Genomic DNA, 54397 nt, shown 5'->3' on the forward strand with positions numbered 1-54397 from the left:
CACGGGCTCGGCCTCGGGCCGCGGCACCTCCTCGACGACCGGCTCGGAGTCGGCGTCGAGCACCCGCTCGCCGCCACGGCCGGCCGCCTCCCCGACGGCCTCCGCAGCGGCCCCGCGCTCAGGGAGCGCGGGCTCATGGGCGAGCTCCGCCGCCACGACGGCGTCCGCCGGGGCCGCGAGAGCCACCGGTACGTGCGCCTCGGCCTGCCGCCCGCCCGCGTACGGATGCGCCAGCCGGACGAGCACCGCCCCGAACAACGTGTTGAGCACCGGCCGGGCCTGGATGAACGGCTGGTCCACCAGCTCCCGCCCGGTCAGCGAGAGCAGCCCCGTCCACGAGCCGGCGCGGTCGAGCGCGATGGCGACGGCGGGTTCGTCGGCCTCGTCCGGGTCCAGGACGTGCAGAGCCGGCAGGACGTCGCCGATGGCGGCGGCCGGCCAGTGCTCCAGCGCGATCTCGGTCAGCAGCTCGCCCAGTGACTCCGGGCCGATGGCTGCGAGCACCAGCGGCATGGGCAGGCTTCGCCACCACGCGTCCGGCAGATCCGGCTGCCCGGTCAGTAGCGTGATCGTCGACGCGTCGCTCCACCTCAACGGTGGCACGAGGTCGCTCAGGCAGAAGTTCATCCCGTTCCGTTCACCAGCCCCTCACGCCGCCGGAGCGGCGCAGCCAACATCTCGCCGCCCACGGAACAGACCATAGTCCGGCAAAACAGCCCTACGCATCATGCACTACGCATCAGCGCCGAACAGCGGCAAAGCGTAGACGCACGTAGTCGGCCATCCAGCCCGTCTCCCTCCGGAGGGCGGGCGCGGCCAGCTCGTTGACCCGTCCGAGCAGGGGGTCCACGATCTCCGGCGGCAGTCCTTCGAGCACGGACGAGGCGAACATGCGCACCCAGTCGGCGGCCCCGCCGGGGCACTCGTCGAGCGGCGTCGGCCGGTCGAAGTACTCCAGCAGCCGGACCACGAAGCCTTCCTGCTCCAGCCGGCGCGCGTACTCGGCGGGAGTGGGGAAGTACCACGGCAGATCGGGCTCGCGCAGGCCGTACTCGCGCCAGGCGGTCAGCATCGCGGCGGTCAGCTCCGCGCAGTTGCCCGCGCCGCCCATCTCCGCGACGAACCGGCCGCCCGGCTTCAGCGCCTCGCGGACGTTGGCGATCACGGTGGCGGGGTCGCGGCTCATCCAGTGGAGTGCCGCGTTGGAGAAGACGGCGTCGTAGGGGTCCACCACGGTGAAGTCGTGGCCGTCGCCGATGATGAAGTCGATCCCCGGGTACTGGGCCAGCGCCTTCTCGATCATGGCGGCGGAACCGTCGATGCCCAGGACGTCCGCGCCCCTGAAGGCGATCTGCGCGGTCAGCACCCCGGTGCCGCACCCGAGGTCGAGCACGCGCTCCCCGGGCTGCGGGTCGAGGAGGTCGACCAGCGGCGCGCCCTGGGTGGAGACGTACCCGAAACTGCTGTCGTAGGCGCGACTGTTCCACCGCTCCAAGCTCGGTGCGTCGTATCGCAAGACGATCAGCTCACATTCGTCAGACATCGGGCCCCCGTGGCCGTGCTGTCCGTTCACTTTAGAGCCTGATCGTCTCTACGACATATCAAGTCACAACGGACTCATCCCACGCTCTTGCTCCATTCCCGCTTGAGGTACGCCTTCGCCGCGTCCGTCTGCGGGATCGTCATGAGCACGGGCGGGCCGGCGGCCTTGGGCAGCCGGGCGGCCTGCTCGGTGTCGAGCTTGCCCTTCATGAGCATGGCCTCGCCGCGCGCCGGACGGGCGTAGCCCTTCTGCAGCAGGTTCTGGCCCTCGTCGGAGAACAGGAACTCCTGCCACAGCCGGGCGGCGGCCGGATGCGGGGCGGTCTTGCTGATCGCCTGGACGTGGTACCCGCCGAACGGCGCGTCGCGCGGGATCGTCACCTCCCAGGAGTCGGCGTGGTCGGCGCTGCGGGTCGCGTTGAGGTGGTCCCAGTCGATGATCACGTTCGCCTTGGCCGGCTCGACGAGCTGCCCGGCTTGCTTGAGCTTGGCGAACAGGTCCACCCCCTGCCTGGCGTCCGGTTTGGCGCCGGCCTTCATGGACGCGGCCATCACGCCGCCGAACGCCGCCGCCGAGCGCAGCGGGTCGCCGTCGAGCGCGACGCGGTAGCCGGGCTTGAGCAGGTCGGCGAAGGAGGCCGGGGCCTTGACCTCGCGCGGGTCGTAGCCGATCGACATGTAGCCGCCGTACGCGCCGTACCAGGCCCCCTTGGGGTCCTTGACGAAGTCGGGCAGGTCCTGCCAGCCCGTCACCTTGTACGGCGCGAACTTGTCGGCCCCGTAGACGGCCATGTCCAGGGTGAGATCGAACACGTCCGGCTTGAGCTGGTCGGCGGCGTCGAGCTCACGCTTGCTGCTGGCGCCCGGCTCCAGCTCGTTGACCTTGATGTCGTACTTGTCGGCGAAGGTGTCGATGATCTCGCCGTAGTTCACCCAGTCGTGCGGCAGGCCGATCACGGTGAGCTGGCCCTCGCGCTTGGCGGCCTCGGCCAGGCGCTCCATCGTGCCGAAGCCCTGCTTCAGCGAGGCGGCCCGGACGTTGAGCACCGGAAGGTCCTTCGACCCCTCGGACGTGGACGGCGATGTGGACGCGCCGCATCCGGCGCTGGCGAGAACGGCTGCTACGGCGGCGCAGATACGTACGGTCACACAATGAATACTTACCGTTACCTCGCCCGAGGTCGAGGAGGCGCGACCGGAACGACCTTGGCCGCGACCAGCGATTCCTCGTCGATCTCCACCAAAGTGCCGTCCCGCTTGCGAACGCGCAACACGCCGTCCGTCCAGGATTCGAGCACGCCGACGGCGTCCCGGAAGCCTTCTGGGACGCGCCTTCGAGTGGTGATCCGTGCGCCTATGTCCTGAGTTGTGATCGCGACGACGAGGCGTGCGGCCATGAGTTTGCCACCCTCCGTTTCGGCCAGCTGGCAAGCACGGCAATACTAGGGCGTAGCAAACCGCGGTCAGAGTCATGCCATGGTGCGGAGAAAAAGGAGCTCGAGGTGACCTACGTCATCGCGCAGCCTTGCGTGGACGTCCTGGACAAGGCGTGCATCGAGGAATGCCCCGTCGATTGCATCTACGAGGGCGAGCGCATGCTTTACATCCACCCCGACGAGTGCGTGGACTGCGGCGCGTGCGAGCCTGTGTGCCCCGTCGAGGCCATCTTCTACGAGGACGACCTTCCCGAGCAGTGGAAGGACTTCTACAAGGCGAACGTGGACTTCTTCGAGGACCTCGGCTCGCCCGGAGGCGCCTCGAAGGTGGGCAAGATCGAGAAGGACCACCCGGTGGTGGCCGCGCTGCCGCCGCAGGGCGAGGACCACTAGCGAGTCGCGTGCGCCGGGGCCGTCCACGTCGGGCGGTCCCCGCGCGCCCGCGTCCGCCGCAGGCGTGTACGGCCCCGAACGACCCTGGAGAACCGTGAACAAGCTGCCCGACTTCCCCTGGGACCGGCTCGAACCGTACAAGGAACGCGCCCTGGCGCACCCCGACGGCATCGTCGACCTCTCGGTCGGCACCCCCGTCGACCCGGTGCCCGAGGCCGTCCAGCAGGCGCTGCGCGATTCGGCGGACAGCCCCGGCTACCCGCTGACCCACGGCACGAAGGCGCTGCGCGAGGCCGCCGCCGGCTGGCTGCGGCGCCGCCACGGCGTCACCGTCGACCAGCAGGACGTCCTGCCGCTGATCGGCTCCAAGGAGTTCGTCGCCTGGCTGCCCACCTACCTCGGCGCCCGGCGGGTGGTCTTCCCCGAGCTGGCCTACCCCACCTACGACGTGGGCGCCCGGCTCGCCGGCGCGACCGCCACCGCCTCCGACAGCACGCTGTCGGTCGGCCCCGAGCACGTCGACCTGCTCTGGATCAACTCCCCGGGCAACCCGACCGGGCGCGTGCTGCCCGCCGAGCACCTGCGCAAGGTGGTCTCCTGGGCGCGCGAGCGCGGCACGGTCGTGGCCTCCGACGAGTGCTACATCGAGCTCGGCTGGGAAGAGCAGCCGGTCTCCATCCTCCATCCCGACGTCTGCGGGGGCTCCCACGAGGGGCTGCTCGCCGTCCACTCGCTCTCCAAGCGCTCCAACCTGGCCGGCTACCGGGCCGGGTTCGTGACGGGCGATCCCGTCCTGGTCAAGCGGCTGCTGGAGACGCGCAAGCACGCCGGCATGCTCATGCCGAAGCCGGTCCAGGACGCGATGACGGTCGCGCTCGGCGACGACGCACACGCCGAACGCCAGCGCGAGCTGTACTCCGCGCGGCGCGCCGTGCTGCGTCCCGCGCTGGAGCGGGCGGGGTGGACGATCGACCATTCGACCGCCGGTCTGTACCTATGGGCGTCGAATGGGCAGAACGCGTGGGATCAAGTGAGTAAGCTTTCCGAAATCGGGATTTTGGTCGCGCCGGGAGACTTCTACGGATCGGCTGGTGGACGGCACATCCGCGTCGCGATGACCGCCACCGACGAACGCATCAGTGCGGCCGTGCGCCGCCTCCAGTAGGATCGCCCGTCGTAACGCACGGACAAATTGAAAAAAAGGCGTCTGCCGAGACAGACCGCGAGTGGAGCGAGCTGACGGATGAGCATGACCTCCATGGTCGTACTCGGGCTGAGCATCGCCACCGTCCTGTTGTTGCTGGGGGCGTTCCTGGCCACCATGCGGCAGGACAGGAGGGGCCGGTCGAGCGCGCCGCCGCCACCGGCCGAGGTCGCTCCGGTCGAGGCCCCGCTGCCGGCGCCGGTCGAGGCCCCCGGGCATGCCGGCACCGACTACGCCGACCCTCGCACGATCCAGGTCGCCGACCGGATCGAGGTGCACGGCTCCCCGTACCGGGTGCTCGGCGCGATGCACGTCTCCTGGCAGGGCCGGCAGTGGATCGAATACCTGCTGCGCGACGTCGCCCGCCGCCGCCTGTGGCTCTCCGTCGAGGTGCGCGAGGGCAAGGCCGCGGGCGAGGCGTCCCATCTTGAGGTGCTGCTGTGGACCGAGGTGCCGACGCAGGGCATGGTCCCGGCCAAGAGCATGCTGATCATGGAGGGCGTGGAGTTCTTCCCGATCCAGCGCGGCACCGCGGCCTTCAGGAGCGAGGGCGAGACCGGCAACCCCGAACGCGGCCTGCTCGACTTCGCCGACTACCACGCCTCCGACGGCCGTCTGCTCTCCTTCGACCGCATCCAGGGCCATGCCTGGAGCGCCAGCTACGCCCAGCCGCTGCCGCCGGGCTCGATCACCATCGTCACCCGCGCCACCTGACGGCCACCGCGGACGCGGGCGGTCAGGACAGCTCGACCTCGCCGTCGCCGGCCTGGCCGCCCTTCTTCCAGCCGTCCGCCTCGACGTCGTTGACCCAGGTCGCGCCGCTGTAGCCGACGCGCCGCAGCTGGTACTTCTCCGCGTACGCCACCGACCAGGACGCCACCAGCCAGCCCCGCTTCTTCGTCGTGATCGCCGGGTCGCCGAGCGCCCTGGCCAGCTGCTTGCGCGCCTCGGCGGTCCTGGCCCGCGGCGCGGGCGTCTGCTTGGGCGGCGGATACCAGCAGTGGACGGACCTGGGCACCCGGCCGGTGAAGGCGGCGGCCAGGATCTTGGCGTCCTGCTCGTGCTGCGCGTACGCGTAGCCGCCCGCCGACCGCTGCACCTCCTGGGCCGCCTCGGCCAGCGGCAGCTTGCGGTAGTTCTTGACCTTCACCAGGGCGGCGAAGAACTTGTTGCTGGCGTAGACCGGGTCCATCAGCTGCTTCTTGCGCCCCCAGCCCTGCGACTCGCGCTGCTGGAACACGCCCACCGAGTCGCGGTCGCCCCAGGAGAGGTTGCGCAGCTTCGACTCCTGCAACGCGGTGCCGTACGCGATGACGACGGCCCGCTCGGGCAGGCGGCGGCGGGCCGCGACCGCGGCGATGGTCGCGGAGACCTGCGCCTGCTCCGGATCGAGGGTCAGGACGCCCTCGGGGGTGCGCACCATGCAGTAGGCCTCCGGGAGGACCAGCGGCGTCGCCCGCTTGAGCAGGAGGTAGAGCCCCACGGAGACGCCGACGGCGAGCACCACGACGATGATCGCGATGGTGATGACTCCACGGGAGAAGCGCAGGCGCACCCTGAAGAACCTACCCGGCCGGATAAGCTCCGTGGCCATGAGTCACGTGATGTCCCCGGTGGTGGACGAGCTGTGGGAACGACGCGCGGAGCTGTCCCCGGCCGACGTGGAGGCCCGCATCCAGGTCGTCGGCGCCGTCGACCTGCTGGACAAGGGTGAGGCGAGGGTCGCCCGCCTGGTCGGCGGCGAGGTCGTGGTGGACGAGCGGGCCAAGCGCGCGATCCTGCTCGCCTTCCGGCTGCTGGGCATGGCACGTTCCCAGGTGGGCGACTTCCAGCACCACGACAGGGTGCCGCTCAAGACCTCCTTCGAGGGGGTGCGGGTGGTGCCGGGCGCCATCGCGCGCTGGGGCTCGTACCTGGCGCCGGGGGTGGTGCTGATGCCGTCGTTCACGAACATCGGCGCGTACGTGGACTCGGGCACCATGGTCGACACGTGGGCCACGGTGGGCTCATGCGCCCAGATCGGAAAGAACGTGCACCTGTCCGGCGGAGTGGGCATCGGCGGCGTCCTGGAGCCGCCGGGCGCGGTGCCGGTCGTCGTGGAGGACGACGCGTTCATCGGCAGCCGCTCGATGATCGTCGAGGGTGCGCGGGTGGGCCGGGGCGCGGTGATCGGGGCGGGCACGATCCTGTCCGGCACGATCCCCGTGATCGACGTCCAGACGGGCGAGGAGCTGGCCAGGGGCAGGGTGCCCGACTGGTGCGTGGCGGTCGGCGGCACGCGGCAGAAGGAGTTCCCCGGCGGCACGTTCGGGCTGCCGTGCGTGCTGGTGATCAAGCGTCTGGAGCCGGAACAGCGGCACGACAAGGCGGCACTCAACGAGGTGCTGCGCGAACATGGAGTGAACACCTGATGCTGGACCTGACACAGGACGTACGCGCGCTGACCGCCGCGATCGTGGACATCGAGTCGGTGAGCGGCGACGAGAAGACCTTGGCCGACGCGGTCGAGCGGGCGCTGTCCGCGCTGCCGCACCTGAAGGTCGACCGCTCCGGCGAGACGATCGTGGCCCGCACCGACCTCGGCCGGGCCGAGCGGGTGCTGATCGCGGGCCACCTCGACACGGTCCCGGTCGCGGCCAACCTGCCCAGCCGGGTGGAGGGCGACCTGCTCTACGGCTGCGGCACCTCCGACATGAAGGCGGGCGTGGCGGTCGCGCTGAAGCTGGCGGCCACCGTCCCGGCCCCCAACCGCGACGTGACGTACGTCTTCTACGACTGCGAGGAGATCGAGGCCGAGCGCAACGGCCTGACCAGGGTCGCCAGGGACCACCCCGAGTGGCTGGCGGCCGACTTCGCGGTGCTGATGGAGCCGACCGACGGCGTGATCGAGGGCGGCTGCCAGGGCACCCTGCGCGCCGACGTCACCGTGACCGGCAAGCGGGCCCACAGCGCGAGGTCGTGGTACGGGGTCAACGCCGTCCACGGCATCGAGCCGGTGCTGGCCAGGCTCAACGCCTACGAGGCGCGGCTGCCGGTGGTCGACGGGCTGGAGTACCACGAGGGGCTCAACGCGGTCGCGGTGCGCGGCGGCGTGGCCGGCAACGTCATCCCCGACGAGTGCGTGGTCAGCGTCAACTACCGGTTCGCCCCCGACCTGACGGTCGAGCAGGCCGAGCAGCACGTGCGCGAGGTGTTCGAGGGCTACGAGGTGAGCTTCCTCGACGCGGCGCCCGGGGCGAGGCCCGGCCTGACGCATCCCGTGGCCGCCGCCTTCGCCGCCGCGGTCGGCGGCACCCCGCGCGCCAAGCTGGGCTGGACGGACGTCTCCCGCTTCTCCGCGCTCGGCGTCCCGGCCGTGAACTACGGCCCCGGCGACCCGAACCTGGCGCACCAGCAGGGCGAGTACGTGTCGCTGCCGAAGATCACGGAGAGCGAGCGGGCCCTGCTCAACTGGCTGACAAAATGAAAGTGGCTTTCCTCGCCGGCCATTTGGCGGGGAAAGCCACTTTCAGTCCCGAGCAGCACCCTCGGCAGTTAGACGCAGGGGGGTCGAAATTCGGTTCCCTGCTTTTCCCAAGATTTTTTCGGCGCCTTCATCTGGCCTTCGACCTGGGCGTTCATCCTCGAAGTGTCCGCTTCGGCGGGCGCGGCCGGGGTCGGGAACGGCGCCGCGGGCCGGTACGGAGAGGACTAGCGTGACCACCATGGAACAGAAGCAACGAGCCGAACGCCGTCAGGGGCAGGCGGTCGTGCGCGGGAGTCTCGTCCCCAGCTCCACCCACGACCAGCGGCTGCTCGACCGGCAGGGTCCCTCCGACTGGGTGCACATGGACCCGTGGCGGGTGCTGCGCATCCAGGCCGAGTTCGTGGAGGGCTTCGGCCAGCTCGCCGAGCTGCCCGCGGCGATCACGGTCTTCGGCTCGGCCCGCACCCCCGAGGGCACCCCCGAATACCAGATGGGCCGGCGGCTCGGCCGGGCGCTGGCCGAGTCCGGCTACGCGGTGATCACGGGCGGCGGCCCCGGCGTCATGGAGGCGGCCAACCGGGGCGCCTCCGAGGTCGAGGGCGCGGTCTCGGTCGGGCTCGGCATCGAGCTTCCGTTCGAGCAGCGCATGAACGACTACGTCGACCTCGGCATCGAGTTCCGCTACTTCTTCGTGCGCAAGACGATGTTCGTCAAGTACTCGCGCGGCTTCATCGCCCTTCCCGGCGGCTTCGGCACGCTCGACGAGCTCTTCGAGGCGCTGACGCTGGTCCAGACCCACAAGGTCACCTCGTTCCCGGTCGTGCTGATGGGCTCGGAGTTCTGGGGCGGCCTGCTCGACTGGATCAAGAACACCCTGCTCGGCACCGGCAAGATCGCCGCCCAGGACCTCGACCTGATCTCCGTCACCGACGACCCCGACGAGGCCGTGCGGATCATCGCCGACTCCGACCGGGCCCGCTCCCGCCAGCGGGAGGAGGAGCTGGAGGCCGCCGCCGCCCAGACCGCGGAGCCCCAATAGGCTGTCGGCCCGTGAACATCTGCGTCTTCTGCGCCTCCAGCCTCCGCATCGACAGGAAGTACGTCGACCTGGCCGAAGAGGTGGGCGCCGAGCTCGCCAGGCGTGGTCACACGCTGGTGAGCGGCGGCGCCACGGTCTCGTGCATGGGCGCGGTCACCTCCGCCGCCCGCGCCGCCGGCGGGTTCACGGTCGGCGTGATCCCGCAGGTGCTGGTGGACATCGAGGTGGCCGACACCGACTCCGACGAGCTGATCGTCACCGACGGCATGCGCGAGCGCAAGGGCGTCATGGACGCCCGCTCCGACGCCTTCCTCGTGCTGCCCGGCGGCATCGGCACCCTGGAGGAGCTGTTCGAGATCTGGACGGCGCGGGTGCTCGGCATCCACGACCGCCCGCTGGTGATCCTCGACCCCTGGGGCCTGTACCAGCCGCTGCGGCAGCTCGTCTCCGGCATGCACGCCGAGGGCTTCACCCGGGCCGACGTCTTCGACGCGATCTCCTGGACGACCACGGTCGAGGAGGCGTTCGCCCATCTCGAAGCGCGTCCGCAGCCGGTCCGTCCGAGCGTCGCCGAGCTGGGTGAGGCCACCGGCTGAGCAGCCTGCCCCGATTGCCCGCACTTGTGGTAGATCGCTGAACGTGCTCGTCCATATGAGTACGATGCCAATGTGCTGGTCATACTCGCCATCGCCGCGATCGCCATCCTGGCCTGCGTGGTCCTGGTCTCCCTCGGCAGAGGCGGGGAGCTGACCGAGTTCCCGCCGGACGTCCCGCCGCTCGACCTGCCCGAGGCCGGACAGCTCACGGCGGTCGACTTCATGGCGCTGCAACTGCCGGTCAACCTGGTCGGCTACCACACGCAGAGCGTTGACGAGACCCTGCGCCGGGCCGCCCAGGCCATCAGCGCCCGCGACACCAGGATCGCCGTCCTGGAGCAGCGGGTGTCGGAGCTGCTGTCCAGCCGGCTGCACGCGCGCCAGGAGATCTACGCCACGCCCGGGGCCGGGCTGCGCACCGACCACGAGCCCGAGGCGCCCGCCGTGCCCAGGGAGCTGCCGGAGTCCGGCGACCCGGTCACGTCGAGCGGCGCGACGGTGGAGTGGGCGGGCGAGCCGGAGCTGCGCGACCCGTCGGAGGAGCCGGACTGGCGCCTCCCGGAGCAGGACGAGCCCAAGGCCGACGAGCCCGAGAACGACGAGCCCGAGCAGGACGAGCCCGAGAAGGACGACGACGACTCCGTGCGCATGACCCCGGGCAAAGAGGACAAGGACAAGGACGAGCGCCCGTGACCGAACTCATCCGGTGCACCTGGCCGGGCATGGGCGACCCGCTGTACATCACCTACCACGACGAGGAGTGGGGCCGCCCGGTCAAGGGCGACGACGAGGTCTTCGAACGCGTGGCGCTGGAGGCGTTCCAGTCGGGCCTGTCGTGGCTGACGATCCTGCGCAAGCGGGAGAACTTCCGCGCCGCCTTCGACGGCTTCTCGACCGTCAAGGTGGCCGCCTACACCGAGCGCGACGTGGAACGGCTGCTCGGCGACGCCGGGATCGTCCGCAACCGGGCCAAGATCGAGGCCGTGATCGGCAACGCCAGGGCCGCGCTCGACCTGCCCGAGGGCCTGTCGGAGCTGGTGTGGCGGTTCGCCGACCCCGACGCGCCGGTGCCCCGGACGATGGCCGACGTGCCCGCCATCACCCCCGGCTCCAAGGCCCTGGCCAAGGAGCTGCGCAAGCACGGCTTCAGGTTCGTCGGCCCGACCACCGCGTACGCGCTGATGCAGGCGATCGGGCTGGTCAACGACCACATCGAGGGCTGCCTGGCCCGCTGAGCGCCCCTGAGCGCCGGCCGATCAGCGGCCTCTGAACACCGGCCGCTCCTTGGCCAGGAACGCGCGGGTGGCGTCCTGGTGGTCGTCGGTGGCCACGCACGCGTCCTGCAGGTCGGCCTCCAGCGCGAGCGAGTCGGCCAGCGAGTGCGTGGCGGAGTGGGCCAGCGCGCGCTTGGTGGCGGCGTAGGCCGTGGTCGGCCCGGCGGCCAGGCGTACGGCCAGTTCATGAGCGGTCTTCGGCAGGTCGTCGGCGGGCACCACGCGCGTGACCAGCCCGAGGTCGAGCGCGGCGGAGGCGTCGAGCGGCTCGCCGAGCAGCAGCAGCTCGGTCGCGCGGCCCCGGCCGACCAGGCGCTGCAACGTCCAGGACGCGCCGGAGTCGGGGGCCAGCCCGATGCCCGCGAACGCCAGCGCGAACTTGGCCTTGTCGGAGGCGACGCGCAGGTCGCAGGCGAAGGCCAGGGCCGCGCCCGCGCCCGCGGCGACGCCGTTGACCGCCGCCACGACCGGCTTGGGCATGGTGGCGATCAGCTCGACGATCGGGTTGTAGTGCTCGCGCACGGTGTCGGCCAGGCCGCGGCCCGCGGCCAGGTTGGCGGCGTGCTCGCGCAGGTCCTGGCCCGCGCAGAAGGCCCGGCCGGAGCCGGTGAGCAGCACCGCCCTGACCTCGGGGTCGGCCGCCGCCCTGCCGACCGCCGCCAGCAGCGCGGCCTTGACCTCGGCCGTGAGCGAGTTCATCGACTCCGGCCGGTCGAGGGTGACGGTGGCGACGGCGTCGGCCATGTCGTAACGGATCACATGAGCTCCCTGTCGACGAACGCGGCGGCTGCGGGCAGCAGCCTGGTGGCCTCCTGCTCGAAGAACGTGCGGGCCTTCTCGCCCGGCCAGCCCGCGGGCAGCAGCTCGGCCGGCAGCCCGGGGTCGCGGAACAGGAAGTTGCGCCAACCGTGCACCAGTCTGCTCCTGGTGGCGAACACCCGGTCGGGCGGGGCGTCCTCGGGCAGGGTGCTGATCAGCGTGACAGCTTCGGCGTGCCAGTGCTCGTACGCCTCGCCGATGGCCGCCAGGTCCCAGGCCCGCGCCACCAGCTCGCGCGGGTCGCCCTCCAGCGCCGCGTCGAACCGGTCGGCCCGCACGCCCTCGCCGTCCAGCAGGTTGTCCAGCTCGATGGAGGAGCGCGGCCCGATCCACGTCGTCTCCGACAGGCAGGCGTAGCCGAGGAAGGTCAGGTCGGCCCTGATCCGCTCCCGGCGCTGGCGCTCCCTGACCGGCTCGATGACGATCACGTGCCAGCGGCCGTGCCAGGCGAGTGTCCCTGATCGGTAAATTCTCAGCGCTGCCTCATCCAGGCGCCTGACACACTTCGGCGTGAGCCCGTAGCCGGCTCCCTGGGGCAGCCGCAGCGGGCGCAACCAGCCCTGCCGGACCATCCGCGAGACCGCCGTGCGGACGGCCGGAGCGGCGATTTCCAGGGGGTTCATGAGCCGTACGAGCGCGGCCACGGTCGCCTGCCCACCGCGCGAACGCAGGTGGTCTCCGTACAGGTCGAAGAGAGCGGCGCGAGCGTGCACGAAGTCCAGTTTGGACGCCATCGCCTGGCTCGACAACGCATTCTGGGAGGAGATCGTTACCCATGAGGGCTCTCGATGCGGGAGAATAGGACATCACAGAAGACGTGAATGCGCCGACCACCCCCTCGGGCGGTCGGAAATCGCGGGCCGCGGGAGCCCAAGGCAGGAAGGGATGCACGCATGGCGGCGATGAAGCCGCGGACCGGCGATGGTCCGCTCGAGGTCACCAAGGAAGGGCGCGGCATAGTCATGCGGGTCCCTCTCGAAGGTGGCGGCCGGCTCGTCGTGGAGATCTCCGCCGACGAGGCAAAGGCGCTCGGCGAGGCGTTGAAGAACGTCGTCGGCTGAGCGCTCCCGAGACAACCTGATCCTCCGACCCTGGCGTAAGTCCGGCGCCAGGGTCGCTGACGTTTGGAGGGTTCCGTGCCCATCGAGACCACCGTCTCCGCGGTCGCCGGGGTTCCTGAGGGCGCCGAGCTGCTGGCCGTGCCCTACGCCGCCGACCTGCGTCCCGTTGTCGAGCCGTACGTCGAGCTGCACCTTCCGGTCGCCGACCTGCTGGCCCACTACGAGGCCAAGGGCGAGGCGGGCGAGATCGTCGAGGTCCCGGTGGCGCGGGCGGGCGGAATCGGGCGCGTGCTCCTGTACGGAGTCGGCGACGGCTCGCCGCGGGCGTTGCGCAGGGCCGGCGCGGCGCTGGCGCGCAAGGTCAAGGGCCGCGACACGCTGACCGTGGTGCCGCCCGAGGGCGACGTGGCGGCGATGGCCGAGGCCGCGCTGCTGGCCGGGTACACCTTCAAGATCGGCAAAGAGGGCCGGAAGGGCGTGCGGGCGATCGAGTTCGCCGGCGCCGACGCGGAGCCGGTGCGCCGGGCCGAGATCGTGGCGGAGGCCGTCGCGCTGGCCCGCGACCTGGCCAACATGCCCTCCTCGGTCAAGCATCCCGCCTGGCTCGCCGAGCGCGCCGCCGAGCAGGGCCTGCCGGTGCGGGTGTGGGACGAGGAGCAGCTCCAGGCCGAGGGGTTCGGCGGCATCCTGGCCGTCGGGCGCGGCTCGGTCCGGCCGCCCCGGCTGATCCAGCTCTCCTACGTCCCCGAGCAGCCGGCCGAGCGGCACGTCGTGCTGGTGGGCAAGGGCATCACGTTCGACTCGGGCGGCCTGTCGCTCAAGCCGACCGAGAACATGAAGACCCAGAAGACCGACATGGCGGGCGGCGCGGTGGTGATCGCCGTGCTGGCCGCGCTGGCCCGGCTGGGCGCCCCCGTACGCGTGACGGGCCTGATCGCCGCCGCCGAGAACATGCCGTCCGGCACCGCCCAGCGTCCCAGCGACGTCATCAGGCACTACGGCGGCCGCACGGTCGAGGTGCTGAACACCGACGCCGAGGGCCGGCTGGTGCTGGCCGACGCGCTGGCCTACGCCGACGCCGAGCTCGACCCCGACGCGGTCGTGGACATCGCCACCCTCACCGGGGCCATCTCCGTGGCGCTCGGCCGCAACGTCGGCGCCGTCTACGCCTCCGACGAAGACCTGGCCGCCCAGCTGCTGGCCGCCGGTCAGGCCAGCGACGACCGGCTCTGGCGCATGCCGCTGATCGACGACTACGCCCCGGCCCTGGAGTCGTCGATCGCCGACCTGGCCAACGTCGAGAGCGGCTCGCGCTACGGCGCCGGGTCCATCACGGCGGCGCTGTTCCTGCGGGAGTTCGCGGGCAAGCGCCCGTGGGCGCACCTCGACATCGCCGGGGTCGGCCGCAGCACGGTCGACGAGGGCACCCTGACCAAGGGCGCGACCGGGTTCGGCGTGCGCGTGCTGCTGGAGTGGCTGACCCGGGGCTGACCCGGGCGGCTCGGGCTAGTCGGCGATCTTCACGGCGGCCAGCAGGCCGTCGCCCAGGGGCATGAGCACCGACCGCAGCCGGTCGTCACCCTGCACCAGCTTGCCCAGCTCGCGCAGCGAGACCGTGTCGGGGTCGCGCTGCGTGGGGTCGGCCACCCGGTCGTGCCACAGGGCGTTGTCGAAGGCCACCACGCCGCCGACGCGCAGCAGGCGCACCGCCTCGGCCAGGTAGTCGACGTACTCCTGCTTGGCGCCGTCGGCGAAGACCATGTCGTAGCCGCCGTCGGAGAGCCGGGGCAGCACGTCGAGCGCCCGGCCCGAGATCAGCCGCACCCGTCCGCCGGAGAAGCCCGCCTCCGCGAACGCCTGCCGGGCCAGCCGCTGGTGCTCGGGCTCGACGTCGACGCTGGTCAGCGTGCCGTCGCCGCGCATGCCGCGCAGCAGCCACAACCCCGAGACGCCGCAGCCGGTGCCGATCTCGACGACCGACTTGGCGTTGACGACGGTGGCGAGGAAGCAGAGCGCCGCCCCGCCCCCGGGAAGGATGGGCACCGCACCCATCTCCAGCCCGCGCTGACGCGCCGCGTGCAGGATCTCATCCTCGTGATGGAACTGCTCCGCATAGGCCAGAGTGGCCTCCACCGGACTGGTCATCGGCCTCCTCCCCCCACTTTCGTGCGATTGGTCACCGATCGCAGCCTAGGGGAGTCACGCCTGGACGGGAACTCAGGACGGTCCGAAGGCGTTGCAGGTTTAAACGGGCTTTGCCGGTCCGGAAGGCAGGCAGTGCGCACGAAGGGACGAAACCAGGCACTATGACGGTAGCGGTGGTCCCAGAGAGAGGAGTGCTGGTGGACGAAAGCGACCACCAGGCGGATACTCCCGTGTCGTCTGATTGGACGCCTCCCACATGGGAGGAAGTGGTGCGGACTCACTCCGCACGCGTGTACCGGCTGGCGTACCGGCTTACCGGCAATGTCCACGATGCCGAAGACCTCACGCAGGAGGTCTTCGTCAGGGTCTTCAGGTCGCTGTCGAGCTACACCCCCGGCACGTTCGAGGGCTGGCTGCACCGGATCACGACGAACCTGTTCCTCGACATGGCGCGGCGCAAGCAGCGCATCCGGTTCGAGGGGCTGGCCGACGACGCCGCCGAGCGGCTGCGCGGCCGTGAGCCGTCGCCGGCGCAGGCGTTCGACGACGCCCACCTGGAGCCCGATATCCAAGCCGCCCTCGACGCGCTCGCCCCCGAGTTCCGGGCCGCGATCGTGCTGTGTGACATCGAGGGCCTGTCCTACGAGGAGATCGCGGCCACGCTCGGCGTCAAGCTGGGTACGGTCCGAAGCCGTATTCACCGTGGCCGGGCGCAGTTGCGGGAGGCGCTCGACCATCGGGCCCCCCGTACTACCCAACTCCCCCCGACCGTGATCAGTGGGGAGGAAGTCTGATATGGCTCATCTAGGAGAACGCGTTTCGGCGCTCGTCGACGGAGAGCTGAACCACACCGAGCGCGATCGCGCGCTCGCCCACCTGACCTTCTGTGCTGACTGCCGGCGGGAGGTCGAGTCGATGCGGGCGCTGAAGTCGCGCCTGCGCTCGCTCGACGGCCCGGCGATGCCGGCCGATCTGACCATGTCGCTGCTGCGCATGGCGGAGCCGGGCGGGCCGCTGCCGCCGAGGGAGCGCCCTTTTCCTACCCGTACGTTCGGGGGGGTGCCCATTCCTGGGCCCCACAGCATCGCGCCCCTGGACAACCGCCCGCGCCGGGACGCCACCGCTGGGGCCTCGGGCCCTGGGCGGGGCGGTAGGCGACGCGGGGCCTACGTCGCGGTGGGCGTGGTGTCCGCCGCCGTCGCACTCGGCACCTTCTTCGCGGTCTCGGGCACCGGGCCCCAGACCTCGCCGCCGCCGGTCGAGCTCTGGCGGGTCCAGCACTCACCGGCCACCAGCGCGCCGCCCACCGCCACGCCTTGAACCGGGGGCTCGCCTGGGATACTCGGGTGGCGTAGTCGACGATGCCAGGGGCATACGATCTGGGTTCGGGATTTGTCGCAAACAAAGCCTTTTATGACCCTCGTATGCCGCCAGAGCAAAGATTGCGGTGGCCGAGCAAGGAGTGGTGAGACGTAGATGACCGACGAGACGCGCCCGGGCGAAGGACGCACGACGTCGGACTTCCCCGAGCCACAGGGGCGGCCGGAGTTCCTGCCCGCCGACGAGCCGGGCGAGCAGGCGGACCGCCGGTCCGACCCGCCCGCCTCGTTCGGCGCGTCCTGGGGCGACCCGTCGGGCCGCCCCGACACCCCGGGCGTGTCACCGTACGAGCCGCCGGGCCGTTCCGACGGTCCGGCGTCGGCCTACGAGCCGCCGAGTCGTTCGGAGAGCCCGGCGTCGGCCTACGAGCCGCCGGGCCGTTCCGATGCTGTGCCGCCGCAGGACGGGGGCACGCGGGCGTACGAGGGCCCGTCGTTCGAGAGCCCCGCCGGGCCGCGAGGGTTCGAGAGCCCGTTCGAGAGCCCTGGCGGCACGCGGGCCTACGACACCCCGTCCTTCGGGCCGGCGGAGACCGGGCCGCGGCCGATGCAGCCGCCGCCCTTCATGGGCGCGTACGGCGGCAACCACCCGCCGCCGCCGCGGCAGGCCCTGGGCATGGGCCCGGGGTGGGCGCCGCCGCCCCAGGGCGGGCCCGGCGCGGGCGCGCTGCCCAGGCGCGGGCTCAACGCCGGCGCGCTGATCGCGATCGCCGTGGCCATCGCGCTGGTGGCCTCCGTGCTCGGCAGCCTCGGCACGTACCTGCTGACCAGGTCGGGCAGCAGCGGCACCGACCCGTCCTACAGCCTCGGCCCGGCCCCGACGGGCGCGACCAACAGGGCGCCCGACTCCGTGGCCGGCGTGGCCGCGCGGGTCCTGCCCAGCGTGGTCTCGCTGGAGGTCGGCAACGGCACCAACACCGAGGGCGCCTCCGGCTCCGGATTCCTGATCAAGAACGGCTACGTGGTGACCAACAACCACGTGGTCGCCATGGCCGCCAAGGGCGGCGAGATCAAGATCATGTTCAACAACCGCAAGACCACCGCGGGCCGCATCGTCGGCCGCGACCCGGGCTCCGACCTGGCCGTGGTCAAGCCCGAGGAGACCTTCGGCACGCCGGAGATCACCCTCGGCAACTCCGACCAGGTCGTGGTGGGCGACCCGGTGATCGCCATCGGCTCGCCGCTCGGCCTCAGCGGCACGGTCACCACGGGCATCGTCAGCTCGCTCAACCGTCCGGTCATCGCCGGCGACGAGACGGGCGCCGCCACCGAGGAGCCCGCCTACATCAGCGCCATCCAGACCGACGCCGCCATCAACCCCGGCAACTCCGGCGGCCCGCTGGTCAACGGCCGGGGCGAGGTGGTCGGGGTGAACTCGGCCATCGCCACCCTCAGCCGTTCGGTGAACAGCCAGAGCGGCAGCATCGGCCTGGGCTTCGCGATCCCGGTGAACCAGACGCGGCGGGTGGCCGAGGAGCTGATCACCACGGGCAAGGCCAAGCGTCCCAAGATCGGCATCGTGCTGGACAAGGACTACAAGGGCCAGGGCGTGCGCATCGCCTCCGAGCCCGCCGAGGGCCGCCAGCCGGTCGACGCCAACGGCCCCGCCGACAAGGCCGGGCTGAAGGCGGGCGACGTCATCCTGGAGGTCGACGGGCTGGCGCTGCAGGACGGCAACGAGCTGATCGCCCTGATCCGCAGCAAGGCGCCGGGCGCCAAGATCACCATCAAGTACCAGCGCGCCGGAGCGGAACGCACCGCCACCCTCACCGTCGTCGCCGACGATCAGCCGGCTCCCACCCCGTCCTGAGTGATATGACCCATGGGGGACGGTTCAGCCACGGGCTGGAGCCTTTAGTCTGTGGAGAGGATTGTGGACTGCGGGTAGGAGCGTACGGTGTTCGGACTCGGGTGGATGGAGGTCGGAGCGCTGATCGTCATCGCGCTCCTGGTCTTCGGTCCTGACAAGTTGCCGCAGGCCGCCTCGCAGGCGGGCAAGACACTGCGCAACCTGCGGCGCATGGCCAACAACGCGCGCGACGACCTGCGGGCGGGCCTCGGGCCGGAGTTCCAGAACTTCGACCCCGCCGACCTCAACCCGAAGAACTTCGTCCGCAAGCACCTCCTCGACGAGCTGGAGGACGACTGGAACGGCCGCCCCAAGGATCTGGAGCCGGCCGCCGTCGCGTCCTACGACGCCGCTGAGCCGCCGTCGGAGCTCGCCTATGGCGAGCTGCCCCCCTACGACTCCGAGGCCACCTGACGCACCCTGCAGACGCGCGACGGGCCCGCCCAGCTTCCGCTGGGCGGGCCCGTCTTCGCGTGAGCGGGTCAGGAACGGTTGGGCGCGAGGCCGAGCTGCATGCCCTTGATGCTGGAGGAGCGCTTGCTCAGACCGGCGGCGATCTTCCGCAGCTCCGCGGCCGCGGGCGAGTCGGGGTCGGTCAGCACCAGCGGCTTGCCCTCGTCGCCGCCCTCGCGCAGGCGCAGGTCGATCGGCACCTGGCCGAGCAGCGGGACGCGGGCGCCCAGCGTGCGGGTCAGGGCGTCGGCGACGGTCTGGCCGCCGCCCTCGCCGAAGACGGCCACGCGCTCGTCGCAGTGGGGGCAGGGCAGCCAGGACATGTTCTCGATGACGCCGGCGATCTGCTGGTGGGTCTGGGCGGCGATCGAGCCGGCCCGCTCGGCCACCTCGGCGGCGGCCTGCTGGGGCGTGGTCACGACCAGGATCTCCGCCGACGGGAGCCGCTGCGCCACCGAGATGGCGATGTCGCCGGTGCCCGGCGGCAGGTCGAGCAGCAGGACGTCGAGGTCGCCCCAGTAGACGTCGGCCAGGAACTGGTGGAGCGCCCGGTCGAGCATCGGGCCGCGCCACACGACCGGCGTGTTGCCCTCGGGCTTGAACATGCCGACGGAGATGACCTTGATGTCGTGCGCCGACGGCGGCATGATCATGTCCTCGACCTTGGTGGGACGCTCGGCGGCGCCCAGCATGCGAGGAATGCTGTGACCGTAGATGTCGGCGTCGACGATGCCGACCTTGAGGCCGTTGGACGCCATCGCGGCCGCCAGGTTGACGGTGACCGACGACTTGCCCACGCCGCCCTTGCCGCTCGCGACGGCGAAGACGCGGGTGAGCGAGCCGGGCTGGTTGAAGGGGATCTCCTTCTCCGGGCCCCGGTCGCCCCGCAGCTTGGTCTGCAGGGTCTTGCGCTGCTCGGCGCTCATGACGTCGAGCTCGATCTGGACGTCCGTCACGCCGCCGACCTTGCCGACCGCCGTCTTCACGTCGCGGGTGATGGTGTCCTTCATCGGACAGCCTGACACGGTGAGGTAGACGCCCACCCGGACCGCGCCGTCGGGGGCGATCTCGATGTTCTTGACCATGTCGAGGTCCGTGATCGGGCGACGGATCTCGGGGTCGATGACGGTGGCGAGGGCGGCCGTCACCTGTTCCTGGGTTGGTGCCATCGAAGTCTCGGCACGAGGGAGTGCCGTCCCTCCTTAGTCGGTCTATGTGTGACAGGCGCTGAAAGCCAGTGAGAAATGCCCCTCCATGGTATGAACCAGGGGCGCCGCTCAGTTAATCCGCGCTGTTAGGTGTCTGTGCAACAACGTCTAAGGTTACTGCGTGACTCTGCTGCGCGACGAGGGGCTCACCGCCGAGGAACTGGCGGTCTGGCGGATGTTGCAGCGGGCCCAGGTGCGCATCGCCCGCCGCCTGGAGGCCGAGCTGCTGGTGGCCCACGACCTGCCGCTGGCCTCGTACGAGGTGCTGGCGCAGCTCGCCGAGGCGCCGGGGCGGCGGCTGCGCATGAACGACCTGGCCGACCGCGTGCTGCTCTCGCGCAGCGGGCTGACCAGGCTGATCGACCGGTTGCAGCGCCACGGGCTGGTCGGGCGGGAGGCGTGCTCCGACGACGCCCGCGGGCTGTTCGCGGTGCTGACCGAGCCGGGCGCCGCGCGGCTGGCCGAGGCCACGCCGACCTACCTGCGCGGGGTCAAGAACCAGTTCCTCGACCTGCTGGGCGCGGGCGACCTCGGCGAGGTGCGGACGCTGCTGGCCAGGCTCGACGTCACTGACGTTTGTTGAGCTCCTCCAGCAGCCGGCCGAGCTCGGCGCGCAGGTAGTCGCGGGTGGCGACCTCGTTGAGCGCCAGGCGCAGGCCGGCGATCTCGCGGGTGAGGTACTCGATCTCGGCCTGGTTGCGGTCGGCGGCCTCGCGGTCCTGCTCGTACTGGATGCGGTCGCGGTCGTCCTGGCGGTTCTGGGCGAGCAGGATGAGCGGCGCGGCGTAGCTGGCCTGGAGCGACAACATCAGCGTGAGGAAGATGAACGGATACGGGTCCCACTTGAGCGCCGGGGGAGCGGCGATGTTCCAGATCACCCAGATCGCCACGAACACCGTCATGTAGACGATGAAGCGGGCCGTGCCGAGGAAGCGGGCGATGCGCTCCGAGAGGCGGCCGAACGCCTCGGGGTCGTAGTGCGGGCGCAGCGATCGGCGCAGCGCCCGCGGCTGGTCGAGCCGGTCAGTGGTCACGGTGGTCCCCCTCGCGCCAGTCGTCGGGAAGCAGGTGGTCGAGGACGTCGTCGACGGTCACCGCGCCGACCAGCCTGCCCAGCTCGTCCACGACCGGGGCGGCGACCAGGTTGTAGTTGGCCAGGAAGGCGTGGACCTGGCGCAGGGTGAAGTCGGGCCTGATCGGGTCGAGCGAGGGGTCGAGCACGCGGCCGAGCAGCGTCGAGGGCGGCTCGCGCAGCAGCCGCTGGAAGTGCGAGACCCCCAGGTACGTGCCGGTCGGCGTCTCGGTGGGCGGCCTGGTCACGTAGACCTGGGCGGCGACGGCGGGCGGCAGGTCCTGCTGGCGGATGTGGGCCAGCGCCTCGGCCACCGTCGCGTTGGGCGGCAGGACGACCGGCTCGCTGGTCATCACGCCGCCCGCGGTGTCGTCGGCGTAGGTCAGCAGCCGCCGCACCGGGGCCGCCTCGCCGGGCTCCATGAGCGCCAGCAGCCTGGCCGCCTGGTCCTCGGGCAGGTCGTGCAGCAGGTCGGCGGCGTCGTCGGGGCTCATCTCCTCCAGGACGTCGGCGGCCCGTTCGGGTTCGAGGGTGCCGAGGATGCCGATCTGGTCGTCGGGCGGCAGCTCCTCCAGCACGTCGGCCAGGCGGTCGTCGGCGAGCTCGCGGGCGATCTCGATGCGCCGCTTGCTGGGCAGCTCGTGCAGGGCGCTGGCCATGTCGGCGGCGCGCAGCGACTCGAACGCGGCGATCAGCCCGGCCGCGCCCTGGTCCTTCTGCAGGGTGTCGAAGCCGGACACCTCGGTCCAGTCGACCGTCCTGGGCTCGCGCCGGCGGCCCTTGAAGAGCGCGACCTTGGTGATCTCCCACCGGGACGGCAGGGTCTCCTCCATGGCGACGTCGTAGACGGTCATGGGCTCGTCGCCGACGCGCACGGACAGGTCGAGCACCTCGCCGATGACCAGGGTCTCCGAGGCGCGCTGCTCGAACCTGCGCATGTTCAGCCGCCCGGTGAAGACGACCGCGCCCGCCTCGATGCGGCGCACGCGGGTGATCGGGAGGAACACCCGGCGGCGCGGCTGCACCTCGACGACCATGCCGTGCACCTGGGGGTTGCCGGTGATGCGCAGGCCCACGACCACGTCGCGGACCCGGCCGATCTGATCGCCCGTGGGGTCGAAGACGGGGGTCCCCGCCAGCCGGGCCACGAAGATCTTCACGTGGGCCAGGCTAACAGTGAGACGCCGTTGCGCCCCGGTTGCCTGGCATGTCAGTATCAAACGCATTTAACGCTGATTACTGGGCACTAGGGGTACACCATGAGGCTGGCGGGGCTCGCACTGGCATTCGTGTCGTCGTGTTGTTTCGCGTTCTCCGGGCCGATGGCCAAGTACCTCATCACCGCCGGGCTGGCGCCGGTCGAGGCCGTCTGGACCCGGATGGCAGGCGCCGGGCTGCTGCTGGTCGCGGTGCTGGCGGTGGTCAAGCCGCGGGCCCTGCGCATCCCGCGGGCCCGGCTGCCGTTCCTCGGGCTCTACACCGTGATGGCCGTCGCGGGCGTGCAGTCGCTCTACTTCGTCGCCATCACCCGGCTGCCGGTGGGGATCGCGCTGCTGCTGGAGTTCATGGCGCCGGTGATGGTGGTGGCCTGGGTCAGGCTCGTCCGCAAGGTACGCCTGGCCGGGGCCGCGTACGTCGGCGCGGTGATCGCGTTCGTCGGCCTGGCGATCGTCGTCGAGGCGTGGCAGGGCATGCGCCTGGACGCGGTCGGCCTGCTCCTCGGCCTGCTGGCCGGGGCGTGCTGCGCCGGGTACTTCCTGATGGGCGACAGCATGGGCCCCGACATCGACCTGCTCGGCCTGGTCGCCTGGGGCATGGTCGGCTCGGCCGTCGTGCTCGTCCCCTTCGCGCAGCCCTGGGACATCCCCTGGGAGGCCTTCACGGTCTCCGTCGCTCCGCAGGGCGGCACGACGCTGCCGGTGCTGGGGGCGTACCTGTGGCTGGTGCTGGTGGCGACCGCGCTGGCGTACATCCTCAGCATGAACATGGTGCGGCGGCTGTCGGCGGCGGTGGGGGCGACGGTCGCCTCGCTGGAGGTCATCGGCGGCGCGGTGGTCGCGTGGGCGCTGGTCGGCGAGACGCTGGGGGTGTTCCAGATCGTCGGCGGGCTGATCGTGCTCGGCGGCGCGCTGCTCGCCCAGACCGCCACCTCGGGCGGCGGACCGGCCCCCGCCCCGGACCGGCCGGCCGAGATCACCGCCCAGGTGTGAGCCCGGCCGCCGCGGGCCGGGCGCGGCCGAAGGTCAGCGGTCCGGAGTGAGGCGCAGGACGGTCGAGTCGCGGGCCCAGCGCTCGGTCAGGTGCTCGCTGTCGGGGGCGTTGAGCCGCTCCTTGGCCAGCACCGCCACGGCGTCGGCCGCCGCGGCCTGGTCGACGACCGAGACCGCCGCGTCGAACTCCACCAGCCGCGCGCCGTTGTCCTTGCTGCGCAGCGTCACGCGCACCCGGTCGAGCGCGCCGAGCCCCGGCAGGTCCTGCTCGCCGCCGCCGGTCACGAGGTAGATGGCGCCGTCGTGCCAGGCGTGCCAGGCCAGGCGCGGGCGGTCGAGGGCGAGCCAGAGGATGCCGGACTTCTTGGCGCCCTCCTCGATGGCCGCGATGTCGTCGCTCACGATCAGACTGTAACCCCCGAACCGCTCGGGGCCCGCGCGCGTTTCACCGGTATGCGGTCGTTCATCCTCGTGCTCCTCCTCGTCGCGGGCTGCGGCGCCGCCGGTCCGGAACCGCCGTCCGGGTGCGCGGCCTCCGCCCGTACGGGCCCGCTGGACACGCGCGTCCTGCGGCAGACCGTGTACGACTACCCGGCGTCCCCGACGCCCGAGGCGCTCGCCGGGAAGGTGGAGACCGTCGTCACCGGCCAGGTGACGGGCTGGGTCGCCGGGCCCGTGGTCGAGGAGGGCATCCCGGGGGACCGCACCCATTACGTCCTCATGCGCACCCAGGTCGGCGAGCGGCTCAAGGGCGCCGCCGCGGACGTCGCGGACGTCGCCTTCTACCAAGGGGCGGCGATGGACGACGCGGGCACGCCGGTCCACAGCGTGGCCGACTTCGCCCGCGCGGCGCCCCCGGGCACCCGGGTGCTGCTGTTCATGAACCGCGCCAGAGCGACCGGCAAGGTCGTCGAGGGACGTGCGGTCGCCTGGTCGACGCCCCCGCAGGGCGTGATCCTGCACGAGGTGACCGACGACCCCGGCGGCCGGGCCGTCGGCGGCAGGGACGAGATCTTCTCCTCGACCGGCTGGAACCAGCCGTGCGGCATCGACGGCCTGATCGCCCGCCTGCGCGCCCACGGATTCACCGGCTGAACACTTTGCCCTTTTCTGGTGTCCTCCGGGTGCTCTGTCGGGGAGAACCGCATTCATGGGGATCGTCTCTCGCGGCTTCGCCGGAAAACACTTCCGGCGGCCGCGGCCGGAGCTGGCCGGGCGGGTGCCGCCGGGGCAGTACCTGGCCGAGGGCTTCCCGGTGCTCACCGCGGGGGCGACGCAGCACATCCGGACCGAGCGGTGGTCGTTCACCGTCAGAGGCGGTGCGGGCGAGCCCACCTGGACGTGGACGGACCTGCTGTCGCTGCCCGCCGAGCAGATCACCGTGGACATCCACTGCGTCACCCACTGGAGCAAGCTCGACACCACCTGGACCGGCGTGTCCCTCGACCGGCTGCTGACCGGCGCCGACCGGGCGGCCGGGTACGCCCTGGCCGTCAGCTACGGCGGCTACGCCACCAACCTGCCGGTCGAGGAGATCGTGGACGGCAAGGCGTGGCTGGTCTACGCCTACGAGGGCGCGCCGATCCCGCCCGAGCACGGCGGCCCGGTGCGGATGCTGGTGCCCGCCCACTACCTGTGGAAGAGCGCCAAGTGGATCCACGAGCTGTGGCTCATGGACGAGGACCGCCCAGGCTTCTGGGAGCGGTCCGGCTATCACAACTTCGGGGACCCATGGCGGGAACAGCGGTACTACGACGACTGACCTGGCAGCCGGCCACGATCGCCGAGGTCGTCCCGGAGACCGACCAGACGCGCACGTTGCTGCTCGACGTGCCCGGCTGGCCGGGACACCGCGCCGGTCAGCACGTGGACGTGCGGCTGACGGCCGACGACGGCTACCAGGCGACCCGGGCGTACTCGCTGGCCGGCGCGCCCGGCGAGCGGCCCTCGATCACCGTGGTCAGGGTGGCGGGGGGCGAGGTGTCGCCGTACCTGGTGGAGGTGGCCGAGGCCGGCGACCAGGTGGAGGTGCGCGGCCCGATCGGCGGCTACTTCGTGTGGGAGCCCATGCCGGAGCGGCGGCCGCTGCTGCTGGTCGCGGGCGGGTCCGGCGTGGTGCCGCTGCGCTCGATGCTGCGCCACCGCGCCCGGCTGGGCGACGGCACCCCGGTACGGCTGGTCTACTCCGTGCGCGACCCCGGCCAGGTGATCTACCGCGACGAGCTGGAGTCCGCCGGCGCCGAGGTGAGCTTCGTCTACACCCGCTCGGCCCCCACCGACTGGCCCGAGCCCGTCGGCCGGGTGGACCGCTCGCAACTGGTCCGGCTGGCCTGGCCGCCCGCCCACGAGCCGCTGGCCTACGTCTGCGGCCCGACCGCGTTCGTCGAGCACGTCGCCGCCATCCTCACCGCCCTGGGCTACCCGCCCACCGACATCCGCACCGAGCGGTACGGCTAGGAGAGACACCATGCAACAACCCGTGGACGGCAACGCCGCGGCAGGCCCGCTGGCCCAGTTCTTCGGCCGGGACATGACGGCCGCCCAGGGCGTCTGCGCGCAGTGCGGCATGAACGGCCCGCTGGGGGAGGCCACCGTGTACGGCCCCGCCCCCGGCACCGTGCTGCGCTGCCCGAACTGCGACAACGTGCTCATGACCCTCGTGGAGGCGCCGGGCCGGATGATGGCCGCGATGCCCGGCCTCGGCCTGCTGGAGACGCCCGTGCAGGGAGGTGGCTGACCGTGGCCGTCGTCTCGAAGGGCTTCAAGGGACGCGGCGGGCACGACGATCGCCTGCCGCCCGGCCAGTACCTCACGCCCGGCTTCCCCGTCCTGTCCGCGGGCCCGACGCCCCAGGTGGACACCGCCGGCTGGACGTTCACCCTGGTCACCGAGGCCGGCCGGGAACGCGTCTGGACCTGGGACGAGCTGCTCGACCTGCCCCAGAGCGCCCCGCACACCGACCTCCACTGCGTCACCGGCTGGTCGAAGTTCGACACCGACTGGCAGGGCGTGTCGATCGACGTCCTGCTCGACGACGTGGACACGCGGGCGGAGTTCGCGGAGGTGTACTGCCACGGCGGCTACACGACCAACCTGCCGCTCGCCGACCTGCGCGGCGGCAGGGCGTGGATCGTCCACACCTTCGACGGCGACCCGCTGCCCGCCGAGCACGGCGGCCCGGCCCGGCTGCTGGTCCCGCACCTGTACCTCTGGAAGTCCGCCAAATGGGTCAAGGGCCTGCGCCTGCTCGACCGCGACCGGCCCGGCTTCTGGGAACGGGCCGGGTACCACAACTACGGCGACCCCTGGCGCGAGCAGCGCTACTGGAACAGCTGATCGTGCCCATAGACGGGGGACGCCTGCCGCGGGCCGCCCCGCAGCCGTTAGCGTTGGCGCATGCGCTCACGTCGTTCCGTGCTCTCCGTGCCGGGCAGCAACCCCCGCTTCCTGGAGAAGGCCCAGACCCTGCCCGCCGACGAGGTCTTCCTCGACCTTGAGGACTCCGTCGCGCCGCTGGCCAAGGACGAGGCCCGCAAGAACGTCGTGACCGCGCTGCGCGAGGGCGACTGGACCGGCAGGACCCGCGCGGTCAGGGTCAACGACCTGACCACGATGTGGACGTACCGGGACGTGATCGAGGTCGTGGAGGGCGCCGGGGAGTTCCTCGACTGCCTGATCCTGCCCAAGGTCCAGGACCCGACCGAGGTCGTCTGGCTCGACACCCTGCTGACCCAGATCGAGCGGTCGATGGGCTACGAGGTGGGCCGCATCGGCATCGAGGCCCAGATCGAGAACGCCCGCGGCCTGGTCAACGTCGACGCCATCGCCGGGTCGTCCAGGAGGCTGGAGGCCCTGGTGTTCGGGCCGGCCGACTTCATGGCCTCGATCAACATGCGCACCCTCGTGGTCGGCGAGCAGCCGCCCGGCTACGAGGAGGGCGACGCCTACCACTACATCCTCATGCGCCTGCTGATGGCCGCCAGGATGCACGACCTCCAGGTGATCGACGGCCCCTACCTCCAGATCAAGGACGTCGAGGGCTACCGCCGGATCGCCCGCCGGGCCGCCGCGCTCGGGTTCGACGGCAAGTGGGTGCTGCACCCCCTGCAGGTGGAGGTGGCCAACGAGGTGTTCTCGCCGAGCCAGGACGACTACGACCACGCCGAGCTGATCCTGGAGGCGTACGAGCACTACACCACCGTGGAGCGGCGCGGCGCGGTCATGCTGGGCGACGAGATGATCGACGAGGCGTCCCGCAAGATGGCGCTCGTCGTGGCCGCCAAGGGCAGGGCGGCCGGTCTGGCGAGGACGAAGTCGTTCACACCTTGACGCCCACCGCGGTGAAGAACCACAACGACGAGGTCAGCCAGAGCCCGACCAGCGCCGTGAACGCCAGCCCGCCGAGCAGCGGCAACGTCCAGCCCGGCGCGTCGCGCTTGGGCAGCGCCAGCATCTTCGCCGTGAACACGCCGTAGAAGAAGCAGCCGAGCAGCGAGTGGGCCAGCACGCGCGGCACGTCGAACTGCAGGCCCAGGGCGTACAGGCAGTGGAAGGCGACGGGGATCGTGAGGAGGAAGGCCAGCCGCCCCGACCAGCGGTGGACGCCGTCCGGCAGCTCGATCCCCAGCCTTCCCCACATCGACAGCGCCGAGACCACCTGGACGATCGCCAGCGCGAACGCCCCGGTCGTCAGCCACGCCTTCATCGGCAGCGCGCCGGAGAACCCGGCCGGGCCGATCGCGAACCCCGTGGGCGTGTGCGCCCGGCCGTACACGCCGAGCCCCAGCGCCACCAGGCCGCCGGCCAGCAGCGGGATCAGGAGCACGGCGGCCGTGCGGTGCGAGGGCCGGTGCGAGGGCCGGTGAACGGCGGTCATTGCATCTCCTCGATGAAGCCGTCCACGTCCTGCGGCAGGACGGTGGCGCCGGCGACGGTCACGGGGGTGGTGGGCCGCCCGGCGTCCAGCCGGGGGATCTCCACCTGGTCCTGGCCCAGGAACGCGGCGCCGACCTGGTCGTAGCCGCCGCCGGGGCGCGGGACGCGGATCCAGCCCGCTCGCAGCTTCGCGCCTCTGACCTGCGCGGTCGCCCGGTACAACCCGGACGGCCGGACCACGGCGGGCGCGGTGAACGTCCACTTCCCGCCACCGACGGACAGGCTGCCCCTGGCGCGCCCGCCGCCGAGCGTGGCGGTCAGCCGGGCGGTGCCCGGGCCCTTCAGCACGGCCTTCCCACCGGCCTCGCCGCCCTTGAACCAGGCTTCCGACCTGCCGTCGCAGAAGTAGCCGACGGCCTTGCCGTCGCGGACGGAGATCGCTATCAGGCCGCCGTTGCCCTTGACGTACCCGCCGTAGTCGGCCTTGGGGATCTTCGCGGCCTCGGTGGGCGCGGGCGACGCCGACGATGACACGGACGGCGACACGGACGGCGATGGCGCGGCGGCGGCCTCGGTGGGGGATCCCGCCGCGGCCGTGTCGGTGGTGGGCGCGGTGTCGGCCGCCGGTGCCGCGGTGACGCTGGCGACGCCCAGCCCCGCGGCCAGGACCGCGCCCGCCGCCAGGGTGATGAATGGTCCCAGCCTTGACATGGACTGCTCCCAAAGTCGGAAGGGCGAAATGCCGTACGACTCCGAGCATCCGCCCAAAGGGGCGGGTCGTCTGTGAACTAATGCTCACCCGGCAGACAGAATGTATGGATGCAGGAGAACCCTGGACCGAATCCGCCATATGGCAGTCAGCCGCCTGGGCCGCCCGTCTATCCTTATGGGCCGCCGCCCGTGCCGCAGTCGCGGTCCTGGTTCCTGCCGACGCCGCAGGGGGCGCGTTACGACCATCTCGCGCGCACCCCGGCGAACGAGCCGTGGCGGGCCGTCGTCGGCACGATCCTCGTGGGCGTCGGGTTCTTCGTCGTCGGCACCGGCGTGCTGCTCGTGGGCAAGGCCGCCGAGCTGATCCTCGGCCTGCCCGCGCCGACCGACCCCGGGCAGATCTTCGGCGATCCGGTGTTCGGGCTGGTGATGGTGCTGCTGTCGATCGCGGCCGTGCTGCCGCTCGTCTTCGGCACCGCCGCGCTCGTCCAGCGCCGCAGGCCCGGCACGCTGTCGTCGGTCGCCGGACGGCTGCGCTGGTCCTGGTTGCTGCGCTGCCTCGGCCTGGCCGTGCTGGCGCTGGTGCTGGGCCAGATCGCGCAGGTCATGGCCCTGTCCTTGTCGGGGGAGGGGTACTCCGACCTGTTCGGCTGGGTCGGCTGGGGGCGGTTCCTGCCCGCCCTCGTGGTGATCGTGCTGCTGGTGCCGTTCCAGGCGGCGACCGAGGAGTACATCTTCCGCGGCTGGTTCGTCCAGGCGGTCGGCGTGCACGTGCGCAATCCGGTATGGGCGATCCTCATCGGGTCCCTGCTGTTCGCGTCGCTGCACGGTTACTCGTGGGTGGGGCTGCTCGACGTGTTCGCCTTCGGCGCGGTGATGGGCTGGCTGGCCGTGCGGACCGGGGGGCTGGAGGCGCCGATCGCGTTGCACGTGATGAACAACATGCTGGCCTTCGGGCTCAGCGCGGCCTCGGGCAGCCTGGAGGACGCGCTGGACCAGGGCAAGACGCCCATCCCGTGGCAGGCGTTGTCGGGAACGGTGGTGCAGCTCGCGGTGTATGCGATTGGTGTGTTCTATATATCCAAAAAGCGGGCAATTAGTGCTATTTCTGGATAAATCAGGCGGGAGGTTCCGGAAATCTCGCTAGAGAGGTCTCGCCAATCCGGCTCAGGCATGCTGGTCTGGTTCCTGTGGGACAGGCGAGGGCGTCACGGAGGTGATCGTTTTGGTGGGACGGGGTAGAAAATAGGCGCATAAGGTGGGACGGGATTTGTGGAACGGTCCGTAAAGAAACGGCCCGTTCGCTCACCGTTTCCCCGCGCAACCCGGTTGACCAGGTCCGATTCGACGGGTTCCACCTGTACGACGAGTTCGACTAGGAGGTGCGGCGCGTGGCCTCCGGCCCCAGCGATCCGCCACGGCGACCGCCGGACGACGACGACCCGCGTCCTGAGGACGCCGCGGAACCCCCCTCTCCCGAGGAGCCCGGAACCTCTCCCGGGCAGCCCAGGGCCTCCTCCAGGCAGGCCGGGGCCTCTTCCGAGCAGGCCGGGGCCTCTTCCGGGGAGCCCAGGATCCGCCACTCCCCGCCCGGGCCCACCGACGACCGGGCCCGGGGCTTACCCTTGACCTCCCCTTGGGGCATGCCGCCGTTCGCGTCCCCGATCCCGGAGGAATCGCCGCAGGAGCCGCCCAAGGGGCGCAGACCGTACAGCTCGCCGACGGCCGAGCCCGAGGTCGAGCCGCGCCGCCGCCCCCGGCGCATCGTCAACCGCCCGGACAAGCTCGTCGCCGGCGGCCCGCCCCGCCAGGAACCCCCCGCCGCGCCCCCACCCCCTGCGCCCCCGTCCGCGCCCCCGGCTCCGCCCGCCGACGGCCCCCAGGAGGGCACGGCCCCCGCGGGCCCCTACCGCGAGCCGCCCTACCACCTGCCGCTCCCCGCCGACGAGGCCCCCGCCACACAGCCCCCGCCCTCGCAGCCGGAGACCCCCGGACCGCACGACTCCGGATCCCGGGCCCATGGACCGCACGACCCCGAGCCCGGCGCCCCCGAGTCCGGCGATCCGGAGTCCCGCGTCCCGGAGTCCGGCGATCCCGAGGGCCGGGAAGCCGAGCTCGCGGCGGCCGGTGAGGAGGACACCGAGGTGAGGCGGGTGGGCCGGCCGCCTGGCGGGCGTCCCACGAGACCGGACCTGCTGGTCGCCACCGGCCCGCCGCGCCCCGCCGGGGCCGGCGGCAGGCACCACAGAGGCCCGGCCCCGGCCGCCGTACGCAGGTCCAGCCCCGTGCACCGGGGCAGCAGGGCCGCCCCCATAGCCCTCACCATGGCCCTGGCGCTCCTGGTGGCCGCAGGGGTGCTCGTATGGCGCTGGAGCGACACCGACGCCGCCGGGCTGCGCCTGGAGGCCGGCACCGGCCGTTCGGGGGACGACCTCTTCACCGTCCCGGCCGCCGGCGTCGGCACCAACCAGAAGCTCAACGACATCGTCTCCGTCGGCCGCGCGGTGGTCGCGGTGGGCAGCGACACCACCAGCCCGACCCCGCGCCCGCTCTTCCTGTTCTCGCCCGACGCCGGCAAGCACTGGCAGCTCGGCCAGGTGAGCGGCGCCTCCACGCCCATCGTCCAGCGCGTGGTCGGCGGCGACGGCCGCTGGCTGGCCAGCGGCGGCGACGGCCCGTCCGGCGAGCGCGGCCTGTGGACCAGCGTCGACGGCTTCAGCTGGACGACGGTCAACGCGACCGGCATGGCCGCCTTCCGCCCCGGCGACCAGATCTACGACATCGCCAGGACGGCCTCCGGCTTCGTCGCCGTCGGCGCCACGCCGGGGGACGGCGGCCCCGGCCCGGCGGCCTGGCGCTCGTCCGACGGCCGGGCCTGGGAGCGCGTGGAGACCAGAGGGCTGGACGTCCAGGAGATCAGGGCGGTCGTCGCCCAGGGCGACACGGTCGTGGCCGTCGGCCGCCCGTCCGACGGAAGCGGCTCGCGGGTGCTGCGCTCGTCCGACGGCGGACGCGGCTGGCAGGCGACCGGCTTCCAGCTGCCCGAGGCCGAGCCGCGCACGGGCACGGTGGCCGTGCTGCCCAAACGGTTCGTCCTGGTGCCGACCAGGCAGCGTACGGTCGACGGCGGCGTGCGCGTCTACTGCTCGCCCACCGGCGCCCAGTGGTCGCAGTGCGGCTCCATCGGTGGTCTGAGCGGCGAGAGCCCCGGGGTGGAGTCGCTGGTCTCCTACCGGTCCGGCGTGGCCGCGATCAGCCAGGCCACCTTGGGCAAGTACTCGGTCCTGACCAGCGCCGACGGCCGCGGCTGGACCAAACGGGCCGACCTCGGCGACCTGGCGGGCGCCACGCTGCGCGGGTTCACGATCTCCGACGGCGGCACCCTGTTCGCCGGCGGCGACCAGGCCGCCTCCGACGTCGACAACCAGCTCGTGCTGATGACCGCGCCGCCGCGCGGCGCCGCCTCCCGCGTCCAGCTCGGCCAGGTCGAGGGCCTGACCAGGGTCTCGCGCGAGACCACCCGCCTGGCGGCCGCCGGCGGCCGGTACGTCGCGGTCGGCGCCGCCTCCGGCGACGCCGGCCTGTGGACGATCAGCAACTGGCAGCGCTGGAAGTCGATGAGCCTCGGCGGCCCCGGCAGGCAGATCCTGGAGGACGTCGCCCACGGCGGGCGCGGCTGGCTGGCGGCCGGCAGCACCCAGACGAACCTGGCCGTCACCGACCCCCTGCTCGTCACCTCCGACGACGGCGAGAACTGGCGGCGCGTGCCGGTCTCCGGCGACCTGGCCCGCGACCGCGACCGGCCTTACCTGGACACCCACGCCGTCGCGGCGGGCAAGAAGGGGTACGTGCTGGCCGGCGAGTCCCACGACCAGGCGGGCTCGGTGGCCGCCGCCATGTGGTTCACGCCCGACCTGCGCAAGTACACCCGGTCCAGGAAGCTGCCCCAGGGCGGCTCGGGCGTACGCGTCCACGACGTGATCGCGACCCAGGGCGGCTACGTCGCGGTCGGCGGGTCGGGGACCGGCGACCGGGAGAACAGCGTGGTCTGGTTCTCCGACGACGGCGTGAACTGGAGCGCCCGCAAACGGGTCACCCCGCCGGACGCCACGTCGGCCGGGCTGCGGCAGGTCACGACGTACCACGACAAGCTCGTCGCGATCGGCACGGCCGTGACGGACGGCTCACGCCGCGCCTTCTCCGCCGTCTCCGACGACGACGGCGAGAGCTGGACGACGGCCTGGCTGCCCGCGGACCAGGCGGCGGCCGTGCACGACCTGGCCGCGGGCGACCAGGGCCTGGTGGCGGTCGGCTGGCACGGCGTCCCGGGCGAGGGCGACAGCGCGGCCTGGGTCTCCCAGGACGGCCTGTCGTGGAACCGCATGGCCCTGACCAGGGACCGGCTCTCCGGCCTCGGCATGCAGGCCCTGACGGCCGTGGCGATCAGCGGCACGGAGGTGGTGGCGCTCGGCAGGTCCACGACGTACGACACCGACCACCTGATCCTGTGGACCTCCAGCCTCACCGCCAGCCGGTGAGCACGCCCCACTCGGTCAGGCATTCGAGCAGCCCCTCGGTGAGCGGCAGGAGCGCCAGCTCACCGGGGCCGCACCAGCGCACGTCGGCGGCGTCGTCACCGGCCACGGGCACGCCGCCGGCGCAGGTCGCCAGGTAGTCGCGGATCACGTACGTGACGCCGTCCGGCCCGGGACGCTCCACCGTGCCGGCCAGGCGGCCCACCTCGACGCGCAGCCCGGTCTCCTCCATGACCTCGCGGCGCACGCCGGCCGCGTCGCTCTCGCCGGGCTCCAGCCGGCCGCCCGGGAGCGACCACAGGCCCTTGCCCGGCGGGCGGCCGCGCCGGATGAGAAGAAGCTGGTCAGAGGCGTCGAAAATGATCGCGCCGACACAATTTACGCGCACATGACCAAGATTACGACGGGATAACGGGTCCCGGTCTTGACGCGACCGGGCCGGAGGAAGCACCGTGGGTAGCTGTGAGAGCGGCTCCTACCTGCCCAAGGTGCTTCGGCCCGCTTCACGGGTCGAGCGCCCTGTCCGGTGCGTTCCATTGCGACACGCACGGCGACGTCCTGCCGTACCAGCCTCCGCGACCGCCCACGGGCGAATCGCTGGAGGCCATGCGGAAACGCTCGGTGGTGCCCGTGTGGCTGCCCTGGCCATTGCCGCCCGGCTGGACGGTGACCGGGTTCGGCGAGGTCGGCGACGACCGTACCGGCTCGCGGGCCAGCGTGGTCGCGCTGAGCGGGCCGTCGCCGATCGAAGGGCCGGCCGACCTGCTGGTGATCGCCGAGGAACCGGGCGTCGGGCTCGGCGCGACGTTCGCGGGGCTCGACGGTCCCGATCCCGGCGAGGGGTTCGACTCCGGGCCGCCCAACGCGAAGATCGAGGTGCTGGGTCATCCCACGGCGATGTGGTGCCTGGCCGGCATCGACGACCGCGCCGTCTACGCCGGTGAGGCGCTGGGCAACTGGTTGTGGACCATCGCCTGGCCCGCCGAGGCCGGCTGCATGATCGCGCTGGCCGAGCTGTCCCTCCAGGACGCCCGCGACCGCGAGTTCGAGGTGCCGTTCGGCGGGTTCTCGCCGCTGCTGGAAGACTGAGAGCCGGAAGTCGAGCGCCCGGAGGGCCGGGCGCGGGGCTGAGCACAGGATCGCCTCCCCCGGGCGGCCGGTTGGGGGAGCGGTGTCCGGGGTCAGGTTCTTCGTCGAGGCGTTCGTGACGATGTTCGTGATCATGGATCCGCCGGGCGTCATCCCGCTCTTCCTCGCCTACACCTTCGGCCGCACCCCTGCCGAGCGCAGGCGCATCGCCTGGCAGGCCGCGGTGACGGCGTTCTGCCTGGTGGTGGTGTTCGCGGTGTTCGGGCGGGCCATCCTGTCCTACCTGCACGTCGAGGTGCCCGCCATGCAGATCGCGGGCGGCCTGCTGCTCCTGCTGGTGGCCCTGGAGCTGCTGCGCGGCACGGCCGAGCCGCGCACCGACACCGTGCGCTCGAACGTCAACGTCGCCCTGGTGCCGCTCGGCACGCCGCTGCTGGCCGGGCCCGGCGCGATCGTGGCGACCATCGTCTTCGCCCAGCAGGCCGAGGGACGCGCCGACGGGCTGGCCGCGCTGATGCTGGCCATCGCGGCCGTGCACATCCTGCTGTGGCTGTTCATGCGCTTCTCGGTCAGCATCATCCGCGTCATCAAGGAGAACGGCGTGGAGCTGGTCACCAGGATCGCCGGCCTGCTGCTCTCGGCGCTCGCCGTGCAACTCATCATCAACGCGATTCGCGCTCTCATGCAGACGGGCTAAAGTTCGGAAGCGTGACAGCGCGTATCGAGCGAGTGGTGACCGAGGGCGTCGTCGACATCGACGGCACCGAGCACAAGGTCGAGAACAACACCTGGATCATCGGTGACGACGACGAAGTCATCGTCATCGACGCGGCGCGTGACGCCGAGAAGATCCTTGAGCAGGTCGGCGAGCGTGAGGTGCTGGCCGTCATCTGCACCGCGGGCCTGCCCGACCACGTCGGCGCGGCCATCGAGGTGGCCAGCAGAGACGAGGCGGTCGTCGCCCTGCACCCCAAGGACAAGCCGCTGTGGCGGGAGACCTGGCGGGAGACCTGGCCCGACATCGACATGGAGGACGACGGCGTCTTCGGCGTCGCCGACGTCCAGCTCGACGTCATGGAGACGCCCGGCGTCACGCCCGGCGGGATCTCGCTCTACTGCGAGGCGCTGGGCGCCGTCTTCACCGGCAAGGCCCTGCAGGCCGACGGGCCGGGCAAGCTCGGCGGCGAGTACCCGGCGCTGGCCGACCAGCTCACCTCGATCGGCGGCCGGCTGTTCACCCTGCCGGCCGACACGCGGGTGCTGGCCACCCACGGTGACGAGGTCACCGTCGGCGACCTGGAGCCGCACTTCGACGACTGGGTGTCGGGCTCGCTGACCCGCGACCCGGCCGCCGCCCGCGACGACGAGGGCCCGCTGACCGACGGCACCAGGGTCTCCGGCATCAAGCTCGGCCCCGGCGACGAGTAGGTGTACGACCAGCTTCCGCTGGACGGGATGCCGCGGCGGCTCTACGCGTGCACGCCGTCGCGGTTGAACACCTGGCTCGACTGCCGCCGCCGCTACCGGTTCACCTACCTGGACCGGCCGCAGCCCTCCAAGGGGCCCGCCTGGGCGCACAACAGCGTCGGGGCCAGCGTGCACAACGCGCTGGCGGCGTGGTGGCGTGAGCCGTACGAGCGGCGCACGCCGCTGACGGCCGCCGTCCTGCTCACGAACGGGTGGATCACCGAGGGGTTCAGGGACGCCGAGCAGTCGGCCGAGTGGCTGGGCCGGGCCCGCGACCTCGTGTCCGGATATGTCACGACCTTAGATCCCGCGGACGATCCGGTCGGCGTCGAGCGCACGGTCGCCACGCGTACCAAGGTGGTCGCGCTGTCCGGGCGCATCGACCGGCTCGACCGGCGCGGCGACGAGCTGGTCGTGGTCGACTACAAGACCGGCCGCCGCCCGCTGACCCAGGACGACGCCCGCTCGTCCCTCGCGCTGGCCACGTACGCCATCGCGGCCTCCACGATGATGCGCACGCCGTGCCGGGCGGTCGAGCTGCACCACCTGCCCACCGGCGAGATCGTCGAGTGGCGCCACACCGACGAGTCGCTGGGCCGGCACCTGCGCCGCGCCGAGGAGATCGCCGTCGAGGCCGCCACAGCCGACGACCGCTACCGCGCCGTGATGGGCGCCCCCACCTCGACCAAGCGTCCTGCGGCGGGCCGTGGGGCGGGCGAGCGTCCCGTCGTCGGCCCGGCCCAGGTCCCCGCCGAGCTCGACACGGTGTTCGCCGCCAGCCCCGGCCCGCTCTGCTCGTGGTGCGACTTCCGCCGCCACTGCCCGGAGGGCCAGGCCGCCGGCTCCGACCGCAACCCCTGGGACGGCCTGGCCGACTGACCCCCGGCGAAGCGGTCAGGCGGCCCGCGCCGCCGGCCAGCGACGGGGGTCGGTCAGGCCCTTCAGCCCCTTGCTGACGTCGTAGCCGGCCGCGCCGAGCCGGGCCCGCGCGCCCGCCAGCATCGCCCGCGTCGAGGGCATGAACGCCCGGTCGTGCACCGGCTCCGGCAGCGCGTTCATGCCCAGCCGGAACGCCCTCAGCGCCGCGGTGACCGTCGCCGGGGGCACCTCGGGCAGCACGCCGTACATGCGGCGGGCCCACTCCGGGAGCGTGTAGTAGCAGAGCGCGCCGAAGGGGAAGTAGGCCGGTTTGCCCGGCGACAACATGCGCAGCTCGCGCGGCAGCCGGGGCCACAGCAGGAACCGCACGGTCGCCGCCGCCTCCTCGGTCACCCGCAGGGCGGGCCGGGCCTGCTTGAAGTAGGCGTCCATCTCGGCGCACGAGCCCGGCACGTCCTCGGGGTGCAGCCCGACGTAGGAGGCGCTCCTGCGCTGCTCGCGCAGGTAGCGGTCGGCCTGCCGCTCGTTCAGCCGGAGCCCGCCGCGCCTGGCCACCTCCAGGTACGACGACACCTCCGCGCAGTGGACCCACAGCAGCAGCTCCGGGTCGTCCACCCGGTGCGTGCGGCCGGTGCGCGGATCGGTGATGCGCAGCGCCTTGTGGATGCCGCGCACCCGCCTGCCGATCTCGTCGGCCTCGGCCGGGCTGCCGAACGTCACCCGGCCCACGAAGTCGGCGGTGCGGCGCAGGCGGCCGAAGGGGTCGTCCTGGAAGGTGGAGTTCTGCCAGACGCCGAGCATGGCCAGCGGGTGCAGCGCCTGCAACATGAGGCCGCGTACGCCGCCCACCCACATCGAACGGTCGAGATGCACCTGCCAGGTCGCGCTCCGCGGCGCCTGGACGACAAGTTCGTCCGTCATAGTAAGTGAATGATTACATGGCGTTGGACCTTGTGTCCAAATAGTGCTTCTCGGCCGCGTTCCAGAACCTGACCAGCGCGGCGGCCGTCGTCTCCGGCGCCTCGACGGCGGGGGAGTGGACCGCGCCGGGCACGACCACGCAGTCGGCGCCGAGCCGGGCGGCCGTCTCCGACTGGGTCTCGGGCGACCAGCCGTCGTCGTGCTCGCCGTACAGGACCAGGGTGGGGATCTCGATCTCGCGCAGCTCGTCGGTGCGGTCGTGGGCGTGCAGGACCTGCTCGGCCATGCGGGCCAGGCCGGTGGGGGAGTTGGTCAGCAGGCGCCTGCGCAGGAACGCCAGGATCTCGTCGGAGACGTCGGCGGCCAGCGCCTCGGGCTCCATCCGGTGGTGCCAGAGGTGTTCGAGCCCCAGGGCCGGGATCTCCTCCATGATCTCCCGGCCGTTGCGCGCCCGCCTGCCCTCGATGGCCGCCGGGCCCGAGCTCATCAGCGTGAACGAGGCGAACCGGGTGCGCCCGTCGATCACGGCCTCCCGGCCGACCAGGCCGCCGAAGGAGTGGCCCACCAGGTGGATGGGGTCGCCGCCGCCGATGGCCTGGGCCATCAGGTCGACGTCGGCCCCGAGGGCGGCGCAGGTGTAGGCGGCGGGGTCGTCGGGGCCCGGGGTCTCGTACTGGCCGCGCAGGTCGACGGCCACCACCCGGCGACCGGACTGGGCCAGGGTCATCAGGACCGCGATGAAGTCCTCCTTGCTGCCGGTCAGGCCGGGGACCAGGAGGGCGGGCCAGCGCTCGACCACGCCGCTGACCGGAAGCGCCTCCAGAGCCGCGAACGCGCCATGGGGCGTTTCGAGCTTCTGCGGCGTCACACCGGGTGGCAGGTCGAGGAATCGCGGCGTACTCACGTGGGGCAACAATACCCAGAGGTCAGCGCCTCGACACCGGCAAAGCTTCGACGCTGATGCGAGTTGTGGTGAGTTGTGAGCTTTGCGGCTTTCACGCTCCGGAGGCGGGCGGGCGACGTCCTCGTCCCAGTGGGGCGTGGCGGGCTCTGAGGGGGCCTCTGGGGTCCTGCGATGCCTGGAGGGCGCATATGTCGGGCGGTGCGTCCGCGAGGCCGTGAGGGGCCCGCACGGCTCCCTCCCGGCGCCGGTGCCGTACGGACGAAAAAGGCGCGCACCCCGCGAACGGGATGCGCGCCTTCTTCTCGTCGTCGCTAGCCTGCGCGGCGGCGGTTGCCGCCACCGCCACCGCCACGGGACTGGCGGCGCTGCTGCTTGCGCTCGGTCGCCGCGGACGGCGCGATGTCATCGTCGTCCGTGGCCAGGTCGGGTGACTGGAAGATCACCGCGAACGGGCTCGGCGGGATGATCCGCTCCGGCTCCTTGCGGACCGGCGGCGGAGGCGTGGCCAGGAAGCTCGGCTCCGGCACGGACTCCACGACCGGCTCGGGCGCGACCTCGGCCGCCCGGCTCCGGACCGGCTCCACAGGAGCGGCCTCGGCCGCACGGTTCCGCGCGGGCGCCTCGGCGGCCTCCTCGCGCGGCCGCGGGTCGGCGGCCTGGGGCTGGTCGGCCTTGCGGGAGCGGGTCCGCTTCACCGGGGTCTCCGGTGCCTCGGCCAGCGCCTGCTCGATGGCCGACGACGCGGCCCCCCTGCTGCGGACGCGCGTGCGCTTCGGCTCGGCGGCCGCCGTCTGGACCTCGTCGGGCGTGAAGATGGCGGGAGTCTCCTCCGTCTTGGCGGCCACGATCTCGACCTCCGGCGTCTCGGCGGGTGCGGTTTCGGCCAGTTCCCTGCCGCCGCGGGTGCGGCGACGCTGGCGCTGGGCGCGGGCCGGGCGCTCGCGCTCTTCGCGCTCCTCGCGCCGGCCCTTGCCGCCGCGGGTGCGGCTCCGGCCGGTCTCACCGAGATCCTCGATGCGCTCGGCGGCCAGCCCGGCGCGCGAACGGCTCGCGTGCGGCAGGACGCCCTTGGTGCCGGCGGGGATGTTCAGCTCGGTGTAGACGTGCGGCGAGGTGGAGTAGGTCTCCTCCGGCTCGGCGAAGTCGAGCCCGAGCATCTGGTTGATCATCTTCCAGCGGGTCAGCTCCTCCCACTCCACGAAGGTGACCGAGATGCCCGTGCGCCCGGCCCGGCCGGTACGGCCGATGCGGTGCACGTACGTCTTGTCATCCGAGGGGCAGTCGTAGTTGACCACGTGGGTGACGTCGTCGATGTCGATGCCGCGGGCCGCCACGTCGGTGGCGACCAGCACGTCGATCTTGCCCGCCCGGAAGGCCCGCAGAGCCTGCTCGCGCTGGCCCTGACCGAGGTCGCCGTGGACGGCCGCGACCGCGAAACCACGCGTGTCGAGCTGTTCGGCGACCATGTCGCAGGCCCGCTTGGTCTCGCAGAAGACCATGGTGAGCCCGCGGCCCTCGGCCTGGAGCAGCCGGGCGACGATCTCGATCTTGTCCATCCGGTGGGCGCGCCAGACGATCTGACGCACCTGCGGGGTGGTCTCGCCTTCGCCGCTCTCCATCTCCGCGCGTACGTGGGTGGGACGGTTGAGGTATTTGCGGGACAGCGAGACGATCTCGCCCGGCATGGTGGCCGAGAACAACATCGTCTGCCGCTCCGCGGGGATCAGCTTGAAGATCCGCTCGATGTCGGGCAGGAAGCCCAGGTCCATCATCCGGTCGGCCTCGTCGAGCACGAGGGAGGTGACCTGGCTCAGGTCGAGGTGCTTCTGCTTGACCAGGTCGAGCAGACGGCCCGGGGTGCCGACGATGACGTCGACCCCGGCCTTGAGCGCCTCGATCTGCGGCTCGTAGGCCCGGCCGCCGTAGACGGTCAGGACTCGGGAGCCGAGCTTGCCGGCCGCGGTGACCAGGTCTTCACTGACCTGGACGGCCAGCTCGCGGGTCGGCACGACGACCAGCCCGCGGGGCTTCTTGCGGTTCTTGCGCGGCTTGCCGATGCTCTGGAGCATCGCGATGCCGAACGCGTAGGTCTTGCCCGTGCCCGTGCGCGCCTGGCCGATGAGGTCCTGGCCGCTCAGGGCGAGCGGGAGCGCCATCTCCTGGATGGGGAACGGTGTGACGATACCCTCGGTCTCGAGGGCATCGGCGATCTCTGGTGTGACTCCGAGGTCTCGGAAAGTCGTCAGCGTGGCCTGCCTCAGTCTCAAATGAAGGCGGGCCTGCCGGGACCGACGGGCGGAAAACAGCCCCCGTTACGTGGGTCCTCGCGGTAGAGCCAGCCCTCTCGCGTCATCAGCGACCGCGCACCCGGGGAATCGGGGGTTATCGGGGGAATCCCCCGAACTAACACAGTGCGGTCGCACTTTCACAGAGCAGTGTACTCGATACCACAACGCTGGCCGAGCTCGCTTATGTTCCCGCATATTTCGGGAAGTACGCTGCCTCCATGAACGAGTCTCCTGGAGTCGTCGACCTGCTCGGGGTTCTAGCTTACGCCGAGCTCAGCGCCTACGCCCGGATGACCGAGGACGCCGCCACCCTGGCGCCCTCGCTCGCCGACCGCGCCGCGCTCAGCGAGCTGGCCGTGGCCGAGTACGCCCACTTCCGCCTGCTGCGCGACCGCCTGGCCGAGCTGGGGGCCGATCCGGAGGAGGCGATGGCGCCGTTCGTGGCGGCCCTCGACGCCTGGCACGCCCAGACGCGGCCGGCCGACTGGTTGCAGGCCCTGGTCAAGACGTACGTCGGCGACGGGATCGCGCTCGACTTCTACCGGGAGGCCGCCAGGCACCTGGAGCCGTCGATCGTCAAGCTGGTGGACGAGGTGCTGGTGGACGAGGCGCGCTCGCAGTTCGCCGTCGAGCGGGTCAGGGCCGGGATCGAGGCCGACCCGACGGCGGGCGGGCGGCTGGCGCTGTGGGCCCGGCGGCTCGTCGGCGAGGCGCTCAGCCAGGGGCAGCAGGTGGCGGCGGCGCGGCCGGAGCTGGCGTTGCTGCTGGTGGAGTCGGCCAGGGCGGCGGGGGGCGAGACGCCTGACATCTCACGCCTCTTCGCGACGCTGACGGAGGCGCACAACAAGCGAATGGCCACCCTCGGCATCTAGCCCGGCTGGTGGACGGACGACCGTGGGTGGCTGGGCCCGGGAGCTCGGCCGCCTCCTGCCGGGTGCCGAAGGAGACCGGTCTGGTCGTGGGGCGGTGCGAGGGGACGAAACGGATGTACCGTCCCAGACATGATGGCCTGGCGCCGCTACGGCAGTTCCTTGACGAGATGTGGGCCGAATCGCTGGACTTCGCGCGTCGTGCTGCGGAGGGGAAGCGCGGGATGCCCGACGAACGACCAGACACGGGATCAAGCCGACCGGAGACGGGATCAAGCCGACCACACACCGGATCACGCCGATCACACACCGGATCACACCGACCGGAGCCGCCACCACGCCGACCGGAGCCGCCACCATGCCGACCGGAGACGGGAGCACGCCGAGCAGCGCCGTCGCCGCGTCCGGGGCTGCCGCCTCGGACCACCGGGCGACCGCGAGGGCTGTGGCCCGTGATGCGGGTGCGGCCTCCGGCGCGTTCCCGGCGTGACCTGGTGGAGGCGTCGGGCGGTGTGCGCGGCCGGTGAGGGTACGGCTGATTGTGGCCGTACCCTCGTTGTGGGCCTTTGGGGTGGTTAGAGGGTGCCGCCGAAGCCGACCGGCCTGGCCTCGTCCTCACCGATCTCGACGAAACCGAGCGAGGCCACCGGCACGACCACGCGCCGGCCCTTGACGTCGGTGATGGCGAAGACGCCGCGATCTACCGACAGCGCGTTCCTGATCTCCTCTTCGACCTGCTCGGCGGAGAGGTCGGTCTCGACAACGAGTTCGCGGTGTACCGAGCGTACGCCGATCTTGACTTCCATCGTGGCTCCCTAGTCGACTGGGTTAGCGCTCGGTTCCATCGTCGCCGCTCGGAGGCCCGGAGGCGGTGAATGATCGCGCCCAGCGAACGGGTTATGCCGTACGCGGAAAACCGCTGATCCCGCGCCAGGCGAGCCGCGCCATGAGCTGCTCGGCCGCGTCCTTGGGGATCGAGCCCTGCGCGGTGACCCAGTAGCGGGCGCTCACCTCGGCCATGCCGACCAGGCCGACGCCGAGCAGGTGGGCCTCGTCGCTGGTGCAGCCGGTGTCCTCCTGGATGACCGCGCTGACCATCTCGGCGCACTCCTGCAGGGACCGCTCCACCCGCTGGCGCACCGGCGCGACGTTGCGCAGGTCGGACTCGAAGACCAGCCGGAACGCCTCCCCCTGCGTGGAGACGAAGTCGAAGAACGCGCTGAACGTGGCCTGCACCCGCAGCTTGTTCTCGTGGGTGGAGGCCAGGGCCTCGCGACAGCGGTTGACCATGTCGTCGACGTGCAGGTCGAGCAGCGCGAGGTAGAGCTCCAGCTTGCCGGGGAAGTGCTGGTAGAGCACCGGCTTGCTGACCCCGGCCCGATCGGCGATCTCGTCCATGGCGGCCGCGTGGTAGCCGTTCTCCACGAACACTTCCTGCGCGGCGCTCAGCAGTTGCCGGCGTCGGGCCAGTCGGGGCAGCCGGGTGCCCCGGGGCTTCGCGTCCGGGGTTGCGGTCACGCGGGTCTCCATTGGTCTCTCAGCGAACTGTGCCGACATCCTACGTGCGGGTGGCCGTCACCTCGGTGGTCATCGTCATACACGCTCGATCTGGCGGGCGGCCCGTGCTCAGCGGTAGTCGTCGTCGTCGTAGTCGACGACGCGGTCCTGGTCGGCCGCGTCGGCGGGGTCGGCGTCGAGCGGAAGCTCGCGGCGCTCCTGGCCGGTCTCCTGGCGGATCTCGCGATGCTGCTCGGCGGCGTCGGCCTCGGGCGTCTCCGGCGACAACTCCTCTTCCTCCTCCTCGTCGTAGACGCTCTCGTCCCCGCGGGTGTCCATCTCCGACATCTTCGGCCCCCCTCTTGGTGCGGACGGGTCCAGACTACGCCCGGCCGAAAAGGTCGCCGTGCTTCTCCACTCTGGCGAGTACGTCAGGGGCGGTGAACACCAGGTCATCGGCGTGTTCACAGTCCTCGACCTCCTTCCACAGCAGCGGCGTCGAGACCGTCGGCCGCTCCCTGGCCCGCAGCGAGTACGGCGCCACGGTGGTCTTGGCCGGATTGTTCTGACTCCAGTCGATGAACACCTTGCCCGGCCTGGCCTTCTTGGCCATGACGCTGACGATCTCCTTCGGGTGCTCCTTCTCCAGGACCTGGGCCAGCCTCTTGGCGTACGCGGAGGGCTCCTCGCGGCAGTCCCAGTCGGCGTACAGCTGCATGCCCTTGTTGCCGCTGGTCTTGGGCCTGGCGTCGAGTCCCTCGCCCTTCAGCACCTCGCGCAGCGTGAGCGCCACCCGGCAGCACTCCACGATGGTCGCCGGCGCCCCCGGGTCCAGGTCGAACACGAGCGTGTCGGGCGGCAGCGCCGCGCCGTCGTCGTCCACCCGCCACTGAGGCACGTGCAGCTCAAGCGCGGCCAGGTTGGCGTAGTAGGCGAGCGTCGGCAGGTCCTCGATGACGGCGAAGTCGATGCTCTCGCGGCCCTTGGTGCTGCCGGGGGCGGGCAGGTTCACCTTCCTGACCCAGTCGGGCGTGTGCTCGGGCGCGTTCTTCTCGAAGAAGAACTGGCCGGTGACGCCGTTGGGGTACCGCTTGACGGTCAGGGGCCGGCCGGCGAGGTGCGGCAGCAGGACGGGGGCCACGCGGCTGTAATAGTCGATGACCTCGGCCTTGGTGAAGCCGATCTCCGGGTAGAGCACCTTGTCCAGGTTGCTCAGCGTCAGCTCGCGCCCGTCGACCCTGACCGGCACCTTCTTCACAGCGTCACCTCCGCGGGGAGCTTGTCGGCGCGCAGCCCGCGCCACACCGGATGTCTCAGCCGCAGCTCGTCGGTCCACATGGTGTAGCCCACCTCCCCGACGAGATCGGGCCTAACCCACCGATTTCTCCACGGGACCGCGTTCGTGAACGGGCTGCGCGGGATCTCCAGAGGTCGGAGCGCCTGGTGGAGGTCGTCCAGGATGGCGTCGGTGAACCCGGTTCCCACGTGGCCGACGTACGTCAGCCCTTCACCGGTGAAGACGCCCATGACGAGCGAGCCGATCCCGCCGGCTCTGCGGCCCTTGCCGGGTTTCCAGCCGCCGATCACGACGTCCCGCGTGCTGAGGTGCTTTACCTTGATCCACCACGGCGAGCGCACGCCCGGCCGGTAGGGGGAGTCGAGGCGCTTGGCCACCACGCCTTCCAGGCCCTGCTCCCGCGTGGCGGCGAGCAGGTCGGAGTCCCCGGGGAAGTACGGGGGCGCGCCGACGTCCAGCTCGTCGAGGAGCGCGCGGCGGTCGCGGTAGGCCAGGTCGAACAGCGGCCGGCCGTCCAGGCAGAGCAGGTCGAAGGGCATGTACGTGACGGGGTAGAGCTCCAGAACGGCCGGTTCCGGGTCGGTCAGGTGCATGCGGTGCTGGAGCCGGACGAAACTGGGCCTGCCGCGCCGGTCCAGTGCCACCACCTCGCCGTCGAGCACGGCGTTCTTGACCCCGAACCCCGAGATTTCGGGGTATCGCCGGGTGTACTCCACGCCGTGCCGTCCCGTCACCCTCAGGACGCCGTCGAGGTGCACGAGTGCCCGGATGCCGTCCCACTTGACCTCCAGGCCGTACCGGTCACGATCGGAGGGTAGTTCCCCAGGTACGGCCAGCATTGGTTCAATCGGGTATGGCATTGGTTGCCCCATGACGGGTATGTGCCCATATGGTGAGCCCGCTACTGCTGAGGAGTGCCCATGCGCAGCATCTGGAAAGGTGCGATCTCCTTCGGGCTGGTCACCATCCCCGTGAAGCTCTACTCGGCGACCGAGCAGAAGGACGTCAGCTTCCACCAGGTCCACCGGGACGACGGCGGCAGGATCCGCTACAAGCGCGTGTGCACGGTCGACGGCGAGGAGGTCCCGTACGCGGACATCGCCAAAGGGTACGAACTGGCCACGGGCGAGATGGTGGTGCTCACCGACGAGGACTTCGAGGACCTGCCGCTGAGCACGTCGCGCAGGATCGACGTCCTGCAGTTCACCCCGGCTGCGCAGATCGACCCCATCTACTTCGCCAAGTCGTACTACCTGGAGCCCGACGCGCAGGGCGCGAAGCCGTACGTGCTGTTGCGTGACGCCCTGGAGAGCTCGGGGCAGGTGGCCGTGGTCAAGGTGGCGCTGCGGCAGCGGGAGTCGCTGGCCACCCTGCGCGTACGGGACGGAGTGTTCGTCCTGGAGACCATGTTGTGGCCGGACGAGATCCGCGCCCCCGACTTCGAGTTCCTGGAGGAGGACATCGAGGTCCGGGCGCAGGAGCTCAAGATGGCCGAGTCGCTGATCACCACCATGGAGTCGGACTTCGACCCGAGCGAGTACCACGACACGTACCGCGAGGCGTTGCAGCAGGTGATCGAGGCGAAGGTGGCGGGCAAGGAGGTCGTCGCGGCGCCGGAGGAGGAAGAGGCGGGGCCGGCGGTGGACCTCATGGCCGCCCTGCGCGCCAGCGTCGAGGCCGCGAAACGGGAGCGGACCGGGGAGCCGGCCAAGCCGAAGAAGGCGGCGGGCGGCGGAAAGTCCGCCAAGGCGTCTAAGGGGGCGGAGGAGGCCAAAGAGGAGGCCAAGGAGGAGGAGAAGGCCCCGCCGAAGCGCAAGGCCCGCAAGTCCGCCTGAGCCCTTTCCGCCACGGAGGTCCGTACGACGACGTCCCCAGGACGTTCGAACCGGACACCGAAGACCTGGTGCCCGCCGACCCGCGTGACTGTCTCTCCGCTGGTCCGGCGACAGTACGCCCTGTAGCGCGGGCGCAGACCGCCTGCGAGGGCCGGACCGCCTTTCCGGCGCCAGGAGTCGGAGACGGTGAGCAGACCTGGTCGCCCACGGCGGTCAGGGTGGAGATCAGCAGGCCGTTCCAAGACGGCGTGCCCGGAGAAGATCGTGTGCCGGTCGGTGAGGCCGTCCAGCGGGGCGCCGACGATCATCCCCGCGCTCAATCCCGGGCGGACGCCTTTCTTGCCCGCGAGCGCTGTGCGGACGCAAAGGACATGGCCATGGCTCTGGCGACAGACCGGCCGGCGGGACGCGGCGGCCGAGACGAGCTTCTGAGGCGACATGGATCGCCATGGCAAAGTAGCGCACCACCACGGCTCCTGTGACGAACAGCATGGCCAGAGGGGGTGGGAGCGGCACTGAGGTGCCCACGGGGGGCAGCGAAGGCGGCTGTTGCGGTGGTGGAGAGGGTGACGAGCAACCGATCCCGGTCCGCATGATCCGTTGCGAGGCTTGGCCGCTTTCCGATCCAGTAGAGCGATCACGCCGCGTACAACACCTGGCTGACCAACCAGGTGCACTGGCGCGCGTTGATCACCGTGCGGGAACTGGCGAGTGGGTTGGTCGGGTGAGACGTCCAACGTCAGGTCCGCGCAGACAACCGGGCGGAGCGGGGGGGGGCGGGGCGAGTGGTGGTCGCGCGTCTGACCGGGCGGGGCGGGGGTTGGGCGGGTGGTGGCCGGGTGGCCGCGTCCGGGCGGGCGGGGGCCGGGCAGGTCGTGTTCAGGGCCGTGGATGCCCTTTCCTCGGGGCGACGTGCCTGGGTGGCTGGACGTAGGCGCCTGCGTGCGTGGGCCGCCGGACGGGCTCAGCGTCGCGTGGCAGGGGGCGCGCTGCCTGTGAGGCCCGAGGGTGGCACAGAAGGTGGCGGCTCTCGTGGTGTGCCGGAGCGGCCGTCCGTGTTCCGGCTCACATAACGGCCATTAGCCATAAAGCGGACATTATCTTCAAATCGCAATAAGCCGTACCAATTGCCCCGGGTAAATCGGTCGATCACCGACACTTGATGCCGGTCGAGGGGTGATGTTCGGGTTTCCGGTCCCGCCCACCCGTGCCGGACGTCCCCGCCTGGCGATCATGATAGATTCGGACATATCATGGCATATCAGTCAATAAATGTTTAATGCAAGCAATAAGGCTGTTAATGCATAGCAAAAAGGCGGCGGTTCTGTGTTGCCATGCCCGCGTCCAGGAAATGACATTTCACGGATGGCTCATCACAGGTCGTCCAAGGGCAGTTCCCTGGCAACCGGGGAGCGTTGAGAACGGGGCAACCAATCCTTTAGGGGGAAACGCAATGCCCAAGCTCAAGAGTATTCTCGCAGGCCTCGCCGTCAGCACGGCCATGGGCGGCGGTGTCGTAGCGCTCGGTGCGGCGACCACCGCGACCAGCGCCGACGCCGCCACCAGCGCCGGTGTCGTCACGTCCACCAGCTTCCAGGCCGGCTGCTTCCGCAGGTCCCGGTGCGGTGGCTGGGGATGGGGCAACAACTGGGGCGGCTGGGGCGGCGGCTGGGGCTGGCGCCGTCACCACAACCGCGTGGGCAAGGTGAAGGTCACCATCCACAACCGCAACTTCAACCGCAACCGGGTGACGGACACGGAGACCACGCGGCCGACGGTCCGCGACCACGACCACGACCGCGACTGGCGCTGACGGCGGACGGAACCGTCATCCTCATGAAGGCGGCGCCGCGCTGAATTCGACCACCGGGTACCGGGCTCGGACAATGGCCTGAATTACGGCACGGCGCGCCGGAGGGTTCATTCTCTCCGCGCCTTCGGAAATTCTGGTGAGGGCTTCACCGGCATCGGCCGGGGAGCCCTCACTTGCGTTTGCGCGCGAAGTCGCCATGCAAATCTGTGCCTACCGGCAAAAGAGGACAATTGCGGTTTGCTGGCTATTCATGGGGATATATCAAGGTCATGGATGGCAGGCATGGCAAGCCATACCGTCCACGTCGTTTCCTGGGAATCCGGAAGCGTCGAGAAACGGGGCATCCAAACCTTTAGGAGGAAACGCAATGCCCAAGCTCAAGAGTATTGTCGCAGGGCTCGCCATGAGCACGGCCCTGAGCGGCGGAGTGATCGCCCTCGGCGCGGCGACCACGACCACCAGCGCCGAAGCCGCCACCAACGTCACCACCGGGGCGACCACCACCACTCTGTCCGGCTGCTTCCGCCGCTCGTGGTGCGGCGGCGGCTGGGGCTGGCGCAACAACTGGCGTCGCCACCGGCTCCCCAGGATCAAAATCATCATCGTCAACCGGAACCGGAACCGCGACGCGATCGCGCATGCCGTCCGCCAGCAGGTTCGCACTGACGACGCCGATCGTGACTGGAGCTGACCACAGGTTCTGAACCCGGGGCGCGAACCGTGATCGCGCGACCGAGTGCCCGCACCCCACCGGACTTCCGTTCTCGTCGAGAACGAGCTCCTGGCAGGGAATGCGGGCACTCACTCGTTTCACCTTCTTGTCCGTACGGGCTTGGCGCCGGATGACGATCCCTGTGCGGCACCGAGGGGCGGGCCGGCTCGGAAGGACGCGGGACACGTCGAGTGCCCGCATCCGGGAGGCGATCCTCGCTCTCCGTCGAGAGAGCGGGTCGGCCGGATGCGGGCACTCCTCTACGTCGGCGTGGTCTCACTTCTCAGGTGGGCTCTCGCTGGGCGGGCCGTCCCCGGGTGAGACCGCCGCCTAGTCGTCGTGGTGCTCGCGCTCGTCGTGCCGCTGCACGTTGGTGTTGTTGTGGTTGCTGTTGTGGTTGGAGTTGTGGATGACGACGCGGACCCGGGGGGCGTTGTTACGCCGCCAGCCCCAGCCGCCGCCGCGACCCCAGCCCCAGCCGCCCCCGCGGCCCCAGCCCCAGCCGCCGCCGCAGCGGCGGTGGCAGCCGCCGCCCCAGCGGTTGCCCCAGCTGCGGCCCCAGCCGCCCCAGCCGCACCGGACCTCCCGGAAGCAGCCGGCGAGGGTGGCCGCGGTGGCCGAGCCGGTGACGCTGGCAGCGCTCGCGCCGGTGACGGTGGTCGCCGCGCCCGCGCTGACCACACCGCCGGTCAGCGCGGTGCCCATGGCGAGCCCTGCGATAACACTTTTGAGCTTGGGCATTGTGTTTCCCCCTAAAAGGATTGATTGCCCCGTACTCGTCGCTCCGCGTCATCCGAGCCTTTCCGGATTTCTGTGGAGCGGCGTGGATGCCCGCTAGCGAACATCCATGCCAGGGATATATCCGACCGAATGCCCCACAAACGGACATTGTCCTCTCTTGTCCGACACTATGGAGCATCATGGTGCATAATCGGACATTTCGGACTGCCGGGGTCGCGGAGTCCGGCACCAGGGGAGACGGGGCCGCATTCAAGGGAGAACGCAAGTGAGGGCCCCACCGGCAGAATGCCAGTGGAGCCCTCACCGGGAATTGCCGCGGTGACAGAGGAGAGTGGATTCTCAGGCAGGACAGCAAGGTCCGGGTGCGGTCACTTCCTGAGAGCCCAGTACTCGCCGGTCGGATTCACTTCGCCGTGAAGAGCGACCATCCATGGATTACGGGCACCATTCCCGCGCGATCAGTCGTCGCGGTCGCTGCGCGCGCGACGGTCCTCGCGCAGCTCGTTGCTGGTCCTCGTCTCGGTGTTGTCGTTCGTGTTCTCGTTGAAGATCTTGACGCAGACGCCGCCGCCGCGGTGGTGCCGGCGCCAGCCGCCACCCCAGCCGCCGCCCCAGCCCCAGCCGCCGCCGCCCCAGCCGCCGCCCCAGCCGTGGCGGTTCCTGTTGCAGCGGTGGTGGCGACGGTGCCACCAGCCGTGACCGTCCCCATCGCCCCAGCTGAGGGTCGTCGGGCTGGTGACGTTGTTGGCGGTGCTGGCGTTGGCGGTGGTCGTCGCGCCCAGGCTGACCACGCCGCCGGTCAGCGCGGTGCTGACGGCCAGACCTGCGATAACACTTTTGAGCTTGGGCATTGCGTTTTCCCCCTAAAGGATTGGTTGCCCCGTTCTCGACGTTCCCGAGAGGCCGGGAACCAGGTCTTGAACGACTAGCTGATGAGCCATCCGTGAAATGTCATTTCCGAGACAGAGCTACAGCAAACAGGAGTGGCCCTATTTTGCTATGCATTAGCAATCTTATTGCTTGCATTACAGCTCTATCGAATGAAATGCCATGATATGTCCGATTATGCGCATATGACGGAGTGCCCATCACATCGGGTTCCGACAGCGTCGGCCGCGCTTTTCTCGTGTAATGACGGCACGGCCGTAAACGCCGGAAGGCGGCGGCCGTGCGTGTATTTACGGCGCGCAGAAAATGCTCGCCGGCACACCTGTGCGCCAGGCATGAGAAATGCTGGACGATGCTGTCGTCGGGATCGTTCGGGAAATGCCGTTACGCTTCCCCGATGGATTTCCGGTGACCACGACTTCCCGATCGCTAACCAAGAGTGTCCGGTAGGTCGCGCACTGTATCCGTTCCTGATGCTTACCCGTCTCGAACCTGGTAAACGGGGACAGACAGCTTTTGCCGCACACTTAAGCCGCCAAGAGATCCATTAGACATCTATGAGCGGAAATTTCGGGCCTGACCCATGTCTGCTCGCGGGCGCGACCCCCTGTGCGTCCCGTATGTCCGGTGCTGCTCTGATAGGTCAGCGAAAGCGGTGTCTGTACGGAATGCAGACCCCGCCTGGGCGCGCTGGTTATCGTGGAAGAGCGACAAGGAGGACGTATGACAGCGGTGGAGCCGGTCCCTCACTGGCCGGGACGCATGATCGGCCCGGTGCACGTGCGATCCACCCCCGACGGCGGCCCGGCCGAGCAGGCCGTGTTCGTCCACGGGCTGGCGGGCTCGGCCACCAACTGGACCGACCTCATGGACGAGCTCAAGGACACCGTCACCGGCCACGCCCTCGACCTGCCCGGCGCGGGCTTCTCCCCGGCGCCGCGGGACGGCGACTACACGGTGGCCGGCCACGCCGCGGCGGTGATCGGGCTGATGGAGCACACGGGCCCGGCCCACCTGTTCGGCAACTCGCTGGGCGGCGCGGTCGCGGTGCGGGTCGCCGCGGCCAGGCCCGACCTGGTCCGCTCGCTCACGCTCGTCTCGCCCGCCCTGCCCGACCTGCTGCCCAGGTACGGCCCGGTCCGCGTGGCCGCCGCCGCCGTGCCCAGGGTGGGCGAGTGGTTCGCCGACAAGCTGCGCCTGCTCCCCGCCGAGCAGCGCATCAACGCCTCCTTCGCCATGGTCTGGGCGGACGTGAACGCCGTCCACCCGGTGCGCCTGGCCGACGCCGTGGAGGAGATGCGCCGGCGCGACGACGTCCCGTACGCGGGGGAGGCCATGATCGGCTCGGCGCGGGGCATCGTGGCCGAGTACTTCCGGCGGGGCGAGGACAACCTGTGGCGCCAGGCGGCCAAGGTGAAGGCCCCGACGCTCATCGTCCACGGCCGGCACGACCGCCTGGTGCGCCCGGCCATGGCGGCGAAGGCGGCCCGTACGTTCCGGCAGGTCAGGCTCGTGCTGCTGCCGACGGCGGGGCACGTGGCGATGATGGAGATGCCCCGCGTGGTGGCGGCGGAGGCACGCCGTCTGATCGGTGAGACGAGATTGGGGAATGCCCCACTCGCCGAGTAGGTTTCAGCTAGAGATGTGACCCCCTGAAACGGGAGCGTAGAACGTGTCGTTGCCACCGCTGGTCGAGCCGGCCACAGAGCTGACCGTAGACGAAGTGCGCCGCTACTCGCGCCACCTGATCATCCCCGATGTCGGGATGGCCGGGCAGAAGCGGCTGAAGAACGCCAAGGTGCTGTGCGTGGGCGCCGGCGGCCTGGGCTCGCCCGCCCTGATGTACCTGGCCGCGGCGGGCGTCGGCACCCTCGGCATCATCGACTTCGACGTCGTCGATGAGTCCAACCTGCAGCGCCAGATCATCCACGGCCAGTCCGACGTGGGCAGGCTGAAGGCCGAGAGCGCCGCGGCGTCTGTCCGCGAGATCAACCCGCTGGTCGAGGTCGTCGTCCACAACGCGACCCTGACCACCGAGAACGTCATGGAGATCTTCTCCGGCTACGACCTCATCGTCGACGGCACGGACAACTTCGCCACCCGCTACATGGTGAACGACGCCGCCGTGCTGCTCGGCAAGCCGTACGTCTGGGGCTCGATCTACCGCTTCGACGGCCAGGCGAGCGTGTTCTGGGCCGAGCACGGGCCCTGCTACCGCTGCCTCTACCCCGAGCCCCCGCCTCCCGGCATGGTGCCGTCGTGCGCCGAGGGCGGCGTGCTCGGCGTGCTGTGCGCGTCGATCGGCTCGATCCAGGTCAACGAGGCCATCAAGCTGCTGACGGGCATCGGCGACCCGCTCGTCGGCCGGCTGATGATCTACGACGCCCTGGAGATGAAGTACCGGGACGTCAAGGTCCGCAAGGACCCCGAGTGCGTGCTGTGCGGCAAGAACCCCACGGTCACCGAGTTGCTGGAGGACTACGAGGCGTTCTGCGGCGCGATCTCCGACGAGGCCGCGCAGGCCGCCAGCGGCTCCACGATCACCGCGCGGGAGCTCAAGTCCATGATGGACAAGGGCGACAACATCTACGTGGTCGACGTCCGCGAGATCAACGAGTACGAGATCGTCTCCATCCCGGGCGCCACGCTGATCCCCAAGGGCGAGTTCCTCAACGGCTCGGCCCTGGAGAAGCTGCCCCAGGACAAGCGCATCGTGCTCCACTGCAAGTCGGGCGCGCGCTCGGCCGAGGCCCTGGCGATCGTCAAGAACGCGGGCTTCGCCGACGCGGTGCACGTCGGCGGCGGGGTGCTGAGCTGGGTCAAGACGGTCGACCCCAGCCTGCCCAGCTACTGAGGCGTTTTCCCGGGGAACCTCCCGCCGAGGCGCTTAAGGTCGGTGTCGTGAACCACGCCCGCCCCTGGCCCACCCTGGTGGTGTCCTCCGCGCTGACCCTGGTCTGCGCGGTGGCCGCCGGGGTGGCCGGGAGCGCGGCGGGCACCGAGCTGACCCGCGGCCCGAGCGCGTCCGAGCTGCGTGCCGCCGCCACGCGCGAGGTCGCCGAACGCTGGCGCTCTTGGCCCGCCGGGCGCGTCTTCCCCGCGGCTCTGCCGTACGCGGCCGAGCAGGGCGGGCAGGAGCGGGCCGAGCGCATCGGCATCTCGCCGCACACCGGCTGCGGCGCCGAGTCCGTCGACGCGAAGGCGGTCAGGACGTTGCGCGAGGCGGGCTGCCGGGGCGTGCTGCGGGCCACCTACATCGACGCGCTGCGCGGGGTGCTCGTCACCGTGGGCGTGGTGGCGCTGCCCGACGAGTCACGCGCGGTCCGGGCCAGGAGCGCGTTCGCCGACAACGGCAAGCCCGTGCCGGGGCTGCGGCCGCTCAGCTTCACGGGCACGGTCGCCGAACGGTTCACCCCCTCGATGCGGCAGGCCGGGTCGGTGCGCCAGGCGGGGCCGTATGTCGTGCTGACCACGGCGGGCCAGGTGGACGGGCGGCCCGCGACCACGTCCGGCGAGTCACGTCCGGCCATCTTCGCCTTCGCCGCCGAGCTGTCCGAACGCGTGCTGCTCGACCTCAGCACGCCCCGCATGCCCGACTGCGCGGCCGAGGGATGGCGGTGCTGAGCCGGCGCGCCGCGAAGGCGCTGTCCGCCGCCCCCGCGGTCCTTCTCGCGGTTCTTCCCGCCGCCCTGCCCGACTGCGCCCACGCCGACGACGACGTGCGCGGCGGCCAGCGGGCCGTGATCGAGACGCTCGACCTGCCCGCGGCCTGGCGCGTCACCAAGGGCTCGGGGGTCACGGTGGCCGTGCTCGACTCCGGGGTCGATCCGGCCCACCGTGACCTGGCCGGCGCGGTGACCGTGGGCCGCGACTTCACCGCGGGCGCGAACCCGCCGGGCGTCGCGCCGCCGCGGCTGCACGGCACGTACA

Annotated in this window: 62 protein-coding genes (2 of these 62 only partly in view); 37 read left to right on the plus strand and 25 right to left on the minus strand. The window is 71.2% G+C overall.

Annotation, left to right across the window (positions count from 1 at the left end; all coding sequences use genetic code 11):
* The 4 genes from ACWEJ6_RS16620 to ACWEJ6_RS16635 all read right to left on the minus strand — a co-directional run.
* Nucleotides 1-513, minus strand: the beginning of a protein-coding gene (locus ACWEJ6_RS16620; RefSeq protein WP_452424453.1) for a hypothetical protein. 1677 nt of this gene lie to the left of the window's left edge; the window shows 513 of its 2190 coding nt (coding positions 1-513); its start codon is at nt 511-513; the stop codon falls past the left edge of the window.
* Nucleotides 514-739: 226 nt separating this feature from the next.
* Nucleotides 740-1543 carry a class I SAM-dependent methyltransferase gene (locus ACWEJ6_RS16625; protein WP_397218497.1) on the minus strand — a complete coding sequence of 268 codons (804 nt, stop codon included), beginning with the start codon at nt 1541-1543 and terminating at the stop codon, nt 740-742.
* Between the two features lie 74 nt (nt 1544-1617).
* A complete protein-coding gene (locus ACWEJ6_RS16630; protein ID WP_452424456.1) occupies nt 1618-2589 on the minus strand; it encodes an ABC transporter substrate-binding protein in 972 nt (323 codons plus the stop codon).
* A 119-nt stretch (nt 2590-2708) separates the two neighbouring features.
* Nucleotides 2709-2939 carry a putative acetyltransferase gene (locus ACWEJ6_RS16635; RefSeq protein ID WP_452424458.1) on the minus strand — a complete coding sequence of 77 codons (231 nt, stop codon included), beginning with the start codon at nt 2937-2939 and terminating at the stop codon, nt 2709-2711.
* Between the two features lie 105 nt (nt 2940-3044).
* Between ACWEJ6_RS16635 and fdxA the strand changes: the two genes are divergently transcribed.
* From fdxA to ACWEJ6_RS16650, 3 genes are all read left to right on the plus strand, one after another.
* A complete protein-coding gene (fdxA, locus tag ACWEJ6_RS16640; protein ID WP_106240826.1) occupies nt 3045-3371 on the plus strand; it encodes a ferredoxin in 327 nt (108 codons plus the stop codon).
* 94 nt (nt 3372-3465) lie between these two features.
* Nucleotides 3466-4536, plus strand: coding sequence for a succinyldiaminopimelate transaminase (gene dapC, locus ACWEJ6_RS16645; protein WP_397161201.1), 1071 nt, complete (start codon nt 3466-3468; stop codon nt 4534-4536).
* A 78-nt stretch (nt 4537-4614) separates the two neighbouring features.
* Entirely contained in the window at nt 4615-5289 is a 675-nt protein-coding gene (locus tag ACWEJ6_RS16650; RefSeq protein ID WP_352352881.1) for a DUF4178 domain-containing protein, read from the plus strand.
* A 22-nt stretch (nt 5290-5311) separates the two neighbouring features.
* Here the strand turns inward: ACWEJ6_RS16650 and ACWEJ6_RS16655 are convergent, their stop codons facing one another.
* On the minus strand, nt 5312-6169 hold the full coding sequence (locus ACWEJ6_RS16655; protein ID WP_397161198.1) for a hypothetical protein: 858 nt from the start codon (nt 6167-6169) through the stop codon (nt 5312-5314).
* On the opposite strand from ACWEJ6_RS16655, the gene ACWEJ6_RS16660 reads away from it, so the two are divergent.
* The 6 genes from ACWEJ6_RS16660 to ACWEJ6_RS16685 all read left to right on the plus strand — a co-directional run bounded on the left by ACWEJ6_RS16660 (nt 6168) and on the right by ACWEJ6_RS16685 (nt 10911).
* Entirely contained in the window at nt 6168-6986 is an 819-nt protein-coding gene (locus tag ACWEJ6_RS16660) for a 2,3,4,5-tetrahydropyridine-2,6-dicarboxylate N-succinyltransferase (RefSeq protein WP_352325370.1), read from the plus strand. The genes ACWEJ6_RS16655 and ACWEJ6_RS16660 overlap by 2 nt on opposite strands.
* Nucleotides 6986-8041: a succinyl-diaminopimelate desuccinylase gene (dapE, locus tag ACWEJ6_RS16665; RefSeq protein ID WP_452424462.1), complete on the plus strand. Its 1056-nt coding sequence runs from the start codon at nt 6986-6988 to the stop codon at nt 8039-8041. The genes ACWEJ6_RS16660 and dapE overlap by 1 nt, the downstream gene beginning before the upstream one ends.
* A 238-nt stretch (nt 8042-8279) precedes the next feature.
* Nucleotides 8280-9080 carry an LOG family protein gene (locus ACWEJ6_RS16670; RefSeq protein WP_352352877.1) on the plus strand — a complete coding sequence of 267 codons (801 nt, stop codon included), beginning with the start codon at nt 8280-8282 and terminating at the stop codon, nt 9078-9080.
* Between the two features lie 11 nt (nt 9081-9091).
* Nucleotides 9092-9676, plus strand: a complete 585-nt coding sequence (locus ACWEJ6_RS16675; protein WP_387677283.1) for an LOG family protein — start codon at nt 9092-9094, stop codon at nt 9674-9676.
* 72 nt (nt 9677-9748) lie between these two features.
* A complete protein-coding gene (locus ACWEJ6_RS16680; RefSeq protein WP_452424465.1) occupies nt 9749-10369 on the plus strand; it encodes a hypothetical protein in 621 nt (206 codons plus the stop codon).
* Nucleotides 10366-10911, plus strand: a complete 546-nt coding sequence (locus ACWEJ6_RS16685; RefSeq protein ID WP_357974337.1) for a DNA-3-methyladenine glycosylase I — start codon at nt 10366-10368, stop codon at nt 10909-10911. The genes ACWEJ6_RS16680 and ACWEJ6_RS16685 overlap by 4 nt, the downstream gene beginning before the upstream one ends.
* Before the next feature lie 21 nt (nt 10912-10932).
* On the opposite strand, the gene ACWEJ6_RS16690 is transcribed toward ACWEJ6_RS16685, so the two are convergent.
* Together ACWEJ6_RS16690 and ACWEJ6_RS16695 are read right to left on the minus strand one after the other, a co-directional pair.
* Complete coding sequence (locus tag ACWEJ6_RS16690) at nt 10933-11694, minus strand: enoyl-CoA hydratase-related protein (protein WP_358294613.1); 762 nt, start codon at nt 11692-11694, stop codon at nt 10933-10935.
* A gap of 11 nt (nt 11695-11705) precedes the next feature.
* Complete coding sequence (locus ACWEJ6_RS16695; protein ID WP_387677288.1) at nt 11706-12503, minus strand: PaaX family transcriptional regulator; 798 nt, start codon at nt 12501-12503, stop codon at nt 11706-11708.
* A 159-nt stretch (nt 12504-12662) separates the two neighbouring features.
* Here ACWEJ6_RS16695 and ACWEJ6_RS16700 point away from each other — a divergent pair, with 159 nt between their 5' ends.
* Together ACWEJ6_RS16700 and ACWEJ6_RS16705 are read left to right on the plus strand one after the other, a co-directional pair.
* Nucleotides 12663-12830 carry a DUF3117 domain-containing protein gene (locus tag ACWEJ6_RS16700; protein ID WP_020545024.1) on the plus strand — a complete coding sequence of 56 codons (168 nt, stop codon included), beginning with the start codon at nt 12663-12665 and terminating at the stop codon, nt 12828-12830.
* 75 nt (nt 12831-12905) lie between these two features.
* Complete coding sequence (locus ACWEJ6_RS16705; RefSeq protein ID WP_452424467.1) at nt 12906-14321, plus strand: leucyl aminopeptidase; 1416 nt, start codon at nt 12906-12908, stop codon at nt 14319-14321.
* A gap of 15 nt (nt 14322-14336) precedes the next feature.
* Here the strand turns inward: ACWEJ6_RS16705 and ACWEJ6_RS16710 are convergent, their stop codons facing one another.
* A complete protein-coding gene (locus ACWEJ6_RS16710; RefSeq protein WP_352325381.1) occupies nt 14337-14975 on the minus strand; it encodes an O-methyltransferase in 639 nt (212 codons plus the stop codon).
* A gap of 161 nt (nt 14976-15136) precedes the next feature.
* Between ACWEJ6_RS16710 and sigE the strand changes: the two genes are divergently transcribed.
* From sigE to ACWEJ6_RS16730, 4 genes are all read left to right on the plus strand, one after another.
* Complete coding sequence (gene sigE, locus ACWEJ6_RS16715) at nt 15137-15769, plus strand: RNA polymerase sigma factor SigE (protein ID WP_352325382.1); 633 nt, start codon at nt 15137-15139, stop codon at nt 15767-15769.
* Nucleotide 15770: 1 nt separating this feature from the next.
* Nucleotides 15771-16295, plus strand: a complete 525-nt coding sequence (locus tag ACWEJ6_RS16720; protein ID WP_352325383.1) for an anti-sigma factor family protein — start codon at nt 15771-15773, stop codon at nt 16293-16295.
* A gap of 156 nt (nt 16296-16451) precedes the next feature.
* Nucleotides 16452-18164, plus strand: coding sequence for a trypsin-like peptidase domain-containing protein (locus tag ACWEJ6_RS16725; protein WP_452424470.1), 1713 nt, complete (start codon nt 16452-16454; stop codon nt 18162-18164).
* 87 nt (nt 18165-18251) lie between these two features.
* Nucleotides 18252-18617 carry a sec-independent translocase gene (locus ACWEJ6_RS16730; protein ID WP_358294385.1) on the plus strand — a complete coding sequence of 122 codons (366 nt, stop codon included), beginning with the start codon at nt 18252-18254 and terminating at the stop codon, nt 18615-18617.
* A 68-nt stretch (nt 18618-18685) separates the two neighbouring features.
* Here the strand turns inward: ACWEJ6_RS16730 and ACWEJ6_RS16735 are convergent, their stop codons facing one another.
* Nucleotides 18686-19825 carry an Mrp/NBP35 family ATP-binding protein gene (locus tag ACWEJ6_RS16735; RefSeq protein WP_358294384.1) on the minus strand — a complete coding sequence of 380 codons (1140 nt, stop codon included), beginning with the start codon at nt 19823-19825 and terminating at the stop codon, nt 18686-18688.
* A gap of 160 nt (nt 19826-19985) precedes the next feature.
* Here ACWEJ6_RS16735 and ACWEJ6_RS16740 point away from each other — a divergent pair, with 160 nt between their 5' ends.
* Nucleotides 19986-20447 (plus strand): MarR family winged helix-turn-helix transcriptional regulator, encoded by a 462-nt coding sequence (locus tag ACWEJ6_RS16740; RefSeq protein ID WP_452424471.1) that lies wholly within the window; start codon nt 19986-19988, stop codon nt 20445-20447.
* Here the strand turns inward: ACWEJ6_RS16740 and ACWEJ6_RS16745 are convergent.
* Both ACWEJ6_RS16745 and ACWEJ6_RS16750 read right to left on the minus strand, forming a co-directional pair.
* Nucleotides 20431-20898: a DUF1003 domain-containing protein gene (locus ACWEJ6_RS16745; protein WP_387677298.1), complete on the minus strand. Its 468-nt coding sequence runs from the start codon at nt 20896-20898 to the stop codon at nt 20431-20433. The genes ACWEJ6_RS16740 and ACWEJ6_RS16745 overlap by 17 nt on opposite strands.
* The gene (locus ACWEJ6_RS16750; protein WP_387677300.1) at nt 20888-22096 is read right to left on the minus strand and encodes a magnesium transporter MgtE N-terminal domain-containing protein; all 1209 of its coding nucleotides are present in this window, start codon (nt 22094-22096) and stop codon (nt 20888-20890) included. The genes ACWEJ6_RS16745 and ACWEJ6_RS16750 overlap by 11 nt, the downstream gene beginning before the upstream one ends.
* A gap of 99 nt (nt 22097-22195) precedes the next feature.
* On the opposite strand from ACWEJ6_RS16750, the gene ACWEJ6_RS16755 reads away from it, so the two are divergent.
* Nucleotides 22196-23146 (plus strand): EamA family transporter, encoded by a 951-nt coding sequence (locus tag ACWEJ6_RS16755; RefSeq protein WP_452424474.1) that lies wholly within the window; start codon nt 22196-22198, stop codon nt 23144-23146.
* 33 nt (nt 23147-23179) lie between these two features.
* On the opposite strand, the gene ACWEJ6_RS16760 is transcribed toward ACWEJ6_RS16755, so the two are convergent.
* On the minus strand, nt 23180-23548 hold the full coding sequence (locus ACWEJ6_RS16760) for a hypothetical protein (protein ID WP_387677305.1): 369 nt from the start codon (nt 23546-23548) through the stop codon (nt 23180-23182).
* A gap of 51 nt (nt 23549-23599) precedes the next feature.
* Between ACWEJ6_RS16760 and ACWEJ6_RS16765 the strand changes: the two genes are divergently transcribed.
* Genes ACWEJ6_RS16765 through ACWEJ6_RS16790 form a run of 6 tightly spaced genes read left to right on the plus strand, consistent with a single transcriptional unit; the run spans nt 23600 to nt 27475 of the window.
* Nucleotides 23600-24241 carry a hypothetical protein gene (locus tag ACWEJ6_RS16765; RefSeq protein WP_452424476.1) on the plus strand — a complete coding sequence of 214 codons (642 nt, stop codon included), beginning with the start codon at nt 23600-23602 and terminating at the stop codon, nt 24239-24241.
* A 55-nt stretch (nt 24242-24296) separates the two neighbouring features.
* Entirely contained in the window at nt 24297-24908 is a 612-nt protein-coding gene (locus ACWEJ6_RS16770; protein ID WP_352319223.1) for a molybdopterin-dependent oxidoreductase, read from the plus strand.
* Nucleotides 24878-25603, plus strand: a complete 726-nt coding sequence (locus ACWEJ6_RS16775) for a ferredoxin reductase (RefSeq protein WP_452424478.1) — start codon at nt 24878-24880, stop codon at nt 25601-25603. The genes ACWEJ6_RS16770 and ACWEJ6_RS16775 overlap by 31 nt, the downstream gene beginning before the upstream one ends.
* Nucleotides 25604-25613: 10 nt before the next feature.
* Nucleotides 25614-25883, plus strand: coding sequence for a DUF6510 family protein (locus ACWEJ6_RS16780; protein ID WP_352319227.1), 270 nt, complete (start codon nt 25614-25616; stop codon nt 25881-25883).
* A 2-nt stretch (nt 25884-25885) separates the two neighbouring features.
* Entirely contained in the window at nt 25886-26482 is a 597-nt protein-coding gene (locus ACWEJ6_RS16785; RefSeq protein ID WP_387677314.1) for a sulfite oxidase-like oxidoreductase, read from the plus strand.
* Nucleotides 26483-26542: 60 nt separating this feature from the next.
* The gene (locus tag ACWEJ6_RS16790) at nt 26543-27475 is read left to right on the plus strand and encodes an HpcH/HpaI aldolase/citrate lyase family protein (protein WP_452424481.1); all 933 of its coding nucleotides are present in this window, start codon (nt 26543-26545) and stop codon (nt 27473-27475) included.
* Here the strand turns inward: ACWEJ6_RS16790 and ACWEJ6_RS16795 are convergent.
* Nucleotides 27465-28022, minus strand: a complete 558-nt coding sequence (locus ACWEJ6_RS16795) for a DUF6529 family protein (protein ID WP_452424483.1) — start codon at nt 28020-28022, stop codon at nt 27465-27467. The genes ACWEJ6_RS16790 and ACWEJ6_RS16795 overlap by 11 nt on opposite strands.
* Nucleotides 28019-28732 (minus strand): hypothetical protein, encoded by a 714-nt coding sequence (locus tag ACWEJ6_RS16800; RefSeq protein ID WP_452424485.1) that lies wholly within the window; start codon nt 28730-28732, stop codon nt 28019-28021. Before ACWEJ6_RS16800 ends, ACWEJ6_RS16795 begins: the two co-directional genes overlap by 4 nt.
* Before the next feature lie 189 nt (nt 28733-28921).
* Between ACWEJ6_RS16800 and ACWEJ6_RS16805 the strand changes: the two genes are divergently transcribed.
* Nucleotides 28922-29848, plus strand: coding sequence for a CPBP family intramembrane glutamic endopeptidase (locus tag ACWEJ6_RS16805; RefSeq protein WP_452424487.1), 927 nt, complete (start codon nt 28922-28924; stop codon nt 29846-29848).
* Between the two features lie 527 nt (nt 29849-30375).
* Nucleotides 30376-33270, plus strand: a complete 2895-nt coding sequence (locus ACWEJ6_RS16810; RefSeq protein WP_452424489.1) for a hypothetical protein — start codon at nt 30376-30378, stop codon at nt 33268-33270.
* Here ACWEJ6_RS16810 and ACWEJ6_RS16815 read toward each other — a convergent pair.
* The gene (locus tag ACWEJ6_RS16815) at nt 33254-33655 is read right to left on the minus strand and encodes an NUDIX hydrolase (RefSeq protein WP_397218483.1); all 402 of its coding nucleotides are present in this window, start codon (nt 33653-33655) and stop codon (nt 33254-33256) included. The genes ACWEJ6_RS16810 and ACWEJ6_RS16815 overlap by 17 nt on opposite strands.
* A gap of 74 nt (nt 33656-33729) precedes the next feature.
* On the opposite strand from ACWEJ6_RS16815, the gene ACWEJ6_RS16820 reads away from it, so the two are divergent.
* From ACWEJ6_RS16820 to ACWEJ6_RS16835, 4 genes are all read left to right on the plus strand, one after another.
* The gene (locus ACWEJ6_RS16820; RefSeq protein ID WP_452424491.1) at nt 33730-34356 is read left to right on the plus strand and encodes a DUF6758 family protein; all 627 of its coding nucleotides are present in this window, start codon (nt 33730-33732) and stop codon (nt 34354-34356) included.
* Nucleotides 34357-34438: 82 nt separating this feature from the next.
* Nucleotides 34439-35053, plus strand: coding sequence for a MarC family protein (locus ACWEJ6_RS16825; RefSeq protein WP_352319244.1), 615 nt, complete (start codon nt 34439-34441; stop codon nt 35051-35053).
* An 11-nt stretch (nt 35054-35064) separates the two neighbouring features.
* A complete protein-coding gene (locus ACWEJ6_RS16830; RefSeq protein ID WP_452424493.1) occupies nt 35065-35784 on the plus strand; it encodes an MBL fold metallo-hydrolase in 720 nt (239 codons plus the stop codon).
* Complete coding sequence (locus ACWEJ6_RS16835; RefSeq protein ID WP_452424495.1) at nt 35785-36702, plus strand: RecB family exonuclease; 918 nt, start codon at nt 35785-35787, stop codon at nt 36700-36702.
* A gap of 15 nt (nt 36703-36717) precedes the next feature.
* Here ACWEJ6_RS16835 and ACWEJ6_RS16840 read toward each other — a convergent pair whose 3' ends face one another.
* The 3 genes from ACWEJ6_RS16840 to ACWEJ6_RS16850 all read right to left on the minus strand — a co-directional run bounded on the left by ACWEJ6_RS16840 (nt 36718) and on the right by ACWEJ6_RS16850 (nt 40683).
* The gene (locus tag ACWEJ6_RS16840; protein ID WP_452424497.1) at nt 36718-37623 is read right to left on the minus strand and encodes an oxygenase MpaB family protein; all 906 of its coding nucleotides are present in this window, start codon (nt 37621-37623) and stop codon (nt 36718-36720) included.
* A 13-nt stretch (nt 37624-37636) separates the two neighbouring features.
* A complete protein-coding gene (locus ACWEJ6_RS16845) occupies nt 37637-38527 on the minus strand; it encodes an alpha/beta fold hydrolase (RefSeq protein ID WP_452424499.1) in 891 nt (296 codons plus the stop codon).
* 311 nt (nt 38528-38838) lie between these two features.
* Nucleotides 38839-40683 (minus strand): DEAD/DEAH box helicase, encoded by a 1845-nt coding sequence (locus tag ACWEJ6_RS16850; RefSeq protein WP_452424501.1) that lies wholly within the window; start codon nt 40681-40683, stop codon nt 38839-38841.
* 350 nt (nt 40684-41033) lie between these two features.
* On the opposite strand from ACWEJ6_RS16850, the gene ACWEJ6_RS16855 reads away from it, so the two are divergent.
* Entirely contained in the window at nt 41034-41687 is a 654-nt protein-coding gene (locus ACWEJ6_RS16855; protein WP_387677348.1) for a ferritin-like fold-containing protein, read from the plus strand.
* 572 nt (nt 41688-42259) lie between these two features.
* Here the strand turns inward: ACWEJ6_RS16855 and ACWEJ6_RS16860 are convergent.
* The 5 genes from ACWEJ6_RS16860 to ligD (ACWEJ6_RS16880) form a co-directional block, all read right to left on the minus strand.
* The gene (locus tag ACWEJ6_RS16860; RefSeq protein WP_352319257.1) at nt 42260-42490 is read right to left on the minus strand and encodes a DUF3107 domain-containing protein; all 231 of its coding nucleotides are present in this window, start codon (nt 42488-42490) and stop codon (nt 42260-42262) included.
* Between the two features lie 91 nt (nt 42491-42581).
* Entirely contained in the window at nt 42582-43202 is a 621-nt protein-coding gene (locus ACWEJ6_RS16865; RefSeq protein ID WP_352319259.1) for a TetR/AcrR family transcriptional regulator, read from the minus strand.
* A 108-nt stretch (nt 43203-43310) separates the two neighbouring features.
* Nucleotides 43311-43520 carry a hypothetical protein gene (locus ACWEJ6_RS16870; RefSeq protein ID WP_387677350.1) on the minus strand — a complete coding sequence of 70 codons (210 nt, stop codon included), beginning with the start codon at nt 43518-43520 and terminating at the stop codon, nt 43311-43313.
* Between the two features lie 43 nt (nt 43521-43563).
* Nucleotides 43564-44439, minus strand: a complete 876-nt coding sequence (gene ligD, locus ACWEJ6_RS16875) for a non-homologous end-joining DNA ligase (protein WP_452424504.1) — start codon at nt 44437-44439, stop codon at nt 43564-43566.
* Nucleotides 44436-45317, minus strand: coding sequence for a non-homologous end-joining DNA ligase (ligD, locus tag ACWEJ6_RS16880; RefSeq protein WP_387677356.1), 882 nt, complete (start codon nt 45315-45317; stop codon nt 44436-44438). Before ligD (ACWEJ6_RS16880) ends, ligD (ACWEJ6_RS16875) begins: the two co-directional genes overlap by 4 nt.
* A gap of 81 nt (nt 45318-45398) precedes the next feature.
* On the opposite strand from ligD (ACWEJ6_RS16880), the gene ku reads away from it, so the two are divergent.
* The 3 genes from ku to ACWEJ6_RS16895 all read left to right on the plus strand — a co-directional run bounded on the left by ku (nt 45399) and on the right by ACWEJ6_RS16895 (nt 48817).
* On the plus strand, nt 45399-46313 hold the full coding sequence (gene ku, locus ACWEJ6_RS16885; protein ID WP_452424506.1) for a non-homologous end joining protein Ku: 915 nt from the start codon (nt 45399-45401) through the stop codon (nt 46311-46313).
* A 1453-nt stretch (nt 46314-47766) separates the two neighbouring features.
* Complete coding sequence (locus ACWEJ6_RS16890) at nt 47767-48126, plus strand: hypothetical protein (protein WP_387677362.1); 360 nt, start codon at nt 47767-47769, stop codon at nt 48124-48126.
* Between the two features lie 367 nt (nt 48127-48493).
* Complete coding sequence (locus ACWEJ6_RS16895; RefSeq protein ID WP_452424508.1) at nt 48494-48817, plus strand: hypothetical protein; 324 nt, start codon at nt 48494-48496, stop codon at nt 48815-48817.
* 351 nt (nt 48818-49168) lie between these two features.
* Here the strand turns inward: ACWEJ6_RS16895 and ACWEJ6_RS16900 are convergent, their stop codons facing one another.
* Both ACWEJ6_RS16900 and ACWEJ6_RS16905 read right to left on the minus strand, forming a co-directional pair.
* A complete protein-coding gene (locus ACWEJ6_RS16900; RefSeq protein WP_358294358.1) occupies nt 49169-49579 on the minus strand; it encodes a hypothetical protein in 411 nt (136 codons plus the stop codon).
* A gap of 458 nt (nt 49580-50037) precedes the next feature.
* A complete protein-coding gene (locus ACWEJ6_RS16905) occupies nt 50038-50430 on the minus strand; it encodes a hypothetical protein (protein WP_452424510.1) in 393 nt (130 codons plus the stop codon).
* Between the two features lie 760 nt (nt 50431-51190).
* On the opposite strand from ACWEJ6_RS16905, the gene ACWEJ6_RS16910 reads away from it, so the two are divergent.
* The 4 genes in view from ACWEJ6_RS16910 to ACWEJ6_RS16925 are tightly spaced (at most 47 nt apart) and all read left to right on the plus strand, a layout consistent with a single transcriptional unit that may run on beyond the window.
* Complete coding sequence (locus tag ACWEJ6_RS16910) at nt 51191-52096, plus strand: alpha/beta fold hydrolase (RefSeq protein WP_452424512.1); 906 nt, start codon at nt 51191-51193, stop codon at nt 52094-52096.
* Between the two features lie 43 nt (nt 52097-52139).
* Entirely contained in the window at nt 52140-53321 is a 1182-nt protein-coding gene (gene moeZ, locus ACWEJ6_RS16915; protein ID WP_358294355.1) for an adenylyltransferase/sulfurtransferase MoeZ, read from the plus strand.
* 47 nt (nt 53322-53368) lie between these two features.
* Entirely contained in the window at nt 53369-54091 is a 723-nt protein-coding gene (locus ACWEJ6_RS16920) for a hypothetical protein (RefSeq protein ID WP_452424514.1), read from the plus strand.
* Nucleotides 54085-54397: the 5' portion of a S8 family serine peptidase gene (locus tag ACWEJ6_RS16925; protein WP_452424516.1), read on the plus strand. The gene runs 923 nt beyond the window's last position; only the first 313 of its 1236 coding nucleotides appear in the window; the start codon lies at nt 54085-54087; its stop codon lies off the right edge, out of view. The genes ACWEJ6_RS16920 and ACWEJ6_RS16925 overlap by 7 nt, the downstream gene beginning before the upstream one ends.

The organism is Nonomuraea sp. NPDC004702 (assembly GCF_053601695.1).

Coding starts and splice junctions, on each gene's coding strand:
- ACWEJ6_RS16625 (WP_397218497.1), bottom strand. CDS start 1,543: ATGTCTGACGAATGTGAGCTGATCGTCTTGCGATACGACGCACCGAGC.
- ACWEJ6_RS16635 (WP_452424458.1), bottom strand. CDS start 2,939: ATGGCCGCACGCCTCGTCGTCGCGATCACAACTCAGGACATAGGCGCA.
- ACWEJ6_RS16650 (WP_352352881.1), top strand. CDS start 4,615: ATGAGCATGACCTCCATGGTCGTACTCGGGCTGAGCATCGCCACCGTC.
- ACWEJ6_RS16660 (WP_352325370.1), top strand. CDS start 6,168: ATGAGTCACGTGATGTCCCCGGTGGTGGACGAGCTGTGGGAACGACGC.
- ACWEJ6_RS16655 (WP_397161198.1), bottom strand. CDS start 6,169: ATGGCCACGGAGCTTATCCGGCCGGGTAGGTTCTTCAGGGTGCGCCTG.
- dapE (WP_452424462.1), top strand. CDS start 6,986: ATGCTGGACCTGACACAGGACGTACGCGCGCTGACCGCCGCGATCGTG.
- ACWEJ6_RS16670 (WP_352352877.1), top strand. CDS start 8,280: ATGGAACAGAAGCAACGAGCCGAACGCCGTCAGGGGCAGGCGGTCGTG.
- ACWEJ6_RS16690 (WP_358294613.1), bottom strand. CDS start 11,694: ATGGCCGACGCCGTCGCCACCGTCACCCTCGACCGGCCGGAGTCGATG.
- ACWEJ6_RS16695 (WP_387677288.1), bottom strand. CDS start 12,503: ATGGCGTCCAAACTGGACTTCGTGCACGCTCGCGCCGCTCTCTTCGAC.
- ACWEJ6_RS16700 (WP_020545024.1), top strand. CDS start 12,663: ATGGCGGCGATGAAGCCGCGGACCGGCGATGGTCCGCTCGAGGTCACC.
- ACWEJ6_RS16710 (WP_352325381.1), bottom strand. CDS start 14,975: ATGACCAGTCCGGTGGAGGCCACTCTGGCCTATGCGGAGCAGTTCCAT.
- sigE (WP_352325382.1), top strand. CDS start 15,137: ATGACGGTAGCGGTGGTCCCAGAGAGAGGAGTGCTGGTGGACGAAAGC.
- ACWEJ6_RS16720 (WP_352325383.1), top strand. CDS start 15,771: ATGGCTCATCTAGGAGAACGCGTTTCGGCGCTCGTCGACGGAGAGCTG.
- ACWEJ6_RS16725 (WP_452424470.1), top strand. CDS start 16,452: ATGACCGACGAGACGCGCCCGGGCGAAGGACGCACGACGTCGGACTTC.
- ACWEJ6_RS16735 (WP_358294384.1), bottom strand. CDS start 19,825: ATGGCACCAACCCAGGAACAGGTGACGGCCGCCCTCGCCACCGTCATC.
- ACWEJ6_RS16755 (WP_452424474.1), top strand. CDS start 22,196: ATGAGGCTGGCGGGGCTCGCACTGGCATTCGTGTCGTCGTGTTGTTTC.
- ACWEJ6_RS16765 (WP_452424476.1), top strand. CDS start 23,600: ATGCGGTCGTTCATCCTCGTGCTCCTCCTCGTCGCGGGCTGCGGCGCC.
- ACWEJ6_RS16770 (WP_352319223.1), top strand. CDS start 24,297: ATGGGGATCGTCTCTCGCGGCTTCGCCGGAAAACACTTCCGGCGGCCG.
- ACWEJ6_RS16775 (WP_452424478.1), top strand. CDS start 24,878: ATGGCGGGAACAGCGGTACTACGACGACTGACCTGGCAGCCGGCCACG.
- ACWEJ6_RS16780 (WP_352319227.1), top strand. CDS start 25,614: ATGCAACAACCCGTGGACGGCAACGCCGCGGCAGGCCCGCTGGCCCAG.
- ACWEJ6_RS16790 (WP_452424481.1), top strand. CDS start 26,543: ATGCGCTCACGTCGTTCCGTGCTCTCCGTGCCGGGCAGCAACCCCCGC.
- ACWEJ6_RS16795 (WP_452424483.1), bottom strand. CDS start 28,022: ATGACCGCCGTTCACCGGCCCTCGCACCGGCCCTCGCACCGCACGGCC.
- ACWEJ6_RS16800 (WP_452424485.1), bottom strand. CDS start 28,732: ATGTCAAGGCTGGGACCATTCATCACCCTGGCGGCGGGCGCGGTCCTG.
- ACWEJ6_RS16810 (WP_452424489.1), top strand. CDS start 30,376: ATGCCGCCGTTCGCGTCCCCGATCCCGGAGGAATCGCCGCAGGAGCCG.
- ACWEJ6_RS16840 (WP_452424497.1), bottom strand. CDS start 37,623: ATGACGGACGAACTTGTCGTCCAGGCGCCGCGGAGCGCGACCTGGCAG.
- ACWEJ6_RS16850 (WP_452424501.1), bottom strand. CDS start 40,683: ATGGCGCTCCCGCTCGCCCTGAGCGGCCAGGACCTCATCGGCCAGGCG.
- ACWEJ6_RS16855 (WP_387677348.1), top strand. CDS start 41,034: ATGAACGAGTCTCCTGGAGTCGTCGACCTGCTCGGGGTTCTAGCTTAC.
- ACWEJ6_RS16860 (WP_352319257.1), bottom strand. CDS start 42,490: ATGGAAGTCAAGATCGGCGTACGCTCGGTACACCGCGAACTCGTTGTC.
- ACWEJ6_RS16870 (WP_387677350.1), bottom strand. CDS start 43,520: ATGGACACCCGCGGGGACGAGAGCGTCTACGACGAGGAGGAGGAAGAG.
- ligD (WP_387677356.1), bottom strand. CDS start 45,317: ATGCTGGCCGTACCTGGGGAACTACCCTCCGATCGTGACCGGTACGGC.
- ku (WP_452424506.1), top strand. CDS start 45,399: ATGCGCAGCATCTGGAAAGGTGCGATCTCCTTCGGGCTGGTCACCATC.
- ACWEJ6_RS16890 (WP_387677362.1), top strand. CDS start 47,767: ATGCCCAAGCTCAAGAGTATTCTCGCAGGCCTCGCCGTCAGCACGGCC.
- ACWEJ6_RS16895 (WP_452424508.1), top strand. CDS start 48,494: ATGCCCAAGCTCAAGAGTATTGTCGCAGGGCTCGCCATGAGCACGGCC.
- ACWEJ6_RS16900 (WP_358294358.1), bottom strand. CDS start 49,579: ATGCCCAAGCTCAAAAGTGTTATCGCAGGGCTCGCCATGGGCACCGCG.
- ACWEJ6_RS16905 (WP_452424510.1), bottom strand. CDS start 50,430: ATGCCCAAGCTCAAAAGTGTTATCGCAGGTCTGGCCGTCAGCACCGCG.
- ACWEJ6_RS16910 (WP_452424512.1), top strand. CDS start 51,191: ATGACAGCGGTGGAGCCGGTCCCTCACTGGCCGGGACGCATGATCGGC.